Annotated in this window: 47 protein-coding genes (2 of these 47 only partly in view); 28 read left to right on the forward strand and 19 right to left on the reverse strand. The window is 67.3% G+C overall.

Annotation, left to right across the window (positions count from 1 at the left end; genetic code table 11):
* Window positions 1-255: the 5' portion of a hypothetical protein gene (locus tag AvAM_RS02085; protein ID WP_137745508.1), read on the reverse strand. It extends 126 nt beyond the left edge of the window; only the first 255 of its 381 coding nucleotides appear in the window; its start codon is at window positions 253-255; the stop codon falls past the left edge of the window.
* A 175-nt stretch (window positions 256-430) separates the two neighbouring features.
* Here AvAM_RS02085 and AvAM_RS02090 point away from each other — a divergent pair, with 175 nt between their 5' ends.
* The 3 genes from AvAM_RS02090 (at window position 431) to AvAM_RS02100 (ending at window position 2,020) form a co-directional block, all read left to right on the forward strand.
* The gene (locus tag AvAM_RS02090) at window positions 431-1,120 is read left to right on the forward strand and encodes an adenylate/guanylate cyclase domain-containing protein (RefSeq protein ID WP_137745509.1); all 690 of its coding nucleotides are present in this window, start codon (window positions 431-433) and stop codon (window positions 1,118-1,120) included.
* A 102-nt stretch (window positions 1,121-1,222) separates the two neighbouring features.
* Complete coding sequence (locus tag AvAM_RS02095; protein WP_137745510.1) at window positions 1,223-1,477, forward strand: GlsB/YeaQ/YmgE family stress response membrane protein; 255 nt, start codon at window positions 1,223-1,225, stop codon at window positions 1,475-1,477.
* Between the two features lie 21 nt (window positions 1,478-1,498).
* A complete protein-coding gene (locus tag AvAM_RS02100; RefSeq protein ID WP_137745511.1) occupies window positions 1,499-2,020 on the forward strand; it encodes a hypothetical protein in 522 nt (173 codons plus the stop codon).
* A gap of 12 nt (window positions 2,021-2,032) precedes the next feature.
* Here the strand turns inward: AvAM_RS02100 and AvAM_RS02105 are convergent, their stop codons facing one another.
* The 3 genes from AvAM_RS02105 to AvAM_RS02115 form a co-directional block, all read right to left on the reverse strand.
* Window positions 2,033-3,727 carry a tannase/feruloyl esterase family alpha/beta hydrolase gene (locus AvAM_RS02105; RefSeq protein ID WP_137745512.1) on the reverse strand — a complete coding sequence of 565 codons (1,695 nt, stop codon included), beginning with the start codon at window positions 3,725-3,727 and terminating at the stop codon, window positions 2,033-2,035.
* A gap of 160 nt (window positions 3,728-3,887) precedes the next feature.
* On the reverse strand, window positions 3,888-4,889 hold the full coding sequence (locus AvAM_RS02110) for a tripartite tricarboxylate transporter substrate binding protein (RefSeq protein ID WP_137745513.1): 1,002 nt from the start codon (window positions 4,887-4,889) through the stop codon (window positions 3,888-3,890).
* Between the two features lie 78 nt (window positions 4,890-4,967).
* Window positions 4,968-5,444 (reverse strand): DUF3237 domain-containing protein, encoded by a 477-nt coding sequence (locus tag AvAM_RS02115; RefSeq protein ID WP_137745514.1) that lies wholly within the window; start codon window positions 5,442-5,444, stop codon window positions 4,968-4,970.
* Window positions 5,445-5,591: 147 nt separating this feature from the next.
* Between AvAM_RS02115 and AvAM_RS02120 the strand changes: the two genes are divergently transcribed.
* From AvAM_RS02120 to alkB, 6 genes are all read left to right on the forward strand, one after another.
* Entirely contained in the window at window positions 5,592-6,494 is a 903-nt protein-coding gene (locus AvAM_RS02120) for a helix-turn-helix transcriptional regulator (RefSeq protein WP_171012110.1), read from the forward strand.
* Window positions 6,495-6,712: 218 nt separating this feature from the next.
* Entirely contained in the window at window positions 6,713-7,435 is a 723-nt protein-coding gene (locus AvAM_RS02125) for a hypothetical protein (RefSeq protein ID WP_249367880.1), read from the forward strand.
* A 42-nt stretch (window positions 7,436-7,477) separates the two neighbouring features.
* Window positions 7,478-10,297: a DEAD/DEAH box helicase gene (locus AvAM_RS02130; RefSeq protein ID WP_137745515.1), complete on the forward strand. Its 2,820-nt coding sequence runs from the start codon at window positions 7,478-7,480 to the stop codon at window positions 10,295-10,297.
* 263 nt (window positions 10,298-10,560) lie between these two features.
* On the forward strand, window positions 10,561-11,706 hold the full coding sequence (ada, locus tag AvAM_RS02135) for a bifunctional DNA-binding transcriptional regulator/O6-methylguanine-DNA methyltransferase Ada (protein WP_137745643.1): 1,146 nt from the start codon (window positions 10,561-10,563) through the stop codon (window positions 11,704-11,706).
* Complete coding sequence (locus AvAM_RS02140) at window positions 11,703-12,452, forward strand: 2OG-Fe(II) oxygenase (RefSeq protein ID WP_137745516.1); 750 nt, start codon at window positions 11,703-11,705, stop codon at window positions 12,450-12,452. Before ada ends, AvAM_RS02140 begins: the two co-directional genes overlap by 4 nt.
* Before the next feature lie 6 nt (window positions 12,453-12,458).
* Window positions 12,459-13,115 carry a DNA oxidative demethylase AlkB gene (gene alkB / locus AvAM_RS02145; protein WP_137745644.1) on the forward strand — a complete coding sequence of 219 codons (657 nt, stop codon included), beginning with the start codon at window positions 12,459-12,461 and terminating at the stop codon, window positions 13,113-13,115.
* A gap of 19 nt (window positions 13,116-13,134) precedes the next feature.
* Here alkB and AvAM_RS02150 read toward each other — a convergent pair whose 3' ends face one another.
* Together AvAM_RS02150 and AvAM_RS02155 are read right to left on the reverse strand one after the other, a co-directional pair.
* Window positions 13,135-14,193, reverse strand: a complete 1,059-nt coding sequence (locus AvAM_RS02150; protein ID WP_137745517.1) for a DUF3592 domain-containing protein — start codon at window positions 14,191-14,193, stop codon at window positions 13,135-13,137.
* Window positions 14,194-14,284: 91 nt separating this feature from the next.
* Window positions 14,285-14,668 carry a hypothetical protein gene (locus tag AvAM_RS02155; RefSeq protein ID WP_137745518.1) on the reverse strand — a complete coding sequence of 128 codons (384 nt, stop codon included), beginning with the start codon at window positions 14,666-14,668 and terminating at the stop codon, window positions 14,285-14,287.
* 205 nt (window positions 14,669-14,873) lie between these two features.
* Here AvAM_RS02155 and AvAM_RS02160 point away from each other — a divergent pair, with 205 nt between their 5' ends.
* The 3 genes from AvAM_RS02160 to AvAM_RS02170 all read left to right on the forward strand — a co-directional run bounded on the left by AvAM_RS02160 (window position 14,874) and on the right by AvAM_RS02170 (window position 17,656).
* Complete coding sequence (locus tag AvAM_RS02160) at window positions 14,874-15,563, forward strand: response regulator transcription factor (RefSeq protein WP_137745519.1); 690 nt, start codon at window positions 14,874-14,876, stop codon at window positions 15,561-15,563.
* Window positions 15,560-17,038, forward strand: a complete 1,479-nt coding sequence (locus AvAM_RS02165; RefSeq protein WP_137745520.1) for a HAMP domain-containing sensor histidine kinase — start codon at window positions 15,560-15,562, stop codon at window positions 17,036-17,038. The genes AvAM_RS02160 and AvAM_RS02165 overlap by 4 nt, the downstream gene beginning before the upstream one ends.
* 117 nt (window positions 17,039-17,155) lie before the next feature.
* Window positions 17,156-17,656 (forward strand): EVE domain-containing protein, encoded by a 501-nt coding sequence (locus AvAM_RS02170; protein ID WP_137745521.1) that lies wholly within the window; start codon window positions 17,156-17,158, stop codon window positions 17,654-17,656.
* Between the two features lie 28 nt (window positions 17,657-17,684).
* Here the strand turns inward: AvAM_RS02170 and AvAM_RS02175 are convergent, their stop codons facing one another.
* Window positions 17,685-20,489 carry a PAS domain S-box protein gene (locus AvAM_RS02175; protein WP_137745522.1) on the reverse strand — a complete coding sequence of 935 codons (2,805 nt, stop codon included), beginning with the start codon at window positions 20,487-20,489 and terminating at the stop codon, window positions 17,685-17,687.
* Window positions 20,490-20,657: 168 nt separating this feature from the next.
* Here AvAM_RS02175 and AvAM_RS02180 point away from each other — a divergent pair, with 168 nt between their 5' ends.
* Entirely contained in the window at window positions 20,658-21,167 is a 510-nt protein-coding gene (locus AvAM_RS02180) for a flavodoxin family protein (RefSeq protein ID WP_137745523.1), read from the forward strand.
* Here AvAM_RS02180 and AvAM_RS02185 read toward each other — a convergent pair.
* Together AvAM_RS02185 and AvAM_RS02190 are read right to left on the reverse strand one after the other, a co-directional pair.
* A complete protein-coding gene (locus AvAM_RS02185) occupies window positions 21,164-22,129 on the reverse strand; it encodes a class I SAM-dependent methyltransferase (protein WP_137745524.1) in 966 nt (321 codons plus the stop codon). The two genes, AvAM_RS02180 and AvAM_RS02185, sit on opposite strands and share 4 nt — an antisense overlap.
* A 94-nt stretch (window positions 22,130-22,223) precedes the next feature.
* The gene (locus AvAM_RS02190) at window positions 22,224-23,330 is read right to left on the reverse strand and encodes a GlxA family transcriptional regulator (protein WP_137745525.1); all 1,107 of its coding nucleotides are present in this window, start codon (window positions 23,328-23,330) and stop codon (window positions 22,224-22,226) included.
* Window positions 23,331-23,471: 141 nt separating this feature from the next.
* Here AvAM_RS02190 and AvAM_RS02195 point away from each other — a divergent pair, with 141 nt between their 5' ends.
* Window positions 23,472-25,877 carry a penicillin acylase family protein gene (locus tag AvAM_RS02195; RefSeq protein ID WP_249367882.1) on the forward strand — a complete coding sequence of 802 codons (2,406 nt, stop codon included), beginning with the start codon at window positions 23,472-23,474 and terminating at the stop codon, window positions 25,875-25,877.
* Window positions 25,878-26,000: 123 nt separating this feature from the next.
* Here AvAM_RS02195 and AvAM_RS02200 read toward each other — a convergent pair whose 3' ends face one another.
* Window positions 26,001-27,467, reverse strand: a complete 1,467-nt coding sequence (locus AvAM_RS02200) for a sigma-54 dependent transcriptional regulator (RefSeq protein ID WP_137745526.1) — start codon at window positions 27,465-27,467, stop codon at window positions 26,001-26,003.
* The gene (locus AvAM_RS02205) at window positions 27,464-29,305 is read right to left on the reverse strand and encodes a sensor histidine kinase (RefSeq protein WP_137745527.1); all 1,842 of its coding nucleotides are present in this window, start codon (window positions 29,303-29,305) and stop codon (window positions 27,464-27,466) included. The genes AvAM_RS02200 and AvAM_RS02205 overlap by 4 nt, the downstream gene beginning before the upstream one ends.
* Before the next feature lie 197 nt (window positions 29,306-29,502).
* Between AvAM_RS02205 and AvAM_RS02210 the strand changes: the two genes are divergently transcribed.
* Window positions 29,503-30,195 carry a DUF4166 domain-containing protein gene (locus AvAM_RS02210; RefSeq protein WP_137745528.1) on the forward strand — a complete coding sequence of 231 codons (693 nt, stop codon included), beginning with the start codon at window positions 29,503-29,505 and terminating at the stop codon, window positions 30,193-30,195.
* 29 nt (window positions 30,196-30,224) lie between these two features.
* A complete protein-coding gene (locus AvAM_RS02215; protein ID WP_137745529.1) occupies window positions 30,225-31,718 on the forward strand; it encodes a TIGR01777 family oxidoreductase in 1,494 nt (497 codons plus the stop codon).
* Window positions 31,719-31,731: 13 nt separating this feature from the next.
* Here the strand turns inward: AvAM_RS02215 and AvAM_RS02220 are convergent, their stop codons facing one another.
* Window positions 31,732-32,361 carry an NUDIX domain-containing protein gene (locus tag AvAM_RS02220; protein WP_137745530.1) on the reverse strand — a complete coding sequence of 210 codons (630 nt, stop codon included), beginning with the start codon at window positions 32,359-32,361 and terminating at the stop codon, window positions 31,732-31,734.
* A 158-nt stretch (window positions 32,362-32,519) separates the two neighbouring features.
* On the opposite strand from AvAM_RS02220, the gene AvAM_RS02225 reads away from it, so the two are divergent.
* A complete protein-coding gene (locus tag AvAM_RS02225) occupies window positions 32,520-33,299 on the forward strand; it encodes a DeoR/GlpR family DNA-binding transcription regulator (RefSeq protein WP_137745531.1) in 780 nt (259 codons plus the stop codon).
* On the opposite strand, the gene AvAM_RS02230 is transcribed toward AvAM_RS02225, so the two are convergent.
* Entirely contained in the window at window positions 33,289-34,194 is a 906-nt protein-coding gene (locus AvAM_RS02230; RefSeq protein WP_137745532.1) for a LysR substrate-binding domain-containing protein, read from the reverse strand. The genes AvAM_RS02225 and AvAM_RS02230 overlap by 11 nt on opposite strands.
* A gap of 191 nt (window positions 34,195-34,385) precedes the next feature.
* Here AvAM_RS02230 and AvAM_RS02235 point away from each other — a divergent pair, with 191 nt between their 5' ends.
* Window positions 34,386-35,336, forward strand: a complete 951-nt coding sequence (locus tag AvAM_RS02235; protein ID WP_137745533.1) for a DMT family transporter — start codon at window positions 34,386-34,388, stop codon at window positions 35,334-35,336.
* Window positions 35,337-35,357: 21 nt separating this feature from the next.
* Here AvAM_RS02235 and AvAM_RS02240 read toward each other — a convergent pair whose 3' ends face one another.
* Window positions 35,358-36,404: a LacI family DNA-binding transcriptional regulator gene (locus AvAM_RS02240; protein ID WP_137745534.1), complete on the reverse strand. Its 1,047-nt coding sequence runs from the start codon at window positions 36,402-36,404 to the stop codon at window positions 35,358-35,360.
* Window positions 36,405-36,633: 229 nt separating this feature from the next.
* Between AvAM_RS02240 and AvAM_RS02245 the strand changes: the two genes are divergently transcribed.
* From AvAM_RS02245 to AvAM_RS02275, 7 genes are all read left to right on the forward strand, one after another.
* Window positions 36,634-37,317 (forward strand): amino acid ABC transporter permease, encoded by a 684-nt coding sequence (locus AvAM_RS02245; RefSeq protein WP_137745535.1) that lies wholly within the window; start codon window positions 36,634-36,636, stop codon window positions 37,315-37,317.
* Entirely contained in the window at window positions 37,314-38,000 is a 687-nt protein-coding gene (locus tag AvAM_RS02250) for an amino acid ABC transporter permease (RefSeq protein WP_137745536.1), read from the forward strand. Before AvAM_RS02245 ends, AvAM_RS02250 begins: the two co-directional genes overlap by 4 nt.
* 14 nt (window positions 38,001-38,014) lie before the next feature.
* Window positions 38,015-38,797, forward strand: a complete 783-nt coding sequence (locus tag AvAM_RS02255) for an amino acid ABC transporter ATP-binding protein (RefSeq protein WP_137745537.1) — start codon at window positions 38,015-38,017, stop codon at window positions 38,795-38,797.
* A 50-nt stretch (window positions 38,798-38,847) separates the two neighbouring features.
* Complete coding sequence (locus tag AvAM_RS02260) at window positions 38,848-39,648, forward strand: transporter substrate-binding domain-containing protein (protein ID WP_137745538.1); 801 nt, start codon at window positions 38,848-38,850, stop codon at window positions 39,646-39,648.
* Window positions 39,649-39,744: 96 nt separating this feature from the next.
* Window positions 39,745-40,287 (forward strand): VOC family protein, encoded by a 543-nt coding sequence (locus AvAM_RS02265; RefSeq protein WP_137745539.1) that lies wholly within the window; start codon window positions 39,745-39,747, stop codon window positions 40,285-40,287.
* A gap of 74 nt (window positions 40,288-40,361) precedes the next feature.
* Window positions 40,362-41,642, forward strand: coding sequence for a ribulose-bisphosphate carboxylase large subunit family protein (locus tag AvAM_RS02270; protein ID WP_137745540.1), 1,281 nt, complete (start codon window positions 40,362-40,364; stop codon window positions 41,640-41,642).
* A 3-nt stretch (window positions 41,643-41,645) separates the two neighbouring features.
* On the forward strand, window positions 41,646-42,992 hold the full coding sequence (locus AvAM_RS02275) for a four-carbon acid sugar kinase family protein (RefSeq protein WP_137745541.1): 1,347 nt from the start codon (window positions 41,646-41,648) through the stop codon (window positions 42,990-42,992).
* A 106-nt stretch (window positions 42,993-43,098) separates the two neighbouring features.
* Here the strand turns inward: AvAM_RS02275 and AvAM_RS02280 are convergent, their stop codons facing one another.
* The 5 genes from AvAM_RS02280 to aceE form a co-directional block, all read right to left on the reverse strand.
* A complete protein-coding gene (locus AvAM_RS02280) occupies window positions 43,099-44,520 on the reverse strand; it encodes an aspartate kinase (protein WP_137745542.1) in 1,422 nt (473 codons plus the stop codon).
* 168 nt (window positions 44,521-44,688) lie between these two features.
* Window positions 44,689-45,882 (reverse strand): Fic family protein, encoded by a 1,194-nt coding sequence (locus AvAM_RS02285; RefSeq protein WP_137745543.1) that lies wholly within the window; start codon window positions 45,880-45,882, stop codon window positions 44,689-44,691.
* Between the two features lie 216 nt (window positions 45,883-46,098).
* Window positions 46,099-47,949, reverse strand: a complete 1,851-nt coding sequence (gene lpdA, locus AvAM_RS02290; RefSeq protein WP_137745544.1) for a dihydrolipoyl dehydrogenase — start codon at window positions 47,947-47,949, stop codon at window positions 46,099-46,101.
* A gap of 19 nt (window positions 47,950-47,968) precedes the next feature.
* Complete coding sequence (gene aceF / locus AvAM_RS02295; RefSeq protein ID WP_137745545.1) at window positions 47,969-49,633, reverse strand: dihydrolipoyllysine-residue acetyltransferase; 1,665 nt, start codon at window positions 49,631-49,633, stop codon at window positions 47,969-47,971.
* A 19-nt stretch (window positions 49,634-49,652) separates the two neighbouring features.
* Window positions 49,653-52,361, reverse strand: coding sequence for a pyruvate dehydrogenase (acetyl-transferring), homodimeric type (gene aceE / locus AvAM_RS02300; protein ID WP_137745546.1), 2,709 nt, complete (start codon window positions 52,359-52,361; stop codon window positions 49,653-49,655).
* 168 nt (window positions 52,362-52,529) lie between these two features.
* Here aceE and AvAM_RS02305 point away from each other — a divergent pair, with 168 nt between their 5' ends.
* From AvAM_RS02305 to folD, 3 genes are all read left to right on the forward strand, one after another.
* Window positions 52,530-55,091: a PAS domain S-box protein gene (locus AvAM_RS02305; RefSeq protein ID WP_137745547.1), complete on the forward strand. Its 2,562-nt coding sequence runs from the start codon at window positions 52,530-52,532 to the stop codon at window positions 55,089-55,091.
* The gene (locus AvAM_RS02310; RefSeq protein WP_015013997.1) at window positions 55,088-55,714 is read left to right on the forward strand and encodes a response regulator transcription factor; all 627 of its coding nucleotides are present in this window, start codon (window positions 55,088-55,090) and stop codon (window positions 55,712-55,714) included. Before AvAM_RS02305 ends, AvAM_RS02310 begins: the two co-directional genes overlap by 4 nt.
* Window positions 55,715-55,789: 75 nt before the next feature.
* Window positions 55,790-56,465 carry the 5' portion of a bifunctional methylenetetrahydrofolate dehydrogenase/methenyltetrahydrofolate cyclohydrolase FolD gene (folD, locus tag AvAM_RS02315; RefSeq protein WP_137745548.1) on the forward strand. Its footprint extends 179 nt past the window's final position, so 676 of the gene's 855 nt are visible here — the first part of the coding sequence; the start codon lies at window positions 55,790-55,792; its stop codon lies off the right edge, out of view.

The following is a 56,465-nucleotide window of genomic DNA, read 5'->3' on the forward strand; positions in this document are numbered from 1 at the left end:
GGCCTGGGATTCACAGCCCTTGCGCTCTGCAGCCGCCATGGCCCGGCATTCCTCCAGGCTGATCTTGAGCCCGCCGCCTGCTTCGCGGATGGCCGACTGGTAGCGCTGCTGTGGTGTGGTGTCGGGCAAGCCCCCCCGGGCCAGCGAGGCTTCGTCCCCTTGTGCCAGGGCCCCTGTGGGCAGGGCCAACAGGCCACCCAGGGCGCAGGCCGCCGCGAGGGCAGCACCGGAACGGGTCCAACGTGGATAGGTCATGGAAGTTTCCTTTCTTGCTGTGCTTGGATCACCGCAGGGCTGCAAAAGACGCATGGCGCCGTTGGTGCAGACAATCCCTGTGGCACGGAAAGCCTCACTGTAGTTTTGCGGCCGGGCCCTGCCCCGCCAGCAGGTGCCGCGCTACCATGTCAGACACCACCCACAGGCCGCCGCCATGCACCACCCTTCTGCGCCGCCCCCCGGGGCCCATGCCCCGCACGACAAGGACTACCTGCGGCGCCTGCTGGCCGAACGCAACCAGGCGCCCGCCAATGCGGCGGGCATCGATGCCGCCATCGAGGAGGCATTTGTGCGCAACGTGGCCATCCTGGTGCTGGACATGTGCGGCTTCTCGCGCATCACACAAAGCCACGGCATCATCCATTTCCTGGCCATGATCCACCAGATGGAGCAGGCGGCCCGCCCCGCCATCCGGGGCAATGGCGGTGAAATCATCAAGCAGGAGGCCGACAACCTGTTTGCCGTGTTCAACAGCCCCGGGCAGGCCCTGGAGGCCGCGCTGGACACGCTGCGCGCCCTGCAGGCCATGAACACCGTGCTCCCCCCCGAGCGTGTGCTGAACGTGAGCGCAGGCATTGGCTTCGGCCCCACGCTGGTGATTGCCCAGCAGGATCTTTTTGGCCCCGAGATGAACTGCGCCTGCAAGCTCGGGGAGGATATTGCCGGAGCCAACGAAATCCTGCTGACCGAGGCCGCGCACGCGGGCCTGCCACCGGGCCGCTATATCTGCGACAGCAGCAGCTACCAAATTTCTGGCATGGACCTGCTTGCCCACCGCTTCGGGCATTGCCTGTTCGAGCGGCCCTTGAACTCCCCGCCCCCGGGCGCCACTTCAGCCGGGTGACGCGCACAGGGGGCGTTGTCCGACAGGGGGCGGCCGGGCCCTTCGGTACAGTCCCCCAGTCGCTTTCATCTCATTCGCATTCAAGGTCACAAAGGGGAAAACATGCTGTCAATATTGGGAACGTTGCTGGTCGGTCTGGTCGTGGGTTTGATTGCCCGTGCCGTGAAGCCCGGGGACGACAAACTGGGCTGGATCATGACCGCACTGCTGGGCGTGGCGGGCTCCTTCCTGGCCAGCTATGTGGGCATGGCCATGGGCTGGTATGCACAGGGCGACTCGGCCGGCTGGATTGCCTCGGTGCTGGGTGCCGTGGTGCTGCTGGTGGTGTACGGCCTGGTCAAGGGCAAGTCGTCTTAAGCCGCCGCACAGGACCGCTCCATGCCCAGCTCCTTGCAGATGGCCGCCGGTGACCCGGACCTGGCCGCCGCCGTGCGCCGTGCGCGCAAGCTGCTGCACCGGCGGGCGCTGGTGGCCGCCGCCGCCAGCATGGTGCCCGTGCCGGGCCTCGACTGGGCCGTGGATGCAGCCCTGCTGTCCCGGCTCATTCCCCAGATCAGCGCCGAGTTTGGCCTGTCGGCCGGGCAGATCGATCAACTGGACCCCAGCAAGCGCGAACAGGTGCAGAAGGCCGTAAGCCTGGTCGGCTCGGTGCTGATCGGCAAACTGATCACGCGCGAGCTGGTGCTGCGCGCCACCCAGACGGTGGGTCTGCGCCTGACTACCAAGCAGGTCGCCAAATACGTGCCCCTGGCGGGCCAGGCGGTGGCAGCCACCCTGGGCTACGCCACGCTGCGCTACCTGGGCGAACAGCACCTGCGCGACTGCGTGCGGGTGGTGCAGGAGGCCGGGTTGCTGTTGCCCGCCCCTGCCTCAGCACCCGTCCCCACCGCCCGCAAGTAGGCCCTGGCTGGCTTACTCTGCCGCGCAGACGAAGCTGCTGGCATCTTCCACACTGCCCGAACCCTTGTACTTGGCGAACTTTGGATAGGCGCACAGCGGCCGGGTGCGGTTGGGCATGGCCGTGTTGGCGGGCAGCGCCTTGGCCGCGATGGTGTCAGGCGCCACACCCTTTTCCACCCAGTCCACCATGGCCTGGATCGAGTCGAAGTTGTCTGTGGCCGGGCCGCCCGAGCAGTGGTTCATGCCCGGCACCAGGAAGGTGCGCGCAAAGCCCTGCGTGGCCGCCATGCCGCCGTTGTTGGCTGCCAGGCGCTCGTAGTAGTCCACGGTGTCCAGGGCCGAGAAGATCGGATCGGACATGCCATGGATGAACAACATCTTGCCGCCGCGCTGCTTGAAGGCCGCCAGTTTGTCGTCGCGGTAGGTGTCATAGATGGCCGAGTAGGCTTCCATGCGTGCCGGGTCGGTGTCGAAGTTGAAGGTCAGCGGGTTGAACGTGAGGTCTGGTGGCGTGAAGAACTCGTTCACCAGGGCGTCCACCATCAGCGTGATGTAGCGCGCGTCTGGCGTGGCGGTGGTGGAGCTGCCCAGCGTCCAGGTGCGCCAGCCGGGGGCGGCCAGGCCCGGGTCCCAGGGCTGGCCTGCATACAGGGCCTTGCCAGCGGAATTGCGCGGGCCCGCAAACACGCTCTTGAGGGCGCCCACCTGGGCGCTGCTCAGGCAGTCGGCCCCCTTGGCGCCACTGCACTGCAGCACGGCCGGGTCAAACTTGCAGGCCTTGACGTTGTTCACCAGGCCATCGGCCACACCGTCGGCCGCGTCGCACGACGACTTGACCGCATCGGCGACCAGGTTCAGGTCGGCATTGCTGAATGCCTGCGACAGGATGCGCTTGCCCGACGCGTCTTGCGGCGCAATGGCGTCGAACTGGATGGTGTTCCACATCGCCGCCACCGTGGCGCCGCTGGACACACGCATGGCGGGCGCACCGGCCGTGATGGCGTCGAAGTAGTCCGGGAAGCGCTGCGAGAACATCATCCCTTGGCGCCCGCCGCCTGAGCAGCCCGAAAAGTACGAATGGTCCGGCTTGCGGCCATAGCGCGTGGCAATCAGCGACTTGGCGGCCACGGCCGTCTTGTCATACGAGTTGTAGGCATGGTCGATGCGCGCCTGCGGGTCGGCGCCAAAGCTGGCCGTGGTGCCGCTGTGCCCCGCATCGGTGGACACCACCGCAAACCCCTGCCCCAGCGGCGACGGCGTGCCGCCCGAGATGCTGGAGCTGAGCGAGGTGTCGCGCAGGATGCCGTCGTTGCCGCCGCCACCGATGAACAGAAAACGCCCGTTCCAGTTGTCCGGCAGGCTCAGCTGAAAGCCGATGGCGTAGTTTTTGCCATCCACGCCCACGCGGGGGTTGATGGCGCCCGTGATCACGCAGTGGCCCGGCAGGAAGGCGCCGGTGGCGGCCCCGCCTGGGCGCTTGGTGTCTGCCGCCACATAGCTGGTGGTGAGCGTGGTCGCTGCCAGACCGGCCTTGGACGACAGGTCGGCGCAGGCAGCGGCCGGTGTGAGCTGCTGGGCGGTGGCGTCTCCGTTGCCGCCGCCGCAGGCTACCATCAGCAGGGGCATGGCGAGTGCGGTGGGAACCAACTTGCGGCGCAATCCCGCCGCTGGCGGGCAGGCGGGATGCAGTGCGTGACTGAATGGCATGGTGCGGGTCTCCGGTGGTGTTGTGGTGGGAAAACAGGTGTGAAGCGCAGGCCCGGCGGCAGGCAAGGCTGCGCCCCGGCCCGTGCCGCCTGCGGTTGCAGGTGCGCGGGCTCAGAGGCTCAGAAGGTGTGTGGAAAACGGGAGTGCTTGCTGCGGGCGCTCAGTCGGCCTTGAAGCCGGTGGCGGCCACGGCCCTGCCCCAGGTCACCGTGTCGGCGGCGATGGTGCGGGCAAAGTCCTGCTGGCTGGTGCCCGTCACGCGGAAACCGGCCTCTTCCATCTTGGCCTTGCCTTCGGGCGACTGCACGGCCTTGATGATGTCGGCGCTCAGCTTGGCGACGATCTCGGGGGGCGTCTTGGCCGGGGCCACGATGCCGAACCACGAAGAGAACTCCAGGTTGGCATAGCCCTGCTCCTTGATGGTGGGCACATCCGGCAGCGCGTTGGTGCGCGTGGCGCCGGTGGAGCCCAGCGCCACCAGCTTGCCTGCCTTCACATTGGGGGCGGCCAGGCCCACGCTGGCGAACACGCCCTGCACATCTCCGCTGAACAGGCCGCCCAGCGCGTCCGAGGTGTTTTTGTAGTGCACGGGCTCGGGCTTGAGCTTGACGGCGTCACCAAACATGAATGCGCCAAAGTGCCCCGGCGTGCCCGCACCAAAGGTAGCCAGGAACAGGCCCTTTTGCTGCTTGGTCCAGTCCACAAACTCCTTCACGTTGCGCGATGGCACCTTTTGGGGGTTGACCAGCAGCACAAAGTCGGAGGTGACCACCTGGCTCACGGGCACAAAGTCCTTGGCCGGGTCATAGGGCAGCTTGTTGTAGCTGCTGGGGGCAATGCTGAGCTGGCCGGTTTCGCCCAGCATCAGCGTGTAGCCGTCGGGCGCGGCGCGAGCTGCCTCGCTGGCGGCAATCAGGCCGCCCGCGCCGGGCTTGTTGTCCACGATCACGCCCGCATTGCCCCAGCCTTCCGAGAGCTTTTGCGCCAGCAGGCGCGCCACGATGTCGGGCCCTGTGCCCGCCGGGAAGCCCACGATGATGCGCACGGGCTTGCTGGGGTAGGCCGCAGCACTTTGTGCCTGGGCCCCCGCCCAGGGCACAAGCCCGGCCAGGATGGATGCGGCCACCAGGGCGCGGCGCAAGGGGTGAACGGTGTTTTTCATGGTGTCTCCAGGGCTTGTACGTTGGGAAAGGTCAAAAATCAAATCAGGGAAGGCAAAGCAGCGAAGGTGTGCGGGGCGCTACCGCAGCTCAAAGAACCGCATGGCCACGGCGTCCGGGTAGCGTGCGCCGGTGCCCACAAACATGCGCTCGGCAATCCAGGACAGCGCGGGCGAGGCGGTTTCGAAGCTCGGGCTGCAGCGGAAATAGACCTGCGCCGGGTCCACCAGCTCGCCGCGCACCAGGCGGGCAATCAGCTCGGCCGGGCCCGAGCGCACGGCACGGTTTTGCACATAGATCAGGTCGCCACCATCGGTCTCCAGCACGTAGCGCGCGTCCAGCTCCGACAGCCGGTCGTTCACGATGAGCTGAAAATCCGCGCCGCCGGGCAGCACCCGCGCGCTCCAGCCATCGCCGGTGGCGGTGCCACCCACAATGGGAATCAGTCTGCGCAGGCCGTGCACGGTGTGGCCCACCTCCTGGGGACTGCCAACCTCTACGCGGAGGTCGGCAAAAAATTTGAATTGCGGATCGGGCAAGGACATGGGTTCAGACATGGGCCTAGCGTAAGTCCCGTTGCTGGTGCGGCCTGTCATCCCAGAAGATGACGGGATAACCCCAGTGCCCTGCACCGGCTTTGACGGCTTTTTCAGCGCACACTCCAAGCTTTAGCCCACCGTCACCCCCAATTTCCGACTTGTTCCATGCGGCAGTGGCTTCCCCTCTCCTTGCAGACGGCACCTGGCCGCCAGGTGCTGCACAGTCCTGCCAGCCAGACGCTGGCCAGCATGGTCCATCGCCTGGGTGGCCATGGTTTTGCGCCCGGCCTGCTGCAGGACCTGGAACCCGTGCTGCCCGCCGCGTCTTGGTCGGTGTACCGCACCGGCCACCGCTGCAAGCCCACGCTGTTCATGTCCGCCAGCCGGGGCGTGCCCGACACCACGCAGGACTGCTGGTGGGCCTACCTGTCGGGCCCCTACCGCAGCGACCGTACCTGGGGCCGCTCTTTTGACGAAGTGCCGCTGGCCGCGCCTGAAACCCGGCTGTGCCATGTAACTGCGACCGAGGTGGAGGGCGAACACCGCGCCCGGGTGTACGAAGCCCACGGCGTGGCCGAGCGCGTGTCGGTGGTCGAATATGAAAGCGACGGCTCGGTGTTCGCCGTCAACTTCTATCGCCACCAGCACCAGCGCGCCTTCAGCGACCGGCAGATCAGCGCCTTCGAATCCGTGGCCCCCGTGCTGCTGGCGCTCACGCGCAAACACATTGACCTGTCGCACACCCAGGTGGCCCCGCCAACGCTGTGGCACGAGGTCACCGGCCCGGGCCCTGCGCATGCCTTGGCGCTGCCCGCCGACGCCGCCCTGGCCCCACTGGGCGCCGATGGCCTGCCCGTGCTGCGCATGCGCCTGGTGCGCCTGCAGGCCGAGCTGACCGACCGCGAGCTGGACGTGTGTGCCCGCCTGCTGCAGGGCATGACCCACGAGGGCATCGCCACCGACCTGGGCCTGAGCGTGCCCACCGTCAAGACCTACCGCAACCGCGCTTTTGCGCGCCTGGGCATCCACTTTCGCAACGAGCTGTTTGCACGGGTGCTGGGCGGCTGACGCTGCCAAGCCCCTCATTCCCCCCCATCAGACGCCGGGCAGCACGCGGCTCATCGTCCAGGCCAGGCAACCGGCTGGATGACTGTGCAACGCGTTTCTGGCGCGCTTGGACTCCGCGTGCGACGATTCTTGCGAGATGACGGCCGGGCAGAGGGCGCGTGGCTGCAGACCATCCAGCCGCTCCCAGCAACTGCGTCCAAAAACACGAAGAGACCCCGATGAAAAGCCTCTCGAAACCCCACACCCCATCCCGGATCGCGCCCTGGTGCCTGGCGCTGCCTTGTGTGGTGGGCGCCCTGCATGCCCATGCCGAAGCGCCCATGCGCACCGACGACGCTGGCACGCTGGCCCAGGGCGCGCTGAAACTCGAAGGCACCCAGGGCCGCGATGCCAAGACCCGCAGCACCGAGCTGCTGTTTGGCATGGGGCTGCTGCCCACCCTGGAGATGGAGGTGTCGCTGGCCCACGGCCGCGACAAGGGCCAAAACCCGGCCAGCACCTTGCAGGGCCGGGGCTGGGGGGTGAAGTGGGTGCCTGTGCAGAGCGACCTGGGCTGGTCGCTGGGTGCCCGGCTGGACCTGGGCCACACCCGGGTGCGCGACGAGGCCACCCCGGCGCACTTTTCCGAACGGGCCTACACCGTCACCGGCCTGGCCACCTACCGGTTTGCCAACGACCAGGCGCTGCACGCCAATGCGGGCCAGCACACCGTCCGTGTGCAGGGCGTGCGCCACCGCGCCGCCACCTGGGCGGTGGGTCACGAGCTGCCGCTCAGCGGCGCGCTGCGCCTGACCTCCGAGGTGTATGGCGAACAAAGGGCGCGCCCCGACAAGGCCCTGGGCCTGCGCTATGAGATCGCCGAAGGGCTCAAGGCGTCGGTGGCGGTGGGCCGTGGCAATGGACGCAGCTTCAGCCAGGCAGGCCTGGCCTGGGAGTTTTGACCCACGCGTGGCGCGCCGCCGCCACGGCACAATCGGCGGCCTATGCCCGCCGCTGGCCACAACCCCGCCCACCCCACGCCCGCTGAACCGCCCCGGTCGGACCGCCAGGCCCTGATGGCCGCCTGGGCCCACGCGCTGCGCCAACGCGCCGATGCGGCCACGCTGCAGACGCTGGCCCCGCTGACCGACGCCGAGGCGGCGCGTGTGATGGCGCTGTTGCGCGACGGGGCAGCGCAGGCCACGCCCGCCGGGCCCACCCCATCGGACTCCGGCCCTGTAGTCGGCCACTTCCGCCCCCGCATCACGCTCATGACCCTGGGCCGGGGCGAGGGCCTTTTGGGCATGGCGCCGCAAGGCAAGCTGGGCCCGCGCGGCGACAGCGTGACCCTGGCGCAGATCGACTGGACCTACCGCACTGACAGCGGCGCGCAGTGGGAAACCGCTGCGCCCACCTCGGTGCTGAACGCGCGCCCCGCACCCGTGCAAGACCTGTACGACACCGGCGGCCCCTTGCTGCGCATGGTGCGCGACCTGGCGGCCGAAGCCGATGCCATGGACCGCGTCTGGGACCTGGGCCTGACCCCCGTGGACCCCAAAAGCCTGCAGTGGCGCCACCGGGCCGCCGCAGCCACGCTAAGGCCTGTGTGGACGCTGGCGCAGGAGGCGCACTTCGGCGACTTCTGGGCCGACGTGGTGCCGCAGCTGCGCGCCGAGGGCTGGAGCGTGGTGGTCCACCCCGGCTTTGCGCATGAAAGCGTGCCCGTGCAGCGCTGGAAGCTCGTCATCGCCCCCGACACTGGCGAGCTGCTGGCCAAGGAGGTGGACGGCCCGCTGGGCGCACGCCAGCGCCCCGTGCAAAAGCTGCACCTGCCCGAGCGCGAAGGCGCCTGGCTGCTGAGCCTGGGCATCGAGATCGACGGCGTGGTGCTGGACCTGGCCCCCATGCTGGCCGACCTGCTGCGCCGCGGCGTGCGCTGGCTCAACGCGCGGCAGATGGCGGCCATCGACGACATCGCGGTCATTTCGCTGCGCGCACCGGGTGGGCGGCGCATCGACGCACCGGCCGGGCCGCTCAAGGCCATTGTGGGTGCTATGGTGGATCTGCTCACCGACCCCACCCGCAAACAACTCAAGGACGGCGACCCGCTGCGCCTGGGCGCCTGGGAGGCCCGCCGCATTGAGGCCCTGCGCGCCGGGCTGGTGCAAGCCCACCGCGTGGGCACCGTCAGCGGCTGGAGCAACGACTGGCAGCTGCAGGGCGATGCCGGCCTGGCCCAGCTGGCGCAGCGGCTGCGCCGCATCGGCGAGCCGCAGCCCGTGGCGGCGCCGCAGGGCCTGCAGGTGCAGCTGCGCCCCTACCAGCTCGAAGGCCTGGCCTGGCTTCAGTACCTGCGCGCCCAGGGCCTGGGCGGCATCCTGGCCGACGACATGGGCCTGGGCAAAACCGCGCAGGCGCTGGCCCATGTGCTGGTAGAAAAAGAAGCAGGCCGCCTCACCCGCCCGGCCCTGGTGGTGCTGCCCACCTCGCTGCTCTTCAACTGGCAGGCCGAGGCCGCGCGCATGGCACCGGGTCTGCGGGTGCTGGCCCTGCATGGCGCCAGCCGGGGCCAGCGCTACCTGCAGATCGCTGACCATAACCTGGTGCTGACCACCTACCCCCTGCTCTGGCGCGATGTGGATGCGCTGGCGGCAGAGCCTTTTCACCTGTTGATCCTCGACGAAGCTCAGATGGTGAAAAACGCGGGCAGCCGCAGCGCCCGCGCCCTGCGCAAGCTGCAGGCGCCGCACCTGCTGTGCCTGACGGGCACGCCGCTGGAGAACCACCTGGGCGAGCTGTGGGCGCAGTTCGACTTCTTGATGCCCGGCTTTCTGGGCGACGTGCGCAGCTTCAACGCCCGCTGGCGCAAGCCCATCGAAGAAAACGGCGAAACCCTGCGCGCCCAGCTGCTGGCGCAGCGCGTGCGCCCCTTCATCCTGCGCAGGCGCAAGCAGGACGTGGCGACCGAGCTGCCAGCGCGCACCGAGGTCATCCAGCGCGTTCAGCTGCAGGGCAAGCAGCGCGAGCTGTACGAGGCCGTGCGCACCACCGCCGACAAGCAGGTGCGCCGCGTGCTGGAGCGGCAGAGTTTTGACGGCGCGCAGATCACCATCCTGGACGCGCTGCTCAAGCTCCGCCAGGTGTGCTGCGACCCCCACCTCGTCAAGGGCGCCAAGGTGCACCCCGGCACCGAACGCGCCAAGCTCGACCTGCTGGCCGACATGCTGCCCGCGCTGGTCGATGAAGGCCGCCGCGTGCTGGTGTTCTCGCAGTTCACCGAAATGCTGATGCTCGCGGCCGAGCGGCTGGATGCTCTCGCCCTGCCCTACCTCACCCTCACCGGCCAGACGCCGCCTCGCCAGCGCGGCGCCGTCGTCCAGAGCTTTCAGGCGCAGGACGCGACCAGTGCGCCCGTCCTGCTCGTCAGTCTCAAGGCGGGCGGCACGGGGTTGAACCTCACGGCCGCCGACACCGTGATCCACCTCGACCCCTGGTGGAACCCCGCCGTCGAAGAGCAGGCCACGGCCCGCGCCCACCGCATCGGGCAGGACCAACCGGTGTTTGTCTACAAGCTGGTGGTGGAAGGCAGCATCGAGGAGCGCATGCTGGAACTGCAGGCGCGCAAGGCCGCCCTGGCCAGCGGCGTGCTGGGCCACGACGCAGCGGGCGCGGTCAAGTTCAGCGAGGCCGACCTCACGGCCCTGCTCGCGCCCCTGGCCGAGCCCGCCGACAATCCGCTGGCCATTCCGGGTGAGGATGCGAAACGTTGGGGTGGCACCGGCTTGCGCCGCCCACGCCCGATGCAGCCACCAGAATATGAATAAAAATGGCATCTACCGCCTGATAGGCGTGCATTTATAGCTATCAAAACAATAGTATTTGATGGATAAGCAAGGGCAACAGCTTGTGCACCTGCGGCCGGTGCAGAATTCAAAAGCAAGCTTCGGAGTGCGCCCGGTGCGCGCCGTTTCTACAGTGAAGGCATCGCAACGCAATCTGCCCACCTGCCTGTGAACGGCAGGTTCTTTTCGGAGCCTTCACCATGCACGCCATCACCTCCACACCTTTGTCACCACCAGCTGTTTCCATGCCCACCCGCCCGGCAACCCGTTCCGCGCAGACCGCGCAGCAAGCCGCCCTCACCCAGGCCGACCCACGCTGGGCGGCGGTGCTGGCGCGCAGTGCGGCAGCAGACGGCAGCTTCTGGTATTCGGTGGTGTCCACAGGCGTGTACTGCCGCCCCAGCTGCGCTGCGCGCACGCCCCGGCCCGAAAACGTGCGGTTCCATGCCAGCTGTGCCGACGCCGAAACCGCAGGTTTTCGTCCCTGCCAGCGCTGCAAGCCACAGCAACCCTCGGCACTGGCGCACCACGCAGCGCTGGTCACGCAGGCCTGCCGCATCCTGGAGGCCGAAGGCGCCACCCCGCTGGGCGCACTGGCCGCCCGCGTGGGGCTGAGCAGCTCGCACCTGCACCGCATCTTCAAGCAGGCCACGGGCCTCACGCCCAAGGCCTACGCCGCCGCGCAGCGGGAGCAGCGCGTGCGCAGCGCGCTGGGGCAAGCCACCGATTCGGTGACCGATGCCATCTACGAAGCGGGCTACCAGTCCAGCAGCCGCTTCTATGAAAAGTCCGCCCAGGTGCTGGGCATGACGCCCACACGCTACCGCGCTGGCGGGGCGGCGCAGCGCATCCGCTTTGCGGTGGGCCAATGTTCCCTGGGCGCGATCCTGGTGGCGCACAGCGGCCAGGGCCTGTGCGCAATCTTGCTTGGCGACGACCCCGACGCCCTGGTGCGTGACCTGCAGGACCGGTTTGCCCAGGCCCAGCTGGTGGGGGGCGATGCAGACTACGAAGCGCTGGTAGCCCAGGTGGTGGCCTTTGTCGAGGCGCCCGGCCTGGGGCTGGCGCTACCGCTGGACGTGCAGGGCACGGCTTTCCAGCAGCGGGTGTGGCAGGCACTGCGCAGCATCCCGCCCGGGCAGACCGCGAGTTATGCCGAAATTGCAGCGCGCATCGGTGCCCCCGCCGCCACCCGCGCCGTGGCCCAGGCCTGCGGCGCCAACGCGCTGGCCGTGGCCATCCCCTGCCACCGGGTGGTGCGCAGCGACGGTGCGCTGTCGGGCTACCGCTGGGGGGTGGAGCGCAAGCGCGCGCTGCTGCAGCGCGAGGCCGATGCGGCGCATACCGCGCACACGGCACACACGGCACAAAAACAGGAGAAGGTCGCATGAGCGCCCTGCCCCACAGCACGCCACAGGCCAGCAGCCCCTGGCCCGAGCGTGTGGCCGCGATCGACTGGGCCCAGGCCACCGACGACCTGCACACCCAGGGCCATGCGGTGCTGCCCCAATTGCTGGGCGCCGAGGAATGCGCGGCGCTCGCAGCGCTTTACCGCCACCCCGGCCTACCCCTGTTCCGCAGCCGCGTGGTCATGCAGCGCCACGGCTTTGGGCTGGGCGAGTACCAATACTTCAGCTACCCGCTGCCAGACCTGGTGGCAGGGCTGCGCGACGCGCTCTACCAGCACCTGCAGCCCATCGCCAACCACTGGAATGCAGCCATGGGCATCGATGTGCGCTACCCCGCGCGCCATGCCGACTTCATCGCCCGCTGCCATGCGGCCGGGCAACTGCGCCCCACGCCGCTGCTGCTGCAGTACGCGCCAGGCGACTACAACTGCCTGCACCAGGATCTGTATGGCGAGCATGTGTTTCCGCTGCAGGTGGCGATCCTGCTGTCGGAGCCCGGCAGCGACTTCACGGGCGGCGAGTTTGTGCTGACCGAACAGCGCCCCCGCATGCAGTCGCGCGCCGAGGTGGTGCCGCTCTCGCGCGGCGACGCCGTGGCGTTTGCCGTGCACCACCGCCCGGTGCAAGGCACACGCGGCACCTACCGCGTGAACCTGCGCCACGGGGTGAGCCGGGTGCGCTCGGGCCAGCGCCATACGGTGGGCATCATTTTTCATGATGCTGAATAGGTGGCGATGACCCTCGGCCTGTTTGACGACCTGCCTGCCGCGCCTCAGGCCCCTGATTGGCTGGAGCCGGGCGCCGTGGTGCTGCGCGGCCTGGCCCTGCCGCAGGCGGCCGAGCTGCTGCAGGCCGTGGATGCCGTCACGGCCCAGGCGCCCTTCCGGCACCTCATCACCCCCGGTGGGCAGCGCATGTCGGTGGCCATGACCAACAGCGGCGCGCTGGGCTGGATCAGCGACCGCAGCGGCTACCGCTATGGCCCCACCGACCCGACCACCGGCTTGCCCTGGCCGCCCATGCCTGCGGTGTTCCGCCAACTCTCCCGTGACGCGGCCGATGCAGCGGGCTACCCCGGTTTTGCGCCCGACGCCTGCCTCATCAACCGCTACGAGCCCGGCACGCGGCTGTCGCTGCACCAGGACCGCGACGAAGGCAACTACGACCACCCCATCGTGTCGGTGTCCCTCGGCATCCCGGCCATCTTTCTGTGGGGCGGCGCGCTGCGCGCCGACAAGGCCCGGCGTGTGGGCCTGTGGCATGGCGACGTGGTGGTGTGGGGCGGCCCGGCGCGGCTGCGGTTTCACGGCGTGCTGCCTCTGGCCGACGCAAGCCATGCGATGACGGGCGGGTTGCGCATCAACCTCACATTTCGCAAGGCATCGGGCTGAGCGCCCTTCCCGGCCGGGACTAGCGAATGGGGTATCCCGTGGCGCTGCCGATGGCCGCGAGCATCCGGTCGGCGTCCTTGCGCCCCTGCAGGTCCTGCGCCACGGTGATCTTCTTGCCGCTGCGCAGCTCGGCCTCGATGCGGTAGTAGACGTCGCGGCGGCTGTTGCTTTCGACCGTGTAGCTCTCCACCACCCGCAGGCGGGCGATTTCGGGGCCGGGCACCTGGTGCCACTGCAGCATCAGGCCCAGCAGGCGCCGTTCGGTGCGCAGGCCGTCGTGGTCAATCTGCACCCGCAGGCTGTTGGCCAGCGCATAAAACGCTGCCACCAGCACCGCTCCTCCCACGCCGCCAAACCCCAGGCGAAACAGCCAGGGCGCGATGTCGGACTGAGCTTCCTGCTCCCAAGGCACCAGCGCGCCCACGGCCAGAAACAGCACCCCCACCATGCCCAACCCCAGCTTGAGGCCCCACCACCGCCCGGCCGGGAAATGCATCTGCACCCCGCCGGGGATTTTTTCGAGCTTGCCGGGCGCGCCCGCTGCGGCGGTGTTGCGCGCCCGCTGCCCCATCGGCTTGCCCCGGCGCAGCACAAACACCAGCAGGCCCACGCCCACGCCGCCAAACAACACCACAAACACCATCTTGAAGGCCAGCAGACCAGGCCGCAGGCTGCGGTCGATCACGGCATCGGCCGGTTGCGAGGGGTTGACCCAGACCTGCACCGGCTGCCCGGCGCGCAGCGCCTGCTCCAGCCGCTCGCCCAGCGCCTCCTGAAAGTCGCCCACGTTGTCGCCGCCGCCGCTGATGGCCACGCGGTCGCCCTCGTACTCCTGGCCCGCCACGGTGTATCGGTAGCGCGCTGTCACGTGGTACGAGGTGGATTTGCTGCTGCGGCTGCTGTTCAGGCTCGCGGCCAGCAGCGTGGCGTTGACCGGCTGCCAGAACTGCATGCGCGACCAGTCGTACAGGGTAGGCAGCACGCTCAGCAACAGCATGCCCACGCCCACGGCGGCAAAAGGCAGGGCAAACAAGCCCATCACCCATGCGCCCGGCTGCTTCTTGGCTGGCTTTTCCATTGGTATCTCCCGCACCGCACTGCGGCGGCTGGGGTGATTTTGCGGGCAAAGCCGGTTCTTTTGAGCAGATTCTTGGGCGCTGCGCCAGCCCTCATCGCTCGATCACGTCGTTGTTGCTGCCATTGCGCGAGACGCGCGACTTGAAGCCGACGGGCACATACACGGTGTTGCCACTGCCATCCAGCTCGATGCGCTCCACGGTGGCGGTCTTGAGCACAAAAATGCGGTTGTTCATGCCCGCCACGATCAGGCGCGCCACGGTGTTGCCCGCAGCCACCGTCACATCGTTGCGCGCGCCCGTCACCTCCAGGTCGTAGATGCCGATTTTGTCGATGGTCTTGTCCATGCTGACGCCGTCCACGGTGACCACATGCCCATCGTCCGACGTGCCGCCGCAGGCTGATAGCACAGACATGAACAGGGCGCACACCAGGTTGCGCGGCGAAAACAGGGAGATGGCGTTTTGCAGATTCATACGGAAGCCCCACAGCCGGGGTGAAAGAAACAGAGAAGCCTGCAGTCTGCAAAGACCTGCATGAAGCCCCCATGAAGCCGCCGCTGCGCCGGGCGCCGCAGATGAAGCTTTGATGAACACGCGCTGCGCGCACACCCCTGGGCGGCGCATCCCGCTCCTAGAATCGCCGCCACCGTCCCATTCCCCACTCCTCGCACCCTGTCGCATGGCCAGCATCCTTCTTGTGGAAGACGACCTCCCCCTGGGCAACTCGCTGCAGCGCGTGCTCACCGTGGCGGGCCACCATGTGGTGTGGCTGCGCACCAGCGCCGACGCACGCCGGTTTCTGCAAGAGCAGCCCTTTGCCCTGGTGCTGCTGGACATCGGCCTGCCGGACGAAACCGGGCTTGATTTGCTCGCCTGGCTGCGCGCCCAGGGGCAGGCCACGCCGGTGATGCTGCTCACCGCCCGCGACAGCGTGGGCGAACGTGTGCTGGGGCTGGACGCCGGGGCCGACGACTACCTGGGCAAGCCGTTTGCCATTGAAGAACTTCTGTCACGCGTGCGGGCCCTGCTGCGGCGCCACAGCGGGCAGACCAGCAGCGTGTGGCAGATCGGCCCGCTTTGCATCCACACCGCGCGGCGCAGGGTGCAGGTGCATGGGCAGGACGTGCACCTCTCGGCCCGCGAATACGACATCCTGCGCGCCCTGGCCGAAGACCCGGGCCGCGTGCTCACCCGCGCGCAGATCGAGGCCAGCTCCAGCCCTGCCGACACGCTGGACAGCAACGCCACCGACGTGCATGTCTACAAGCTGCGGCGCAAGCTGGGCAACCACCTCATCAGCACCGTGCGCGGCGTGGGCTATGTGCTGGAGGCCCCGGCTACAACTGCGGCCATGGACCCGGCGCCATGAGTGCTGCCGCCATGCACACCGCGCACGCGGCCACGGCCCCCGGCGCGCCCCGCCCACCCTCGCTGATTCGCCGCCTGATCGCCTGGCAGGCGCTCGCGCTGGTTGTGGCCTGGCTGGCCCTGGCCTCGGTGATGACCTGGGTGGCGCTGGAGCGCAGCCCCGAAGACATTGACACGCGTCTGCGCGAAACCGCCCGCATCATGGCCGAAGCCGCCAGCGGCCCCGAGGCCACCCTGCCCGCCCGCATGCAGGCTGCGCAAGGCGCTCTGCTGCGCATCACCGGCCGCGACCTGCTCGGCATCGCGGGCCTGACCCACACCCGCGTGCTGAACACACAAGGCCAGGTGCTGTACCGCAGCAGCGATGACGTGCCCTGGCCGGACACCGCCACGGACACACCCAGCAACCCGCCCTGGCACTTTCACACCCAGGCCGCCAGCGACGGCAGCGTGGTGGTGCAGGTGGCCGAGCCCGGCACACTGCACCTGGGCGCGCTGCTGCCGGTGCTGTGGCTGGTGCTCAAAAGCCAGCTGGGCGTGTTCCTGTGGCATGGGCTGGTGGTGTGGGTCACGGTGCGCAGCGGGCTCGCACCGCTGCGGCAGCTGGCCCAGCGCATCTCGCGCCGCCGCGCGGGCGACTTGGCGCCCGTGCAGGTGGACAGGCTCTATGCCGAAACCGCCCCCGTGATCCACGAACTCAACGCCCTGCTCGCCCACGAGGCCCAGCGGCTGGAGGCCGAACGGCGCTTTCTGGCCGACGCCGCCCACGAACTGCGCACACCCCTGGCCGCCATCAACGCCCAGGCCCACCAGCTGCTCACCGAGCCCGACCCCGCCGCGCGGGCCGACGCCGCCCATGGGCTGCAGCAGGGCATCACCCGCGCATCGCACCTGCTCACCCAGCTGCTGACCCTGGCCCGCGCCGACGCCGCTGCCCAGCCCGCAGCCCCGGCCGCCGCGCACGACACACTGGATGTGGCCGACCTGCTGCGCAACCGCGTGGCCCTGCTCGTGCCCCTGGCGCGGGCGCGGCGCATCGAACTGGCCCTGAACGCCCCAGAACACCTCAGCGCCCGGCTGGACCGCGAAGGCCTGTGCTCCGTCATCGACAACCTGGTGGACAACGCCATCCGCTACGGCGTGGCCGGTGGCAGCGTGGAAGTCACCCTGGGCGCGGATGGCGCAACTCCCGCAGGCTTCATCGTGCTGCAGGTGCAGGACAACGGCCGGGGCATCGCCCCCGAACACCGCGCCCGGGTGTGGGAGCGCTTCTACCGCATCCCCGGCACCAGCGAGGCGGGCACCGGCCTGGGCCTGGCCATCGCGCAGCGCGTGGTGCAGCGCATGGGCGGCACCCTGGGCTTTGCCGACGGGCTGGACGGGCGCGGCGTGGGCCTGCGCTGCGTGTTGCCGCGCGAGCCGCTGGCCGGGCCCGGGGTGCTGCCTGGGACTGCATCAACGGAAAAATTTGAATAAAAACAGGCTCTACCGCGCGATAGACAAGCCAAAGAAGCTATCAAAAGAGAAGCAAATCCACACCCGCATCGCTAGCGCAACCGCAGAGGCACGCCCACCCTTTGCCAGAATGGCGCCATGACCGCCACCACCGCCTCCCCACAACGCCCGCCGCGCTACTGGCTCATGAAGTCCGAGCCCGAGGAATGCTCCATCGACGACGCCCTGGCCGCCCCGGGCGCCACAGTGCCCTGGACAGGGGTGCGCAACTACCAGGCGCGCAACTTCATGCGCGACGAGATGCAGGTGGGCGACGGCGTGCTGTTCTACCACTCCAGCTGCCCCGAACCCGGCATTGCCGGCATCGCCCGCGTGGCCAGCAGCACCCGGCCCGACCCCACACAGTTCGACCCCGACTCGCCCTACCACGACCCCAAATCCCCACCCGACAAGCCCCGCTGGCTGCTGCTGGACGTGCAGGCCCTACGCAAAACCCGCCTGATCTCCTTGGCGGAGCTGCGTGAGCACCCCGACCTGGCCCCCATGCGCGTGCTGCAGCGGGGCAACCGGCTGTCGATCACGCCGGTAGAGGCAGCGGAGTGGGAGGCGATCACGGGGCGGCTGCTGGCACGCGGCTGACGCTCTTCTGGCGGCCTTGGGGCCATGCTCACCGGCTGCGCTCGGCCGACACATGCCCCTTGTTCACATACATGGCCTGGTCGGCCCGGCGCAGCAGGTCGGCGGCGTTGGTGCCGTCCTGGGGGTAGAGGGCGGTGCCCACGGCGGCGGACACCCGGACCACGCGCCCTTCGCCCAGGTCGATAGGTTGTTCGATGGCGCTCAGCACGCGCCCCATGGCCACGGTGATTTCGGCGGGGTCGATGACGGCGGTGAGCAGCAGCACGAATTCGTCGCCACCAATGCGCGCCGCCGTGTCGTTGGCGCGCACCTGTTCCAGCAGGCGCTGGCCGGTCACGCGCAGCACTTCGTCGCCCATGTCGTGGCCGTACTGGTCGTTGATGGGCTTGAAGCCGTTGAGGTCCATGTAGCACAGCGCGGCCATGCGGCCGGTGCGGTCGCACAGGGCCAGCGCCTGGGCCACACGGTCGGCCAGCAGCAGGCGGTTGGGCAGGCGGGTCAGGCTGTCGTGGAAGGCGATGTGCTCCACCTGCTGCTGGTACTGCTTCATGGCCGTCACGTCCTGCATCAGCCACAGGGATTCGCCATAGGCATTCAGCGCCACGCCATTCACGTCGATCCAGACTTCTTCGCCATTGAGCTTGCGCATGCGGCGCTGCTGGCGGTAGTGCTGGCCCGAGGCCAGGACGGTATAGGCGTCGCGGCCAAAGGCCAGGAAGTCTTCGCGGTCTACATACATTTCTTCGGTGGTGTGGCCCTGCAGCTGGCCGGGGGCGTAGCCAAAGATCCGCTCCAGCGCGGGATTGCGCCACAGGATGACGCGGTCCTTGATCTTGGCGATGCCGATCAGGTCGTTGTGCAGCATGGCCTGCTGCTCCTGGTTGAGGGTGTGCAGCGCCTGCCGCGCCGCATGCAGCTCTGACACGTCGTACATGATGGAGCGGCTCATCACAAACTCGCCCGCCGCACCGCGGATCGCGGTGGCGGACACACTCACCCTGCGCGGTGCGGCTCCTTTGCCCAGCAGGGTCAGCTCCAGGGGGCCGATTTTTCCGGTCTCCTGCAAGATGGGGAAAAATTTCGCAAAGAGCGCCTGGCCTTCGGCATCAAAAAAATCGGCCACCCCCAGCTTGCCCACTACCTCCTCGCGGCCCACGCCCAGCCAGGACAGCGTCTGCTGGTTGATATGCACGTACTTGCCGTGGCGGTCGAGCGCGTAGTAGCCGCAGGGGGCTTTGTCGTACAGGTCCTGGAATCGCTCCGAAGCCCGGGCCAGCTCGGCTTCCAGCTGGCGGCGCTCGGTGATGTCGCGGCCCACCGACTGCCATTCCACCAGCTGGCCGTCGTCGTCAAACAGCGCGCGGTTGCTGAACTGGCACCAGCGCTCGCGGCCATCGCCTGCAAACACGCGGTTTTCGACCACCACCACCGGGTTGGCGGGTGTCACGGTGGCGAGTCTCTGCGCCACCTGCGGATAGTCGTCGGGGTGCACCACGGGGGCCCACACCCGGCCCAGCAGGTTCTCTCGCTTGAAATTGAACAGCCTGCAGAAAGCGTCGTTCACAAAAGTCAGGCGGTTGCCACCGTCGAAGCGGCAGATGATTTCGGTCTGGTCTTCCAGGATCGAGAGGTAGCGCTGCTCGCTCCGGTGCAGGGCCTCGGTGCGCTCCTGCACACGGTGTTCCAGGTCGGCATTGGCGCGCTCCAGTGCAACGCGCCCGTCAATCAGGCCCTGGGTCATGCTTTGCAGTGCCGAGCGCAGGTGCTGAAACTCCACGGTCTCGGTCTTGAAGTCCACCGCAGCAAACCGCCCGGTGGCCTCGACCTGGCGGGCGGCGTCGGCCAGTTTTTCCACCGGCTGGCTGAAGCGCCGTGCCGCCCAGTAGGCCGCCCCCACCAGCATCACGGTCATCAGCGCCAGCAGCACGGCCACAATGCTGTGCAGCTGGTTGATGGGCTGCAGCGCCAGGTCCAGCGGCTGGCGCGCCACCAGCAGCCAACCCAGGTCGGTGATGGTCTGCGAAGGCACCGGCACCAGGCCGGTGAGGTAGCGCTGGCCCGGCGATTCGCCCCAGGACATCACCTGAAACTGGCCCTGGCTGGGCAGGATGGGCAGCGCAGAGCGCGGCAGCTCGACGGCCCCGGCGGCGTTGAGCACGCCGTCCTTGTTGATCAGCAGCACCTCCATGCCGCTGCGGGCCACCGATGCGGGGCTGGAGCGGCGGATGATGTCCTGCACCCAGGCCCAGTTCACATGGGCCGAGATCACGCCCTTGAAGACCGAGTCCTGCCCGCGCACGGGCGATGCGTAGTCCATGAAGCGCAGCGGCACGGTGCTGCCGGGCTCGCGCAGGTGTTTGTCCAGCAGCACGGCGTCGTGGGCGTCGCCGACATAGGGGCCGTTTTTGCCTGCGCCAAACCAGGGCCGTTGCGACACGTTCTGGCCCAGCAGCAGGTTGCCGGTGGCCACCTGCACCACGCCTGCGTCGTCGGTCAGGCCGATCCACGAATAAAAGGGGTAGGACTGCCGGATCTGCTCCAGGTGCGCCTGCAACTGCGGGCCATACCCGTCCGGCCGGGTGACCATGGGCAGGTGGCTGAGCAAAGAGATCTCGCGCTCGCGCTCCAGCATGCCCTGGGACAGCGCCAGCGCAATCGGCTGGCTGGCGTTCATCAGCGACTGGCCGCTGAGTTCGGTGAGGTGGCGGCTGAGCACCTCGTCGGCCACAAAGCCGATGGCCAGCCCGGTGAGCACGGCCGTGCCCCCAAACAGCAGGGTGAGCCTGGCGCGGGTGGTCTGCAGCCAGTGGGAAACGGGGGACACCAGGGTCATGAAAACGGCTGCGGCTGCAAGTTCAGTTGTGGCCCATTGTGGCACCGGGCCAGGGGGCAGAACCTCGTGAACCCCTCGTGCAAACCCGTGGCCTTGGAGGAAACAAGGGCATAAACCGACGCTGGGGCCGCAGCCTGCCCTCCCATCCACAGGGGCTATGCTGCGCCCATGTCCCAACCCGCCGTCAAGACCCTGCTCGTCGTCTACCACTCTGCCACCGGCGGCACCCGCCAGATGACCGAGGCCGCCTGTGCCGCCGCCCAGGCCGCCGAGCCCACCGTGGCCGTGCGCCTGCTGCACGCTGCAGAGGCCGGGGTGGCCGATGTGCTGGCGGCCGATGGCTATGTGTTTGCCACGCCCGAGAACCTGGCGGCGATCAGCGGGCAGCTCAAGGACTTTTTTGACCGCTGCTACTACGGCGCGCTCGACCAGATCAATGGCCGCCCCTATGCCCTGCTGGTCTGCGCGGGCAGCGACGGGCAGAACGCGGCGCGGCAGATGGCGCGCATCGCCACGGGTTGGCGCCTGAACGCGGTGGCCGAGCCGCTGATCGTGTGCACCCATGCGCAGACGCCCGAGGCCATCCAGGCGCCCAAACACATCGGCGCGGACGACCTGGCGCGCTGCCGGGCGCTGGGCGAGGCCCTGGCGGTGGGGCTGGCGATGGGTATCTTCTAGACCGGCTGGGCCAGCTCCGGCGCCTGGTAAACAAGCACCTTGAGCGCGCGCTCGGGCTCCACGTCGGCAAACACGGGCGGGTTGGCCACGCGTTCGACCCACTGCAGTTCAGGCGCCAGCTCGCGCATCTGGTCCTGCAGAAAGTTCACGCCCAGTTCGGGCGCATTCAGGCACAGCAGTGCGTGGCCGCCAGGGGCCAGCAGGTCGGGCAGGCGGCGCATCAACCGCGCGTAGTCTTTGGTGGCGACAAAGCTGCCCTTCTGGTAGCTGGGCGGGTCCACGATGACCAGGCCATAGGGCCCGCTGCGCGTGATCTTGCCCCAGCTGCTGAAGATATCGTGCGGCAAAAACGCCGCGCCGGTGGTGATGCCGTTGAGCTGGTGGTTCTGCTGCCCGATGCCGATGGCGCCGTGGCTCATGTCCACGTTGACCACCTGCCTGGCGCCCGCCTGCAGCGCCACCACCGAAAACGCGCAGGTATAGGCAAACAGGTTGAGCACCTTGAGGCCGTAGCGGTCCTGGCTGCGCGCAGCGGCGTAGTCGCGCACCCAGCGGCGGCCGGCGGCCATGTCGAGGAACAGGCCGTGGTTTTGCCCGCGCAGCACATGCACCCGGTAGCGTGCCCCGGCCTCAGTCACGATGTGCGGGTCTGGCACGGCCCCGGCCATCAGCCGTGTCTCGCTGCGGCCCTCGATGCGCAAGGCCTCGCCCCGGTGCTGGAACACCCAGTTCAGCGGCTCGCCCGCCGGGGCAATCTGCGCCCAGCGGGCCTGCAACGCGGCGCCGATGGTGGCCAGTTCGTCCTCGGTAGCGGGCGCAAAACTGGTCAGCACCCACACGGGCGGGTAGGCATCCAGCACCCACTGCTCCGCCCCCGGGTGCAGCCCGCCCCGGCCATGGAAGACGCGCTGCGCCTCGGTGGGCAGGGGCATGGTGGCGATGGCGTCGAGCAGGGCTTGCATGGAGGGCGGGCGTTGGGTGGTCAGAAAATTCAAGCAAAAAAGGCCGTTACCGCCTTCTGCATATGCCTTGATAGCTACGCATTTTATAGCAGCATCAATGATGGCCGTTGGTACCAAGCCACTGCTTGCGCGTGGTGCGCAGCCGAAAGCGCTGGCGGTAGGCCCCCGGGGTGGTGCCGCTCACGCGGTGGAAGATCTTGCGAAAACTGCCCGTGTCGCTGTAACCGCACTGCTGCGCCACGGCGTCCACGGTGAGGTAGGTGGTCTGCAGCAGCGCCTGGGCCTGGGCGATGCGCAGCCGGTGCAGGTAGTCCTGCGGGCTCTCGCCGTACACCTGAGCAAACCAGCGCAGCAGTGTGCGCGGGCTGGTGGCGGCGGCGCGGGCCGTGGCCTGCAGGCTGTAGGGCTCGTTGCGGTGGTCCTGCAGCCAGCGGCGGGCCTGCTCCAGGCTGCCCGCGCCCATGGGGGCGCCGGTGGGGGTCTCCATGGTGGCGGTGGCAGTGAGCTGGCGCGGCGCATCGAACAGCAGCACATGCGATGCAGCCTGCGCCAGTTCGGCGGCGGGCGTCTGGGCCAGCAGGTCCAGCACCACTGGCAGGGTGTCCTGCGGGGCGGCCGACGTCCAGAGGGGGCCGTCGCACAGCCAGGGTTTGTCGCGCTGCCAGGCCACCTCGGCCACGGGTGCGCTGCCCTGCGCAGGGCCTGGGGCGCTGGCGCTGGACTGCAGCACGATGGACGGCGCAAACGTCCAGGGCAGCGCCACCTGGCGCCCGGCCAGCAAGCCGCAGTCGGCCAGCAGGCTGGAGCCGTTGAACAGCGCCGCCACCACACCGCCGCTGACCACATGGGCGCGCAACAGGTCGCCAAAGTGCTGGTGGTGGCGGTGGCTCACCTCGCGCAACTGGGGCCCGGTGGGCACCAGCCAGCCGGGGATGACGATGGCGTGCAGGCGGCCTTGCAGCGCCCCGCTGTCGGGCACGGGCGGCGGGGTGGCGCCGCCCTCGCCCGGCGCCAGCAGCCAGTGCCAGCGCATGGGGGCCTGGGCGCCACCGACCCGCATGGCGGCCAGCATGTTCATGGCACACAGGGCATCGACCACCGCAGCGGCCGTGCTGGCAATGCTGCCCGGCCCCCAGACGATGCCCACGTTCACCCCCCAGGGCGACGGGGTGGCGGGGGCTTCGGGTTGGTCTCTAGGCATGGTGGCGATATTGCCATGGTTCGTGGCCAAATTGCCATCGTGTACAGATGTTACCCGGCAGTAGCATGGCGTCGCCAAACACAGCACCCTGCCCGGCCAAGCCCCCGGCAGGTACCGCACAACACCTGGAGACACCACACCATGCGACAGCCAAACGGCCTGCCCACGGGCATGACCACCGCCCTTTCCACCCGGCCCGCCCTTTCCATCCTGGCCGCCGCCAGCGCCGCCCTCTTCCTGGCGGGCTGCGCGGGCACAGCGCCGGGCACCCACAGCGCCAGCAGCACCAATCGCAGCGTGACCATCGAGCGCACCACCTTCGGCATCCCGCACATCACCGCGCAGGACCCGGAAACCCTGGCCTACGGCGTGGCCTATGCCTATGCGCAGGACAACGTCTGCATGACGGCCGACCAGCTCGTGACCGCGCGGGGCCAGCGCAGTGCCCACTTTGGCGCCAAGACCATCGGCCTGCTGGGCCGCCGCTACATCCCCAACGAACAGATCGACCTGTTCATGGCCGCCCACATGGACGACGCCCTGCTCGCGCGCAGTTGGGCCCGCACCAGCGCCCAGGTGCAGAGCATGGCGCGCGGCTACGTGGCGGGCTACAACCGCTACCTGGCCGACAACGCCGCCACCCTGCCCGAGGCCTGCCGGGGCAAGCCCTGGCTGCAGCCCATGACACTGGCTGAATACCACCGCATGGCCGAGGTGGTGGCCGTGCAGGCGGGCATTGCCGCGCTGGCCGACGGCATGCTGGGCGCCCAGCCGCCCACCGCGAAGGCCGCCCAGGCCCCCGCCTCCGAGGTGAACCTGGCCGATGCCGCCCAGGCCATGCGCGACCTGGGCCTGCTCGACTCGCCCCTGGGCTCCAACGCCTGGGCCTTTGGCAAGGACGTGACGGCCAACCGCAGCGGCATGCTGCTGGGCAACCCACATTTCCCCTGGAGCGGCCCCAACCGCTTCTACGAGATGCACCTCACCATCCCCGGCCAGATGGACGTGATGGGCGTGGGCATCGGCACCTACCCCATGGTCTCCATCGGCTTCAACAAGGACGTGGCCTGGTCGCACACCGTGTCTACCGGCAAGCGCTTCACGCTGTACGAACTGGCCCTGGTGCCGGGCGACGCCACCAGCTACCTGGTGGACGGCAAGCCCGAGAAGATGACGGCCCGCAAGGTCAGCGCCCAGATCCCCGGCGCCGATGGCAAGCTGCAGACGCGCGAGCACACCGTGTGGTCCACCCGCTGGGGCCCGCTGGTGGTGGTGCCCCGCGCGGGCCTGGGCTGGACCGACAAAACCGCCTACGCCCTGCGCGATGCCAACACCGGCAACACCCGCATGATGGACGCGGCCCTGGCCTTTGCGCGCGCCACCTCGGTGGGCGAGATGCACAAGGCCCATGCCGCACTGGGCCTGCCCTGGGTCAACACCCTGGCGGCCGACCGCCACGGCCGCGTGCTGTACACCGACACCAGCGTGGTGCCCGATGTGGATGCCGCCCAGCTGGAACGCTGCGCCCCCAGCAAACCCGCTGCCGCGCTGCGCGGCGCAGCGGGCCTGGTGGTGCTGAACGGCGCACGCGCCGACTGCGCCTGGCGCGAGGACAGCACCTCGCCCGTGCCCGGCCTCATCCCCATCGGCCGCATGCCCGTGGCACTGCGCAGCGACTGGGTGCACAACAGCAACGACAGCTTCGTCTACACCCACCCGGCGCAGAAGTTTGAAGGCATCTCGCCCCTGGTGGGCGACGCCAGCCTGACCCGCCCCCGCACCCGCGCCGGTCTGGCTGAAATCCCCGAGATGCTGGGCCGGGGCAAGGTCACCTTGCAGGCCATGCAGGACCAGCTGTTCCAGAACCGCAACTTCATGGCCCAGGTGGTGGTGCCCGACCTGCTGGCCGCCTGCGACAAAGCCCCCACGGCCGAATCCCGCGACGGCTGCGCGGCCCTGAAAGGCTGGGACCGCCGCAACAACGTCGATGCCCGCGGTGCCCATGTGTTCCGCGAGTTCTGGCGCACCGCGCGCAACATCCCCGGCGTGCACCGCGTGCCCTTCGACCCTGCGCAACCCGTGGCCACCCCGGCGGGCCTGAAGATGGACGACGCCACCACCGCCGCCAAGGTGTGGGAGGCCCTGGACGGCGCCGTCAAGGCCATCCGCACCAGCGGCTACACGCTCGACGCCACCCTGGGCAGCGTGCAACGCCCCGCCATCACCGAAGAAGCGATTGCGCTGCACGGCGGCGAGGAGTTTGAAGGCGTGCTCAACAACCTGGGTCGCCAGGAGCCCGCGCCCATCAACAAGGCGGGCCTGCGCATCGACTACGGCACGAGCTACGTGCAGACCGTGACCTTCGACGCCAAGGGCCCAGTGGCCCAGGCCATCCTGACCTACGGCCAGTCCACCAACCCCACATCGCCCCACGCCAACGACCAGATGCGCGAGTTCTCGGCCAAGCGCTGGCACACCCTGCCCTTCCACCGCGACGACGTGGTGAAGGCCCGCGTGGGCGAGCCGCTGCGGCTGGTGCGGCCCTGAGCGGCTCCATGGCCTGGAAATCTGAAGGTTTCTAGGCCGTTACCGCGCGTCCATCATGCCTTGATAGCTATCAAATAATGAGCAGATAATCCACCCGCGGCCCCGCTGCGGGTGGGACCAGGGTCAACGCAGCCCCAGCCGCGTGAGCTTTTTGACCAGGCCCACGCGCGAGATGCCCAAGCGGCGGGCGGCTTCGGACTGGTTGCCGCCTGCGGCGGCCAGGGTGTCGCGGACCATGCGGGTTTCCAGCTCGGTCAGTGCGGCATCGAGCGGGCCGGTGCCTGCGGGGGCTGGGGCGGTGTCTGCACCGGGCGCCGGAGCCTCGGCCGCCATGTCGCCGCTGGCCAGTTGCAGCAGGGGCGCGTCCACCTCGTGCTGCGGGGGCATCAGCAGTGCACCGGCGGATTCGACCACCGCTTTCAGCTCGCGCACATTGCCGGGCCAGTCGCGCGCCATCAGCCAGGCCAGGGCGTCGGCCGACAGCCGGGCGCTGTGCGCCACGCGGTGCAGAAAGCGCGTGGACAGCAGTGGGATGTCGGCGGGGCGTTCTGCCAGCGACGGGGTGCGCAGCACCACGCCCTTGAGGCGATAGAACAAGTCTTCGCGGAAAGTGCCCTCGCGCACCATGGCCTCCAGGTCGCGGTGCGTGGCGGCCACCACGCGCACTTCGGCGCGCTTTTGCGCGCGGCCACCCACGGGCACAAAGGTGCCCTCCTGCAAGAACCGCAGCAGCTTGACCTGCATGGGCGGCGGCATTTCGCCCACCTCGTCCAGAAACAGCGTGCCACCGTGTGCGGCCTCGACCAGGCCCGCCTGGTCGCGGTAGGCGCCGGTGAAGCTGCCCTTCATGTGGCCGAACAGCTCGCTCTCCAGCAGCTCGGCCGACAGCGCGCCGCAGTGGATGGCCACAAAGGGCGCGGTGCGGCGGGCGCTGTGGGCATGCAGGGCACGCGCCACCAGCTCTTTGCCCGTGCCCGTGGGGCCCAGCACCAGCACGCTGACCTGGGTGGGCGCCACGCGGCGCACCAGCGCCCGCAGTTGCACCGTGGCCGCCGCCTGGCCCACCAGGCCCATGTCGTCCAGGCCCTGGGCATCCAGCGCCTGCCCGGCCCGCAGTGCGGCCAGCTCGCCATCCAGGCGGGCCTTGTGCAGCCCGCGCGCCACCACAAAACGCAGCATGTCGGGGTCGATGGGTTTGGTGAGGAAGTCCCAGGCGCCCAGCTCGGTGGCGCGCAGGGCCAGCGCATGGTCGCCATGGCCGGTCAGCACCACCACGGGCACGGGGGCAAAGCGCGGAATCAGCTCCAGGCCGATCTCGGGGTCCATGTGCGGGGGCATGGCCAGGTCCAGCAAGACCAGCTCGGGGCGGCGCTGGGAAAAAGCTGCCAGGGCTTGCGTGCCATCGCCCGCCAGCGTGACCTCGTGGCCCAGGCTGCGCAAGAAGGCACCACCCAGGCGCTGGAAAGCGGCTTCGTCGTCCACCAGCAGCACATGGCCGTGGCCTGGCGCGCTGGTGAGGCCTGGGTCGCCGCCTGCCTCGGCATTCTGCGCAGCAAGGGGGGCGGATGAGTCGTTGAAAGAGGGGTTCATGGGGCGGGCGAGCGGGGAAAGCTCAGCGTGAAACAGGTGCTCCAGGGCGCACGCTCGGTCAGCGCCACCGTGCCGCCGTGTGCCGCCATGGTGCGGGCCACGATGGCCAGGCCCAGCCCGGTGCCGCCGGGGCTGCGCGAGGCAAAGGGCTCAAACAGCCGGTCGCGGATTTCGGCGGGCACGCCGGGGCCTGCGTCGCACACATGCAGCAGCACGGTGGTGCCGGTGGTTTCGGCGTCGATGTGCACATGGCTGTGGGTGTGGGCCGCTGCCGAGGCGTTGGCATCGCTGCCGGGTGCAGTGGCCATGCGGGCGTTTTCAAACAGGTTGGTCAGCGCCTGGTCCACACGGCGCGGGTCGGCCTGCAGCCACAGCGGTTGCTCCAGCCCCGGCCCGAAGCTCACATCGGGCAGGCGCATGGCGGCGTTGCGCACCTGGGCCGCCAGATCGATGGTGCTCGGTGCCAGCTTCCAGGGCTTGGCAAAGTCCAGCAGGTCGTGCGTGAGGTGCGCGATGCGGGCCACCTGTTCGGCCACTTCGCGCCGGGTGTCGCCCGGCGCGGCGGCCACCGCCATGGAGATGATGTTCAGCGGGTTGCGAATGTCGTGCGCCACCGTGGCCGCCAGGGCCCCCAACTCGGCCAGGCGGGCCTGCAACTGGCGCTCGCGCTCGCGGGCGGCAAACTGCTGGGCCTGCTCCACGCGCTCTGCTGCCTCGGCCACCACGGTGCCAAACAGCTCGGCCACATGGCGCGGTCCGGGGGGCGCGGCGTCCCAGCCCTGCAACGACACGGCCCAGCCCTCGCCCGCGCGGCCACACACCAGCTGCGGCGTGCTGCTGGCGGCGGCGGGGGCCTCGCCAATGTGCACTTCCACCTGCGTGCCGATGCGTGCGCTGAGCAAGGCAGCTGCGTGTTCGGCCAGGGACTGGGGCGTTTCGGCCGACCCCAGCGTGCGGCGCCAGGCGGCCAGGTCGGCGGCAGACACGTCGGCACCCGGGTACACCAGCCGCTCGGCCACCCGCCGCACGGGGCCGTTGAGAGCCAGCACACTGGCTGCCACGGCCAGGCCGCCCAGCCAGCGCGACTCCAGCGGCAGCAAGGGCGTGAGCGCCACCACCACCAACCCCAGCGCCAGCAGCAGCGCCCACACCAGCGCGCGGCGCGCCCAGGCATTGGCCACAAACACACCGTAGCGCAGGATGCCGTACACCAGGATCAGCGAATAGAACGGCAGGCCCAGCAGCGGAAACGGGTAGATCGGCAGATCGAGCACCGCAATGCCATAACCCGCCAGGCACAGCAGGCCCCACAGGCACGACGCGGTGACGGCCGCAATCTGCCGGAGCTTCTGCCCATCGCCCAGGCGGCGTGCGCGCAGCAAGGCGTGCAGCAGCACCCACACCCCGCCAATGCCCAGGATGACCCAGGCCATGCTGGCCACCATGCCCACCGGGTCGGCCACTGCAAGCCAGCCAATGTCGCGGTGGTGAATCAAATGCCCGGGCACCAGGATGATGGAAACCACGGTGGCACCGCCCCCCAGCGCGTAGGCCGCCGCCACCCCCCAGCGCCCCAGGTCCACACGGCAGAAAACGGTGCAGAAGTGAAAGAACAGCGCCGAAGTGAAAGGCGCCGTGGCCAGCAGGCGCATGGCCACGGGCTCAGCCTCGGGGCCGATCCAGTTGGGCAGCTCGTTGCCCACCATCCACAGCGAAATGCCGGTCAAAAACGTGGCCAGCAGGCGCGCGCCCGCCACGCGGTCGGCCCAGGCCAGCAACAGGGCGGCCAACACCAGGGTTTCGAGCACCGAAAACCCGAGGACGGCGTGGATCAGCATGCAAGAACCGATGGGGTGGGAGCGCTGCGCATGGCGGGGACCTGTTCCTGGAGTTAACGATTGCGGCTGCGCGCACTGTAAACCAAGTATGCAGGTCGGCCCGCGAATTTCAATGAAATCAAGCACTTGCAGTGCGTTCAGTGCCTGGCCCGGGTTTCGCAATAGGGAGTGCAACCACCACTCTTGCCCAGCCCGCCATGTCTGCCCTTTTCAGTCCCGCACCCCGCACTTGTGATGCCGCCCCTGCCCACCCTGCCCAGGCGCTGGACCTGCGCGCCATGGTGGGCGCCGCAGCCTGGGCGCGCTTGCCCGCCGCCGTGCAACGCCGCTTTGGCACCGCACACGCCGATGTGGCCTATGAAGGCCAGATGGAACTGCGCTGCTCGCGGGTCGGCCATGTCTATGCCGCGCTGACCCGGGTCTGGGGTGGCCCGCTCACCCACATCAACACCACCGCCCTGCCCGCCACGGTGCGCGTGAGCGACAACGGGTGCGGTGGCGTGGTGTGGGAGCGCTGCTTTCACACCGGCGCCGACAGCGGCGCGGGCCGCACCGTGCGATCCACCAAGGAGCTGGGGCCCGATGGGCGCCTGCTGGAGCGCACCGATGGAGGCCTGGCCATGTCGCTGGACGTGCTGGAAGAAGACGGCGCGCTGGTGTTTCGCAGCCGCCGCTTCTGGTGGGTGCGGGGGAACCTGCGCATCCCCGTGCCGGCCCTGCTGACACCGGGGACCTGCCGCGTGGCACACACCGACCTGGGCGGCGGGCAGTTCCGCTTCACGCTGAGCATGGTGCACCCCTGGTGGGGGGAGACCTTCCACCAGTCCGGGGTGTTCACCGACCCCTGCACTGAAGACTCCAGCCCTGACTATTCTCTCAACGCGCTTTGAAGCGCACACAACAACAAGGACACCCGACCATGAGTGCCATGACCCCTCTTTTTATGCTGCTCTCCGTGCAGGCCGCCATGGGCGCGTTTGACAACTGGTGGCACCACGAGCTGCAGGCCCGCCTGCCCCATCGCCCATCGGCCCGGTATGAGCTGGCGTTGCATGCGGCACGCGAGGCGATCTATGGCGTCGTCTTTTTCGGGCTGGCCTGGTTTGCGTGGCATGGCGCCTGGGCGGCCCTGCTTGCCGCCCTGCTGCTGACCGAGCTGGGCATCACCCTGGCGGACTTTCTGGAAGAGGACCGCACCCGGCGCCTGCCCCCGCTGGAGCGGGTGCTGCACACGCTGCTGACCATCAGCTACGGTCTGTTCTTGGGGCTGATGGCGCCCGTGCTGTGGGGCTGGCTGCAGCAGCCCACCGCCCTGGTGGTCGCGCCCCATGGCTGGGTGTCGTGGTTGTTTACCGCGTTTGCGCTGGGGGTGTGGGCCTGGAGCGTGCGCAACCTGCGGGCTGTATTGCGCCTGCGCCGCGCAGCGGCACCTGCAGCCCAGCCCCAAGCTGTGCCGGGCAACAGCCAGCACCACACCGCCCCTGCCACGCTGGTCACCGGAGCCACGGGGTTTGTGGGCAGCGCCCTGGTGGCGCAGCTGGTGCAGGACGGCCAGCGTGTGATCGTGCTGACGCGCGATGTGCTGCAGGCCCGCGCGAGCCTGGGCCCGGGCGTGTGGGCCGTGGACACGCTGGACGCAATCCCGCCAGAAACCCGCATCGACGCCGTGGTCCAGCTCGCCGGGGCGCGGGTGCTGGGCATGCCCTGGACGGCCGCGCGCAGGCGTGTGCTACTGGCCAGCCGGGTGGACACCACCATGGCCGTGGTCGCGCTGATGCGGCGCCTGCACCACCGCCCTCGTGTGCTGGTCAGCGCATCGGCCGTGGGCTTTTATGGCGCGTCGCCCAACGCCTCGATGGAGCCGCTAGATGAAGCCGCGCCACCACGCCCGGGCGAGTTCCAGTCCGACCTGTGCGCAGCCTTCGAGCACGAGGCCCGGCGCGCCGAAGCACTGGGCGTGCGTGTGGTGCGCCTGCGCCTGGGGGTGGTGCTGGGCAACGGCGGCGGCGCCTATCCGATGCAGGCCCTGAGCGCCCGCCTGGGCCTGGGCGCCGTGCTGGGCCACGGCCGCCAGGCCGCGCCGTGGATCCACCTGGCGGATGCTGTGGGGCTGATCCGGTTTGTGCTGGACCGCAACGATGTGCAGGGGCCCATCAACGCGGTGGCGCCCGATGGCGTGTCGCAGCGCAGCTTTGTGCAGGCCCTGGCCGCGTCGTTTGGGCAGCGCGTGTGGCTGGCCATGCCAGCCGCCCCACTGCGCTGGGCGCTGGGCGAGATGGCCACCCTGCTGCTGGACGGGCAGAACGTAGTGCCCCAGGCGGCAGTGGCCCTGGGTTACCAGTTTGTGCACCCTGATCTGCCGGGTGCCTTGCGGGATCTCGCGGCTGGTGGCGAAGGCGGCAGGGCACCGTGATGCGGCGGCCGGGCTACTGGGCCCGGCCCCACCCCAGCGCCACATGCTGCAGCAGCATGATGGTCTTGCCGTCCTGGATTGTGCCGTTGGCAATGCCCGCCAGGGCGTCGGCCAGCGGCATCTCGATCACCTCGATGTCTTCACCCTCCCCCTCCAGGCCGCCGCCAGTACGGATGCGGTCGCCGGGCTCGTACTCGGCCACAAAGAAGTGCAGCTTCTCGGTCACCGAGCCCGGGCTCATGTAGGCCTCGAACACCTTGCGCGGCTGGCGCACGCGGTAGCCGGTTTCTTCCTCGGCCTCGCGGCGGATACAGGTTTCGGGGTCGTCGCCGTCGAGCAGGCCCGCGCAGGTCTCGATCAGCAGGCCGTCGGTACAACCGTTGAGAAAGGCGGGCAGCCGGAACTGGCGCGTAAGCACCACCGTGCTGCGGCGTGGGTCGAACAACAGCAACGCAGCGCCGTTGCCCCGGTCATAGGCCTCGCGGCTCATCGTCTGCCATTCGCCATCGCGCCTGCGCAGTGAGCAGGTGACCTTGCGCAGCACATACCAGTTGTCGGACAGCACCTGCACCTCCAGCAGTTTTACATGCTCGGTGCGGGCGTTCAGCTCGGCGACGGGGATTTCGGGCACGGGGCGGCTCATGCATGGCTCCCTTCGGGCTGGCTTGGGTGGCAACGTACGCCTGGCGCCAACGCTGACGCGGTGCGGTTTGGTGGTTTGTGCATGGTTTTGACAAGGTTGATTTACACAATATCATGCACAAACATGCAATTTCGTGCAATCACCTTGTCCAACCACTCATGCTGACCACCCAACGCAAACAGCTCCTGCTCGCTCGACTTCAGCAGGACGGCCAGATCGTGGCCAAGGCCTTCAGCGAGGAGCTGGGCATCTCGGAAGACACCGTGCGGCGCGACCTGCGCGAGCTGGCCGCCGAGGGCCGCTTGCAGCGTGTGCATGGCGGCGCCCTGCCCGCCTCGGCCGCTGTGAGCAGTCTGCAAGTGCGTGAGCAGCTGGCCCCCGAAGACAAGCGCGCCCTGGGCCGCGCCGGGGCCGCGCTCGTGTTGCCCGGCCAGGTGGTGATCCTGGACGGAGGCACCACTTCGCTGCAGGTGGTGCAGCACCTGCCGCTGGACTTGCGCGCCACCGTGGTCACGCACAGCCCCACCGTGGCCGTGGCGCTGGCTGGGCATACGCAGGTGGAGGTGCTGGTGCTGGGCGGCCGGTTGTTCCGCCATTCCATGGTGAATGTGGGTGCCAGCGTGGTCGAGGCCGCCGCCCAGTTGCGGGCCGACCTGTACCTGATGGGTGTGACCGGCGTGCATGCCGAGGCCGGCCTGACCACGGGAGACTTTGAGGAAGCCGCCGTCAAGCGCGCCCTGCACCAGCGGGCGGCAGAGACGGTGGTGCTGGCCTCGCTCGACAAACTGGGCACGGCATCGCCGTTCAGCGTTGCCCCCTTGCGCGAACTAGCCGCACTGGTGGTGCCCGCCGCCACGCCACAGGCGCTGCGCAAAAAGCTGCAGGCCGGTGGCGCCAAGGTGGAGATCGCTGCAGGCAATCAGGCAATCAGGCAGTAGCGGCGCCAGTGCCCTGGCGCAGGTGCGCGACCAAGGCTGCGGCAAAGCCCGTCAGCACTGCGCCCTTGCGCACGCAGATCTGCAGATCGCGCTGCGCCCACGGTTCGTCCAGCTCCACCAGCACCGGCGGCTCGCTCAGGCCCGCCACCTGCAAGGCCGCGCCCCGGGGCACCAGGCCAATGCCAACGCCCGCGCCCACCATGCGGCACACGGCTTCAAAACTCCGCACCTGAATGCGCACGTCCAGATGCCGCCCCAGCGCGGCGGCGGCATTGGTCGTGAAGGTATGGATGGCCGAACCCGCGTGCAGCATCACAAAGGCCTGGTCCAACACCTCGGCAAACCCCACACGGCCGCGCCCTGCCAGCGCATGGCCTGCGGGCACGATGAGCACCAAGCGGTCTTGCCGATAGGGCGCCAGCTCTACCCCGGCGCCCGTGCCGCTGTCCGCCAGCACCCCCACCTCGATCTCGCCGTTGGCCACGGCCACCACAATTTCGGCGCTGGTGCGCTCTTCCAGGCTCACGCTCACCTGGGGGTGTCGTTTGAGAAAGCCCGCCAGGTCATCGGGCAAAAAGGTGTGGGTGGCATGCGTGTTGGCCCACAGGCTCACATGGCCGCGAATGCCGGTGGCAAAGGGCGAGAGGTTGGCATGCATCTGCTCGATGCTCGCCAGCACCTGGCGGGCGTTGCGCAGCAGGGCCTCGCCCGCACGGGTCAGCGCCACGCCCCGCGTCTGGCGCTCGAACAGCGAGGTGTTCAGCGCCTCCTCCAGCCGCCGCAGCCGGTGGCTGGCCGACGACGGCGCCAGGTAGGCGCGCGCGGCACCGCGCGTGAGGTTGCGCTCTTCGGCAATGGCAACAAACAGGCGCAGGTCGGTGAGGTCGTAGTGCAAGGCGGGCTTTCAGAACGTGTTCACGATCTCGCAGGGGATCGTGAACACGTTCTTAACGTTCGTCGAATACGAACGCATGGTTGCGAGATCAGCAATTGTGCCCTGCAGCATATGAGAGCAGGATGCCAGCCGTCTCATAAAAAGCACGCAAATCGTTCGGCCAAACCGCACAAAACGCGCAAACCCATTCCATGCCCTGGAAAAACTGGTCCTCCGAACGCCTTGGTCTTGCCCTTGCCATCCTGGCAGCGCTGGGCTTCTCCTTCAAAGCCATCTTTGTGAAGCTGGCCTATGCCGTGCCCCAGGCCGTGCCGGTGGATTCCGTCACCCTGCTGTGCCTGCGCATGGCGTTTTCGGTGCCGGTGTTTGCCTGGGTGGGCTGGCGGGCCAGCCGCAACCTGGCTCCGCTGACGGGCCGCGACTGGCTGGCCATCGTGGCGCTGGGCCTGCTGGGCTACTACGGCGCGAGCATCCTCGACTTCATCGGCCTGCAGTACATCACCGCCAGCCTGGAGCGGTTGATCCTCTTCACCTACCCCACGCTCACCATCGTGATCGGCGTACTGTTCATGGGCAAGCGGGCCTCCCGCCGGGAGCTGGGGGCGCTGTTGTTGTCCTACGCAGGCATTGGCCTGGCCTTTGCGCACGACCTGCATGTGGCGGGCGATTCGCACGCCGTGTTGGTGGGCGCAGGGTTTGTGTTTGGCTCGGCCGTATCGTATGCGTTCTACCAGGCGGGCAGCGAGCCCGCCATCCGGCGCATGGGCGCGGCGCGCTTCACGGCACTGGCGATGCTGGTTTCCACAGGCGCCACTCTGCTGCATTTTGTGGTGTCGCAACCTGTGGGCGCGCTGGTGCAGCCCGCGCCGGTCTACCTGCATGCGCTGGGCATGGCCGTGTTCTCCACCGTGTTGCCCGTGTTCATGACGTCGGCCGCCATCCGCCGCATTGGCGCCTCCAAAACCGCGCTCATCGGCACGCTAGGCCCCATCCTGACGATCTTTTTTGGCGTCTGGCTGCTGGATGAACCGTTGACCTGGTGGCAGATGGGGGGTGCGGCGCTGGTGCTCGCGGGGGTGATGCTGATCGGGCGCCGCAGCGCACCTACTCCCTTGCCGAAGGCTGCCAAGCCTGCAATGTAGGCCCGCCGTCGGCCAGACTGGCTAGGGCAGGTTTTCCCGAAAGATGACCTGGCTGCGGGTGGCCTCCACACCGCTCGTGGCGTCCCGCCCGTCCCGCAGGTTGGCAAAGATACGCACGCAGTTCATCACCGCGCCGAGCGGGTTCTGCGTGATGACCGCATCCATGGTGCCGTCGATCAGCAGAGCGCGGGTGTCGGGCGTGAGGCCGTGGCCGATGAAGACCACCTTGTGCTCCAGCCCGGCTTCCTTGAGGGCGCGGCCGATGCCTTCTGCGCCGCCACCGATGTTGTAGATGCCGGCCAGGTCGGGGTGCTGCTCCAGCAGACTGCGCGCCTGCTGGTAGTTGCGCTCGGCGTCGTCCTGGCCCTCGCGCACACCCACCACTTGCACCAAAGGGAATTGTTCTTCGAACAAGTGCAGAAAGCCTGCCTCGCGCTCCTCGTGCGCGCGGTAGCGCAGCGAGCCCACGATCATCGCCACGCGGGCGTTGCGGCTGAGCGCCAGCGGGCCCATGAAGCGGGCAATGAGGTAGCCCGCGGTGCGGCCCGCCGCACGGTTGTCCAGGCCCACATAGGCCGCCCGGCGCGAGCTCGACAGGTCCGAGATCAGCGTGACGGTGGGCACACCCTGCTCGGCCAGTTGGGCCACGGCCTCACGCACCACGGGGTGCTCCAGCGCCATGAAGGCAATGCCGTCGCATCGCTTGCCGTGGTGCAGCAGCGCTTTGGCCAAAGCATCTGGGTTGAAGCTCTCGATGTAGGCTGCCTGGCAGCGCACGTTGAACGGTGCCCAATGCTCCTGCGCGTAGCCGATCACATCGCCCAGCATCTGCAAAAAGCGGTTGCTGCCCTCGGGGATCAGCACCATCAAACGCAGGGGCTGCGGCTGTGCCTGCAGCGTGGCTTGCGCCTCTGCCTGCGGCAAATACCCCAGGCTGATGGCCGCCTGCATCACGCGCTGCACGGTGGCACTGCGTACGCCCGCGCGCTGGTTGAGCACCCGGTCCACCGTGGCGGTGGAGACACCAGACAACTGGGCGATATCAGGGATGCGGGGGTGTTTGGACATAAAAATCAATCAAAATCCATCATTGCATTTGCTGGTATTTGATGGATTCTGCGGATAGTATCACTGCAGCTTCGGTGCCGAAAGGCATCAAATTCGATCAGTACAAACCCTAGATTGCGGCGGCACAGACCGACTGCACAGGAGACAAGCCCATGCCTGATATCCCTTCTTCGTTCCGCCGACGCGCGCCCTGCACCGCCCGCCTGGGCTAGATCGCTGCTGCGGCTCCATGCAATACGAATTCGACTTTGCCAGCGTGCTGGCCAACTGGCCCCAGTTTCTGGAAGGGGCCTGGATGACCATCCTGCTGTCCTTCCCGGCCACGGTGATTGGTTTTGTGGGCGGCACGCTATTGGCAATTGGCCGGCGCGGCAACACGCCTTGGGTGGCCAAGACCTGCGGTGCCTATGTGGAAGTGCTGCGCAACACGCCGCTGCTGGTGCAGGTGTTTCTGGTGTTCTTCGGCCTGGCCAGCCTGGGCTGGAAGGTGCCTGCATTTGCAGCGGCGTTGCTGACGCTGGTGATCAACGTGGCGGCCTACACCTGCGAAATCATGCGCGCCGGCATGGACTCCATCCACAAGGGCCAGATCGAGGCCGCCGAATGCCTGGGCCTGACGCGGCGGCAGGTGTACTGGCATGTGGTGCTGCGCCCGGCCATGGAGAAGGTCTACCCCGCGCTCACCAGCCAGTTCGTGCTGCTGATGCTGGCCTCGTCCATCACCTCGCAGATCTCGGTGGAGGAGCTGACGGCCATCGCGGCCCGCGTGCAGTCTGAAACCTTCCGCCCCTTCGAGGCCTACATCCTGGTCGCCGTGGCCTACCTGGTGCTGTCGCTGCTGATGCGCGCCGGGCTGTGGCTGTTCGGTCAGATCGTGTTCACGCGCCAACGCAAACTGAGGAGCGCCAAATGATCGACGGTGGACTGAATGCACACCACCTGCAGTACCTGCTGTTCGGCGCGCTGTGGACCATCGGCCTGTCGCTGATCGCCTTTGTGGGCGGCGGCCTGGCCGGGGGCGTGATTGCGCTGTGCCGCGTCAGCCCCATCAAGGCGGTGCGCTGGACCACGATTGCGTGGATCCAGATCATCCAGGGCACGCCGCTGCTGGTGGTGCTGTTCCTGTGCTACTTCGGCCTTTCCATCATGGGGCTGGAGCTGCCCGCCATCGTGGCCGCCAGCATCGCGATGATTGTTTACGTCAGTGCCTACCTGGGCGAAATCTGGCGCGGTTGCATCGAATCGGTGCCGCGCACGCAGTGGGAGGCGGCCGAATGCCTGGCCCTGTCGCGCACCCAGCGCATGCGGCTGGTGGTGCTGCCCCAGGCGGTGCGCATTGCCACCCCGCCCACGGTGGGCTTCATGGTGCAGATCGTCAAGAACACGTCGCTCGCGTCCATCGTGGGGTTCATCGAGCTGGTGCGTGCCGGGCAGCTCATCAACAACTCCATCTTCCAGCCGTTCACCGTGTACCTGCTGATTGCCATCGTGTACTTCGCAATGTGCTATCCGCTGTCGGTCTGGAGCCGCAAGCTGGAGCAGCGCCAGCAGTTTGGAAACCGTGGCACGGCCACCCCTTCTGTGACCACCGCATGAAACGAGAAGACACCATGAACCTCGCCCGAGACGCTGCCGTGCAACCCTCCCAGCCAGCGGCTTCGCCTGCGCACACCGTCGTTGAGCTGAAGGATGTGCACAAGAGCTTCGGCAGCAACCAGGTGCTCAAGGGCGTGTCGTTCGCCATTCCTAAGGGCCAGGTCGTTGCCATCATCGGCAAGAGCGGGTCGGGCAAAAGCACCGCGCTGCGCTGCATCGACCGGCTGGAGATCATTGACAGCGGCACCATCCACGTGTGCGGCCACGCGGTGCACGACCCGGCCATCGACCTGCGCCAGCTGCGGCAGGACGTGGGCATCGTGTTCCAGAGCTACAACCTGTTCCCGCACCTCACGGTGGAGCAGAACATCACGCTCGCGCCCAAGGCCGTCAAGAACCTGCCCGCCGCCCAGGCGCGTGCCATTGCCGCACGCACACTGCAGCAGGTGGGCCTGGCCGACAAGGCGCAGGCCTACCCCGAGCAGCTATCGGGCGGCCAGCAGCAGCGCGTGGCCATTGCACGGTCGCTGGCCATGGAGCCGCAGGTGATGCTGTTCGACGAAGTGACCTCGGCGCTGGACCCACAGCTCACCGGCGAGGTGCTGCGCGTCATCGAATCGCTGGCCCAGGGCGGCATGACCATGGTGCTGGTCACCCACGAGATGGAATTCGCCGCGCGCGTGGCCGACACAGTGATCTACATGCACGAGGGCAAGGTCTGGGAGACCGGCCCCGGCGACATGCTGAAGAACCCGCAAACGGCCGAGCTGCGCGACTTTCTGTCGCACGGGCTGTGATCCGTTCCTTTTTTGATTCCCTTGCCAAAAACCACCAGGAGACATTTCACATGACCGCTTCCCGCACCCGCATCCTGCGCCGCGCCCTGCTCGCCACCGCCGCAGCCGCCCTGTGCCTGCCCGCCATGGCAGACCTGGCCGAGATCAAGTCCGCCGGCAAACTGCGCGTGGGCATCGACTTTGGCGCGCCGTTCTATGGCTATGTGGACGAGAAGATGAAGCCCGTGGGCTCGGACGTGGAAGCGGCCGAGTTGCTGGCCAAGGACCTGGGCCTGACGCTGGAGATCGTGAACACCACCAACTCCGCGCGCATCCCCAACCTGTTGTCGAACAAGGTGGACCTGATCATCTCGTCGCTGTCGATCACGCCCGAGCGCCAGAAGGCCGTGGACTTCTCCATGCCCTACGGCGCCATCCAGGCGGCCGTGGGCGCGCCCAAGAGCCTCAAGCTCACCAGCATCGACGATCTGGCGGGCAAGACGGTGGCCGTGACGCGCGGTGGCCCGCAGGACAAGATCGTGACCGAGCGCGCGCCGCAGGCCAAGGTGGTGCGCTTTGACGATGAATCCGCCTCCATCACCGCTGCCGCCACGGGACAGGCCGACATCGTGGCCATCACGCCGCCCATCATCACGGCCATTGCCAAGAAGAACCCGGCGCGCGAGTTCGAGACCAAGTTCATCCTGCAGTCTTACCAGTTGGGCATGGCCATGCGCAAGGGCCAACCCGAGCTGATGAAGGCCGTCAACGGCTGGATCAAGACCAACCTGACCAACGGCAAGCTCAACGACATCCACCTGAAGTACGCGGGCGTGCCGATCCCCAAGGAAATCATCGACGGCGCCAAGTAAGCGCTGCACCGTAGGCAAAGGCGAGTGACGGCCGGTGGGCAATGCCCCCGTTCAGCGCTGCCCTGCCCTGACGCATCACCATCAAAGGAAATTCTTATGAGCCGTCACTTCGGCGCCATCCGCCAGCTGGGCTATGTGGTCCACGACATCGAAGCCGCCATGGACTACTGGAGCAACACCCTGGGCGTCGGCCCCTGGTTCTACAACCCCAAGGTTCCGATCAAGAACTACGTCTACCGGGGCGAGTCGCACGAACCGCACAACTCGGTGGCGCTCGCCAACTCGGGCTACGTGCAGGTCGAGCTGATCCAGACCCGCAACGACGTGCCATCGATGTACCGCGACTTTTTGCAGGCCGGGCGCACCGGGCTGCAGCACGTGGCCTACTGGACCAGCGACTACGACGCCGACCTGGCACGCCTGACTGCCCAGGGCTTCAAGGCGGTGATGAGCGGCGAGGTGGGCGAGAAAGGCCGCTTTGTGTACTTTGACACCGAGTACCACCCGGGCACGGTGATCGAGCTGTCGGAAGTGGCCGGCCCCAAGGGCCGCATGTTCGACCTGATCCGCGCCGAGTCGGAAACCTGGGACGGCAAGACCGACCCGGTGCGCCCCTTCCCGGACCTCTCCAAGATCTGATTTCAAGCCAAATAGCCCTTTACCGCCTGTCCATAAAGCGCTAGCAGCTATCAAAACCATAGTGCACTCTGCCCATGTCCCCAGACCGCTTTGAAGCCACCTACCTGATCGAAACCCCGCTGGACCCCGCCCACGTGGCCGAGGTGCTGGCGGGCGAGCAATCGTGTGGCACCTTCACCCGGGTGGAGGGCGAGACCGATGCGCTGCGCGAACGCGCCCGCGCCACGGTCGAATCCATCGAGCTGCTGGACGTGGCGCCCGCGCCGTCGCTGCCCAATGGCTGGATGCAGCGGCGCGGCATGTTCGGCACACCACAGACCTGGCAGCGCGCCCGGCTGCGCGTGAGCTTCCCCTGCGGCAACATCGGCCCCAACCTGCCGACGCTGGCGGCCACGGTGTCGGGCAACCTGTTCGACCTGGGCGAGGTCACCGGCTTGCGACTGGAGTCGATGAAGCTGCCGCGCGCCTACCGCGAGCAGTTTGATATGCCCCGCCAAGGTATTGCAGGCACACGCGCGCTGACCGGCGTGCAGGGCCGCCCGCTCATCGGCACCATCATCAAACCCAACGTGGGTTTATCGGCCGAAGAAACCGGTGAACTGGCGGGCCGCCTGTGCGCCGCTGGGGTGGACTTCATCAAGGATGACGAGGTGTGCGCCAACCCGGTGCACGCCCCGCTGGCCGACCGCGTGAAATCCGTGATGCGCCGTGTGCGGGCCCACCAGGACAAGACCGGCAAGCTCGTGATGGTGGCGTTCAACATCACCGACGAAACCGATGCCATGCGCCGCCACGCCGACCTGATTGCCGCCGAGGGTGGCAGCTGTGTGATGGTCAGCCTGAACTGGTGCGGCTACTCCGCCATACAGACGTTGCGCCGCCACACCCCGCTGGCCCTGCACGGCCACCGCAACGGCTACGGCGCCCTGTCGCGCCACCCGTTGCTGGGCTTTTCGTTCAATGCCTGGCAGACGCTGTGGCGCCTGGCGGGTGTGGACCACATGCATGTACACGGCCTGCAGGGCAAGTTCTCGCAGACCGATGAGGAAGTGATCGAATCCGCGCACAACACCCTGGCGCCCCTGTGCGAAGGGCTGGACGACCGCGTGCTGCCCGCGTTCTCCAACGGCCAATGGGCTGGCACGGTGCCCGCCACCTGGGACAGCGTGCGCAGCAACGACCTGCTGTTCATGTCCGGCGGCGGCATTCTGGCCCACCCCGATGGCGCGGCCGCTGGCGTGGCCAGCCTGCAGCAGGCCTGGGACGCGGTGCAGAACGGCGAGACGCTGGCCCAGCGTGCGGAACATGCCGTTGAACTGCGCCACGCCATTGACTTCTTTGGCAAGAAGCACTGAACCATGTCCACCACAGCTCCCCGGTTTGGCTGGTACGGCGACGACTTCACCGGAGCCACCGACACCCTGGCCGTGCTCGCACGGGCAGGCCTGCGGTCCATGCTGTTCATGGGCGTACCCAGCGCAGAAGCTCTGGTCGCCGCCGGGCCGCTGGACGCCGTGGGCATTGCAGGCGCCGCGCGCGCCATGCCGCCCGAAGCCATGCGCGCAGAACTGGCCCCCGTGGGCCGCTTTTTCAGGCAGATCGCACCCACCGTGTTGCACTACAAGGTGTGCTCCACCTTCGACAGCGCTCCGCATGTCGGCAACATCGCCTGCGCCATCGAGACACTGCACCCCAGCGTGGACAACCGCTGGGTACCCATCCTCGGCGGCCAGCCCAGCCTGGGCAGATACTGCGCCTTCAGCAACCTGTTTGCTGCGGCCGGCACGGGGGGGGCCGTCTACCGCATTGACCGGCACCCGACGATGCACCGGCACCCGGTGACCCCCATGGCAGAAGCCGACTTGCGGGTGCACCTGGCGCAGCAGGGTTTGCAAGGCATCACGGCACTGCATTACCCGCTGTACGAAGCAGACACCTTGCCCAGCTCTCTGAACACCCTGCTGGGCCATGGCGCGACCGCTGCGCCCGAGGTGTCCGACACGCCATTCGTGCCTACGCTGCTGGACCTGACCAGTGCAGACCATCTGGCCAGCGTGGGGCGCCTGCTGTGGCAGCAAGCCCAGCGCGGCCGCTTGCTCGCCGTGGGGCCCAGCTCCGTGGCCCAGGCGCTGATCGCGTGCTGGGGTGCGCGGGTCAGCCAACCCGCCCCTGCCTTGGCACCATCGCCTGGCCCTGTGCTCGCCTGGGCGGGCAGCCTGTCACCCATCACAGCGGCCCAGGTCCAGGCCGCAACGTCCTATCAGCGCATCCCGGTGGACGCGCACCGGCTGGCCCATGACACCGACTACGCCCAGGCCACCCAACGCGCGATATGCGCCGGGCTGCAGCAGGGGCATCATGTGCTGGCCTACACCGGTACCACGGACGGAGCTCCTGCCCCGTCCGGTGGTGCTTCAGCGGCCGTCGCCGCCGCCAGTGCGGCCCTGGTCGCCCGCGTGGTGCAGGCGCAGGCCGACAACGGCACTCCGCTGCGGCGCATTGGCATTGCGGGGGGCGATACCTCCAGCCACGCGGTGCAGGCGCTGCAGCTGTGGGGGCTGTCGTACCAAACCACGGTCTGCCCCGGGGTCACGCTGAGCCGCGCGCACAGTGCCGACCCGTCCCGCGACGGGCTGGAGCTGATGCTCAAGGGGGGGCAGATGGGCGGAACGGACCTTTTCGAAAGACTGCTGGGCGTGGGCTGATGGCAATGTCCAGGCGTTAAAAAAGCCCGCACATGGCGGGCTACTGGGCAGGCCTTGCACGAAGGCCCAAGGGGAAAGCAACGCGACAGGCCCCCCTGTTATCCCATCACACGCGAGGCACCGGGGTCCCCGAGTTCACGCACAGCGCCATGTTCAGCGCCTTGATCGCGGTCTTGTAGTCCTCGCGTTCGATCACGAACTGCATGTTTACCTGACGCAGGGTCTGAGACACGCAATTCACGTTGACGCGGGCATCGGCCAGCGCCTGCGCGGCCTTGGCCAGCACGCCGGGGATGCCGATGTTGGAGCCAATGGTGCACACGATCGCGCTGGGCTTGATCGTCACGACCTGGTAGTCCTTCTGCAGCTCGGCCACCAGCTCGGGCGTGACCTGGTTGTCCCACACCAGATGGGCGATGGAGTTGGCGTTGGTCGCCTTGAGGATGTAGCTCACATCGTGCTTGCAGAACACGTTCATCAGCCCCGCATCAAAGCCCACAGTGCCCACCATGCTGGGGTCGTGGATCTCGATCAGCGTGACCTTGTCGGTGCCCGTGACGATCTCCACGCGCGCGCGCTCGCCCACAAAGTCTTTCGTAATGAGCGTGCCGGGGTGGTCGGGCTCAAAGGTGTTCTTCAGGCGGATCGGGATGCCGGCCAGTTCCATGGGCTTGGCGGCTTTGGGGTGAATGGCTTCCATGCCCACGTCGGCCAGCTGGTCGGCCACGTCGTAGTTGGTGGCGCCCACCACGATGGCGTTTTCCAGGCCCACGAGGTTGGGGTCGGCAGAAGACAGGTGGAATTCCTTGTGGATCACGGCCTCGGCGGGACGCACTTCCACGGCGATCTTGCTGAAAGTGACCTCGGAGTAGCCGCGGTCAAACTCACGCATGATGCCTTCGGTGCCCTTGGTGTAGCCGGTGGCCACCACGACCTTGTCGCTCAGGTCCAGGCCCTTGAAACTGTTGGCAATGCGCTCGTCAATCGTCCAGGCTTCGTTGTCGTCAAAACCGGCCAAGTCCATCAAGATGGCGTTGACGCCGTTGGCCTTGAGGATCTCGACCGAGTTGAACGCGCTGTGCGATTCGCCAATCGAGGCCAGCACTTCTCGCGCCGCGAGCAACACGTCCTTGCGGCTCAGGTAGCCGCTGGCCAGCACGTGCTGCATGGCGTTCAGGTATTCACGGGCCTGGCCAATGCGCTGGTCGATGAAGGCATCGGCCACGTCCAATGGCAAGCGCAGATCGGCATAGCCGGCGTTGATCTTTTTCAGGCTGGCTGCCAGGTTGGTCAGCGCATCTTGGTAACCCTTGCCTTCGGCAAACAGCGCGTAGATGCCGCGCTCGCCCGTCTTCTTGTGCTCCAGCAGCTGGTTCGTCACGCCCGAGTAGGCGGACACCACGTAGATCCGGCCGTTGATGCGCTTGGGGTCGTGCAGCACGATGTGGCGCAACACATCGCCAAAGGCGGTCATCGAGGTGCCGCCGATCTTCTCGACAGAGATCTTGGAGTTTTGAACGTCTTGCATGGACTGACAGGCTCAGGGGAGCAAAAAGGTTGGAAAGCTGGACGGGTGCTCTGCCAAGGGGCTCAGCGGCAGGAAACCCTCTATTTTCCACGACTTTTACCGGGGTGCTTTGACGTGAACCTGAGGGATGCGACCCTTGGCTTGAACCGGGTCGAAGACCCATGCGTTTTACCGGGCCACCGCATCCGCCTCGGCCTCAGGCCACAGCTTGGGAAACAAAAAGCGCAGCGCATGCTGTGGCAGCCCAAACCGCACCTTGCCCTGCGGCGAGTCGGACTTAAGCAGGCCGCGCCGCACCAGTGCGCCCAGTGCATCGGTGGCGCCCCGGTCGCTCATGCCCAGCATGGACTTGAAGTCGCCGCGCGCCATCTCTTCGCCACTCAGAAACAGGTAGTGCAACCCACGCAGGGACTCTTGCCGAACGCCCGATTTTTCTACCGTGGCTTCGAATACCAGGCAGGCGGCAATGCGGGCCTTCAGGGTCTCGAAGTCCAGCATGCCGGCCATGAAGCCCACCTGGTCCTGGCAGACATCCAGCACATAGTCGCTCCAGGCCACCAGCGCCTGTTCACTCAGGTTGCCGCGCCCGTCCAGGTCGCCCCGGCGCGCGCTGTCTGCGTCGGCCAGCAGCGCGTAGTACCGCTCGGTGCTGCGCGCAAAACCCCGCAGCGGCGACCACAGCCCTCCCGTGTAGCCCAGTGCACTCAGCAAGGTATGCGTTTGCAACCGCATGACACGCCCGTTGCCATCCACAAACGGGTGCACCCAACCCAGGCGCTGGTGCGCGCAGGCCAGGGCCACCAGCGCTGCCTCCCCCCGGCGCACGCTGCCGTAGCAAGATGCCCATCGCGCAAGAAACTGCGGCACGCTGGACCACGCCGGCGCCACATGCTGACCAACCTGCACCTCGCGCTGGCGCAAAGCGCCGGGAACAATGGGCTCGTTTTCTGCAGTCACCAGATCCGAGACCGGCAAGCGGCCAAACAACTCACTGTGCAGCACCTGCACCGCGTCCACGGAATACAAGGCCCGCGCGCCCTCCAGTCCGGCGTAGCGCTGCTCCAGAGCCTGCTCTGCCTCAATATGCGCCACGGCCAGGCGCTGCTTGGCTGCCAGCACGGCATCTTGCGAAAAGTCTTGGCGCAGCGCCTGCTCAATCTCGTGCGGGCGCGTGTGCTGGCCCTCGATGCGGTTGGTGTAGTAGGAGTTCATGCTGCGCAGCAAGGTGCGCAACTCGGGCGGCACCCGGGTGCCTGCCAGCAATGTGGCGGCACGGGACAGATCGTGCGCCTTGGCCAGCAGAGGCTCCATGCGCAAATCGGATGGAAGCAAGGGTTCGAACTGATGGGGCGCAGTGTACATGGCTTTATTTTGCCAACTTTAAAACCATTGTAAATATTTGATTTAATTAAATATTTATCAATCTATGCCAATAATTTTGCCAACTTTTCTGCCAACTTCAATGCGCCACCCGCCTCCATCAGTACAGTGCGGCATGGACAAAGAAAAGCCGCGCAGCCCTTTCGGAATCTGCGCGGCCAGCTACTGAATCAGTAGCAACCTTAAGAGAGGCTCAGCTCATTTCTTCTGCGGCGGCACATCCGTGCAGCTGCCGTGCGCGATCTCCGCCGCCATGCCGATGCTTTCGCCCAGCGTGGGGTGCGGATGGATGGTCTTGCCGATGTCCACGGCGTCCGCGCCCATCTCGATGGCCAGGGCGATCTCGCCGATCATGTCGCCCGCATGCGTGCCCACCATGCCGCCGCCAAGGATCTTGCCGTGGCCGTGGGCCTCGGGCGAGTCGTCGAACAGCAGTTTGGTCACGCCTTCGTCGCGGCCGTTGGCGATGGCGCGGCCAGAGGCCGTCCAGGGGAACAGGCCCTTCTTGACCTTGATGCCTTGCGCCTTGGCCTGGTCTTCAGTCAGGCCCACCCATGCCACTTCGGGGTCGGTGTAGGCCACGGATGGAATCACGCGGGCGTTGAAGGCGGCGGCTGCCAGTTCCTTGTTGCCCTGCAGTTCGCCAGCGATGACTTCAGCTGCCACGTGCGCCTCATGCACCGCCTTGTGCGCCAGCATGGGCTGGCCCACGATGTCGCCGATGGCGAAGATGTGCGGCACGTTGGTGCGCATCTGGATGTCGACGTTGATGAAGCCACGGTCTGTGACGGCAACGCCAGCCTTTTCGGCGGCGATCTTCTTGCCGTTGGGCGTGCGGCCCACGGCCTGCAGGACCAGGTCGTACACCTGCGGTTCGGGGGCAGTGCCGCCCTCTTCCGCTGGCGCGAACGTGACCTTGATGCCTTCGGGGGTGGCCTCGGCGCCCACTGTTTTCGTCTTCAACATGATGTTGTCGAAGCGCTTGGCGTTCATCTTTTGCCAGATCTTGACGAGATCGCGGTCCGCGCCCTGCATCAGTCCGTCCATCATTTCCACCACGTCCAGGCGTGCGCCCAGGGTGCTGTAGACGGTGCCCATTTCCAGGCCGATGATGCCGCCGCCCAGGATCAGCATGCGCTTGGGCACTTCCTTGAGCGCCAGGGCGCCGGTGGAATCGACCACGCGCGGGTCGTTGGGCATGAAGGGCAGGCGCACGGCCTGGCTGCCAGCAGCGATGATGGCGCGCTTGAAGGCGATGACCTTCTTGGTGCCCGTCTTCTCTTGGCCAGTGCCGGTGGTTTCTTCCACTTCAAGGTGGTTGGCGCCGACAAAAGCACCGTAGCCGCGCACGGTGGTCACCTTGCGCATCTTGGCCATGGCGGCCAGGCCGCCGGTGAGCTTGCCGATGACCTTTTCCTTGTGGCCGCGCAGCTTGTCGATGTTGACGGCAGGCGCACCAAAGTCCACGCCCAGGTCGGCCATGTGGCTGACCTCGTCCATGACGGCTGCCACGTGCAGCAGCGCCTTGGAGGGGATGCAGCCCACGTTCAGGCACACGCCACCCAGGGTGGCATAACGCTCGACGATGACGACCTTGAGGCCCAGGTCGGCCGCGCGGAAGGCGGCGCTGTAGCCACCGGGGCCGCCGCCGAGCACGAGCACGTCGCAATCCAGGTCGGCAGAGCCAGCAAAGCTGGATGCTACTGGATTGATAGCTGCTTGGGCTTGCTGAACGGGCGCAGGGGCCTGTTTTTGCTCAGAAACTGCAGGCGCTGGGGCGGCCGCAGGTGCTGGAGCTGCTGCGCCTGCGCCCTGCACTTCCAGCGTCAGCACCACCGATCCTTCGGCGATCTTGTCGCCGAGCTTCACTTTCAGCTCTTTGACCACGCCTGCATGGCTGGAGGGGATCTCCATGGAGGCCTTGTCGGACTCCACGGTGATCAGGCTCTGCTCTGCCTTGATGGTGTCGCCGGGCTTGACCAGCACTTCGATGATGGCCACTTCGGCGAAGTCGCCGATGTCGGGCACCTTGATGTCGATGATTGCCATGGTGTGTCTTGCCCTTCCGTTACATCACGATGCGGCGGAAGTCCGCCAGCAGCGAGGCAAAGTACACGTTGAAGCGTGCGGCGGCGGCACCGTCGATCACGCGGTGGTCCCAGCTCAGGGAGAGCGGCAGGATCAGGCGCGGGGCGAACTGCTTGCCGTCCCACTTGGGCTCCAGGCTGCTCTTGCACACGCCCATGATGGCGACTTCAGGGGCGTTGATGATGGGCGTGAAATAACGACCACCAATGCCACCCAGCGAGCTGATGGAGAAGCAGCCGCCGGTCATGTCGGCCGGGCCGAGCTTGCCGTCGCGCGCCTTCTTGGCCAGGTCGCCCATTTCCTGGCTGATCTGGACGATGCCCTTCTTGTCAGCGTCACGGATAACGGGCACCACGAGGCCGTTGGGCGTGTCGGCCGCAAAACCGATGTGGAAGTAGTTCTTCATCACCAGCTGGTCGCCGTCGAGGGAGCTGTTGAACTCAGGGAACTTCTTGAGCGCGGCCACTGCGGCCTTGATCATGAAGGCGAGCATCGTGACCTTGACGCCACTCTTCTCGTTCTCCTTGTTGAACTGCACGCGGAAAGCTTCGAGGTCGGTGATGTCCGCGTCGTCATGGTTGGTGACGTGCGGGATGACGACCCAGTTGCGGTGCAGGTTGGCGCCGCTGATCTTCTTGATGCGGGAGAGGTCCTTGCGCTCCACCGGGCCGAACTTGGTGAAGTCCACCTTGGGCCAGGGCAGCAGGTCCAGACCCACGCCGGAACCGCCGGACGCCGTTGCGGGCGCCTTGGCGGCCTGGGCCTTGGTTTGCACCGCGCCTGCCATCACCTGCTTGGTGAAGGCGGCCACGTCGTCCTGGGTGATGCGGCCCTTGGGGCCGGTGCCCTTGACTTCGTCGATGGGCACGCCCAATTCGCGGGCGAACTTGCGCACCGAAGGCGACGCATGGGGCAGGCCTGCGGTGGGGGTGCCGGGTTGGTGGGCGGGGACCGAGGCTGTGGCAGCGGCGGGTGCTGCAGCCGCGGCGACAGCAGGGGCAGCCGCAGCCATAGGGGCTGGCGCCGATGCAGCGGCCGCAACGGGGGCGGGGGCTGCGGCGGCCGTGCCTTCGAGCACAGCGACCAGGTCACCAATGTTGACGGTGTCGCCGATCTTGACCTTGAGCTCCTTGAGCACGCCGGCGGCGGGCGATGGGATCTCCATGGAGGCCTTGTCGGATTCGACGGTAAACAGCGATTGCTCGACCTTGATGGTGTCACCCACCTTGACCAGCATCTCGATGACGGCCACGTCCTTGAAGTCGCCGATGTCGGGGACGCGCACTTCGACCGGGCCAGCAGCCGCAGGGGCCGCAGCTGCCGGGGCTGGTGCTGCCGCCACTGGGGCGGGAGCAGCTGCTGCAGGAGCCGCCGGTGCCGCCGCCGGGGCTGCGGCAGCGCCCGCGTCAGCGGACTCCACCACAGCGATCACGGAGCCTTGCTTGACCTTGTCGCCCAGCGCAATCTTGAGTTCCTTGACCACGCCCGCATGGCTGGATGGGATCTCCATCGATGCCTTGTCGGATTCGACGGTGATGAGCGACTGCTCGGCCTTCACGGTGTCGCCCACCTTGACCAGCAACTCGATCACGCCCACTTCGTCGAAGTCCCCAATGTCCGGGACTTGAATGTTGACCAATGCCATTGTTCTGTCTCCGATCGTTTTATGCGTAGAGCGGGTTGATCTTGTCAGCATTGATGCCGTACTTGGCGATCGCCTCGGCCACCTTGGTGGCGGGCAGCACGCCGTCTTCGCTCAGCGCCTTGAGGGCGGCCACGACGATGTAGTGGCGGTTCACCTCGAAGTGCTCGCGCAGCTTGCTGCGGAAGTCGCTGCGGCCAAAGCCGTCGGTGCCCAGCACCTTGTAGTTACGGCCCTTGGGAACAAAGGGGCGGATCTGCTCGGCATAGGCCTTCATGTAGTCGGTGGATGCGACCACGGGGCCGGTGCTGGTGCCCAGTTGCTGCGCCACAAACGGCACGCGTGGTGTCTCCAGCGGGTGCAGCAGGTTCCAGCGGTCGGCGTCCTGGCCTTCGCGGGTGAGTTCGTTGAAGCTCGGGCAGCTCCACACATCGGCCTGCACGCCCCAGTCGGCGGCCAGCAGGGTTTGCGCGGCCAGCGACTCGCGCAGGATGGTGCCCGAACCCAGCAGCTGCACGCGGGTGCCGCCCTCGGCGCCGGGCTTGCACAGGTACATGCCCTTGATGATCTGCTCTTCGGTCCCCGCCGTGAGGCCGGGCATGCTGTAGTTCTCGTTGAGCAGCGTGATGTAGTAGAAAACGTTCTCTTGCTGCTCAACCATGCGCTTCATGCCCTGGTGCATGATCACCGCGACTTCGTGGGCGAAGGTCGGGTCGTAGCTCACGCAGTTGGGAATGGTGTTGGCCAGGATGTGGCTGTGGCCGTCTTCGTGCTGCAGGCCTTCCCCGTTGAGCGTGGTGCGGCCCGAGGTGCCGCCCAGCAGGAAGCCACGCGCCTGCATGTCACCCGCTGCCCAGGCCAGGTCGCCAATGCGCTGGAAGCCGAACATGGAGTAGTACACGTAGAACGGCACCATGATGCGGTTGTTGGTGCTGTAGCTGGTGGCGGCAGCGATCCAGCTGGCCATGCCGCCGGCTTCGTTGATGCCTTCTTGCAGGATCTGGCCAGCCTTGTCTTCCTTGTAGTACATCACCTGATCACGATCGACCGGGGTGTAGAGCTGGCCCTTGGGGTTGTAGATGCCGATCTGGCGGAACAGGCCTTCCATGCCGAAGGTGCGGGCCTCGTCCACCAGGATGGGCACCACGCGGGGGCCCAGGGCTTGGTCACGCAGCAGTTGCGTGATGAAGCGCACATAGGCTTGCGTGGTGGAGATTTCGCGGCCTTCGGCCGTGGGCTCCAGAATGGCCTTGAAGGTATCCAGCGCGGGCACGGTGAAGCTCTCGTCGGCCTTTGCACGGCGGTGTGGCAGGTAGCCACCCAGGGCCTGGCGGCGCTCGTGCAGGTACTTCATCTCCGGCGTGTCGTCGGCCGGCTTGTAGTAGGGGATGTCGGCCAGCTGGCTGTCGGGGATCGGGATGTTGAAGCGGTCGCGGATGTACTTGATGTCTTCGTCCGACAGCTTCTTGGTCTGGTGCACGGTGTTCTTGCCTTCACCGGCCTTGCCCATGCCGTAGCCCTTGACGGTCTTGACCAGCAACACGGTGGGCTGGTTCTTGTGCTCGTTGGCGGCATGGAAGGCGGCGTACACCTTGGCGGGCTCGTGGCCACCACGGCGCAGCTCGAACACCTCTTCGTCGGTCATGTGCTCGACGAGCTTGAGGGTTTCGGGGTACTTGCCGAAGAAGTTCTTGCGCACGAAGGCGCCGTCATTGGCCTTCATGGCCTGGTAGTCGCCGTCCAGCGTTTCCATCATCAGCTGCTTGAGCTTGCCGCTCTTGTCGCGGCGCAGCAGCTCGTCCCAGCCATTGCCCCACAGCAGCTTGATCACATTCCAGCCCGCGCCACGGAACTCGCCTTCGAGCTCTTGCACGATCTTGCCGTTGCCCCGAACCGGGCCATCCAGGCGCTGCAGGTTGCAGTTGATGACGAACACGAGGTTGTCGAGGTTTTCACGCGCGGCCAGGCCGATGGCACCCAGGGATTCGGGCTCGTCCATCTCGCCGTCGCCGCAGAACACCCAGACCTTGCGGTTGGCGGTGTCGGCAATGCCACGGGCATGCAGGTATTTGAGGAAGCGGGCTTGGTAGATGGCCATCAGCGGGCCCAGGCCCATGGACACCGTGGGGAACTGCCAGAACTCGGGCATCAGCTTGGGATGCGGGTAGCTGGACAGGCCCTTGCCGTCCACTTCCTGGCGGAAGCTGTCGAGCTGCGTTTCGGTCAGGCGGCCTTCAAGGTAAGCGCGGGCGTAGATGCCGGGGGCGCTGTGGCCTTGGATGTACAGCAGGTCACCGCCGTGGCCTTCGCTCTCGGCATGCCAGAAATGGTTGAAACCGGCACCAAACATGCTGGCCACCGAGGCGAAAGAGCCAATGTGGCCGCCCAGGTCGCCGCCGTCGGCGGGGTTCAGGCGGTTGGCGCGCACCACCATGGCCATGGCGTTCCAGCGCATGTAGGCGCGCAGGCGCTTTTCGATGGCGATGTTGCCGGGGCAATGGGCCTCTTTTTCAGGCTCGATGGTGTTGACGTAGCCCGTGTTGGCCGAGAACGGCAGGTCAATGCTGCTCTGGCGGGCGTGTTCAAGAAGCTGCTCCAGGAGGAAATGGGCGCGCTCAGGGCCCTCCTTGTCGATCACGGCGGACAGAGCGTCCATCCATTCACGGGTTTCCTGTTGATCGGCGTCCGTGCCGATGCCGAAACCGGCCTGAGGGTCGGGCTGAGCTGACATGCGTTGTCTCCTGTAGATGTGGCAGCAAATTTAGTACGTTGGCTCTAGTTTCGCACATTTTTTCAAAATTTCAAATGGTGCTTTTTCATTCCATATAGTGATATTTTGCTGCAGATGCACATCTACTGACTGGGAGAATGCAGGGCACGGCTCCCCTACACTTGGAGGATGGATTCGATGCCCCCTGCCCCCTCCCCCACGGCTGCGACCGTGGCTGCGCCCATACGCTGGTGGCGCAAGTGGTGGCGCGGCTTGTCGCCCACCCGCCAGGACCGGTTTGCCGCCCTGGCCCCCCTGGCTGCCGTGCTGATGTTTCTGGCGGCCATCGTGGCGGCTTTCTGGTACCTGCGGGCCGAAGAGGCCGAGCGCGAGCAAGAAGCCCTGCGGCGCGATGTGGAATACGCTCAGCAGCGCGTGCGCCTGCGCCTGCTGGAGCGCCAGGAACAGCTCATGCGCATTGCGCGCGACCTGTCCAACCAGGACCTGGGCCGCGCTGAGTTTGTGGGCCGCGCCGAAGCGCTGATCAGCCAATACCCCGAGCTGCAGGCTATCACCTGGATCGACGACCGCCGCCGCATTCGCGCCAGCCATGCCGCACCCACGCTGGCCAGCAACGAACTGCGCATTGCTGGCGAAGTGCTCAAACCCGGCGACACCGCCGACACCTTCGGCCTGGCACGCGACCTGCAGCAGCCCGTGTATGCCCAGCCCGCCGCCACCTCGGGTGATGCCACGCCGCTGCTGCAACTGCAGGTGCCGCTCAACAACCAGGGCAAGTTCAGCGGCGTGGTGCTGGGCGAATATTCCATCGACAGCCTGCTGCGCTATGGCACCCCCACCGAGGTGCTGGCGCGCTATGCGGTAACGCTGCTGGACAGCAAGAGCCAGGTGTTGGCCGGCACACCGCTCGGGCCGCGCAACAAGGCCACCCAGCTCCTGCCCTGGACGCCCAAGGCCAACGAATACGAGATCCCTGTTTCCCCCGTGGGCAATGGCCTGGTGCTGCGCGCGCAGGCCTACCGCACGTCCCTCGGCGTGGTCGGCAGCGGCCTGTTCTGGCTGGTGGGAACGCTGAGTGCAATGACGGCCTGGATGCTGATCGCCACCTGGCGCCACACCCGGCGCCGCATGCAGGCACAAGAGGCGCTGGTGGCCGAGACCAACTTCCGCCGCGCGATGGAAAACTCCATCCTCACCGGCATGCGTGCCCTGGACATGGAAGGCCGCATCAGCTATGTGAACGCCGCTTTTTGCCAGATGACAGGCTGGAACGCGGAAGAGCTGGTGGGACTGAAGGCGCCCTTCCCCTACTGGCCCGAGGCCGACCACGAAACCCTGCAAGCCAAGCTGCGTGACGAGCTGCGCGGCAACACCATGGCAGGCGGCTTTCAGGTGCGGGTCAAGCGCAAGAGCGGCACGCTGTTCGATGCCCGCCTGTATGTGTCGCCCCTGATCGATGCCCACGGCCAGCAGACCGGCTGGATGACCTCGATGACCGATATCACCGAGCCCAACCGCATCCGCGAACAGCTGTCGGCGTCGCACGAGCGCTTCACCATCGTGCTGGAGTCGCTGGACGCCTCGGTGTCGGTGGCGCCGCTGGGCAGCGAGGAGCTGCTGTTTGCCAACAAGCTTTACCGCCAGTGGTTTGGCTCGCAGACCGGCGGGCACCTGCAACTGGTGGCGCAAGCGGGCGTGGTACCTGTAGCGGGTAAAGAGCACGGCGGCATGGACGACGAAGACGGCCTGATGGGCCTGCCCACCGATCCGCTCACCAGTGCCCGCACCGAGAACGCCGAAATCTACCTGCCCGACCTGGGCAAATGGCTAGAAGTGCGCTCGCGTTACCTGAACTGGGTGGACGGCCGCCTCGCGCAGATGGTGATCGCGACCGACATCACCCCCCGTCGCCTGGCCGAAGAGCAGGCCGAACGCCAGGCCGAGCGCGCGCAGTCCGTGAGCCGCCTCATCACCATGGGCGAGATGGCTTCGAGCGTGGCGCACGAGCTGAACCAGCCGCTCACGGCCATCAACAACTACTGCAGCGGCATGGTCTCGCGCATCCAGAGCGGCCAGCTGACCGAAGAGGCGCTGCTCACGGCCCTGCAAAAAACGGCCCACCAGGCCCAGCGCGCGGGCCAGATCATCCAGCGCATCCGCTCCTTCGTGAAGAAAAGCGAACCCAACCGGGCGCTGGCCGATGTGCACTCGATGGTGAACGAAGCCGTTGAGCTGGCCGACATCGAGCTGCGCCGCCACAACGTGCGCCTGACCCACTACGTGGCCGCCCGCCTGCCACCCGTGATGGCCGACACCATCCTGATCGAGCAGGTGCTGGTCAACCTGATGAAGAACGGCGCTGAAGCCATCCAGCATGCCAACCGCCCCGCTGCAGGCCGCAGCGTGGAGCTGCGCGTGGTGCCCAAGCAGATCGAAGACCGGCAGGTGGTGGAGTTTTCAGTGCAGGACACCGGCAAGGGGCTGGCGCCCGAGGTGCTCGAACGCCTGTTCGAAGCCTTCTTCTCCACCAAGGCCGAAGGCATGGGCATGGGCCTCAATCTGTGCCGCAGCATCGTCGAGTCGCACCAGGGCCGGATGCAGGCGGAGAACCTCTACAATGGCCCGGAGGTTATCGGCTGCAGGTTCTCCTTCTGGCTGCCGCTTGCCAAGCCTGCCGATGGCACTACAAATTCTGTAGCAAACGTACAAAACCCAAGGACTGTTGCATGAGCTTGATCCCGAAAAAAGGCACTGTTTACGTCGTAGACGACGACGAAGCCGTCCGCGATTCCCTGCAGTGGCTGCTGGAAGGCAAGGACTACCGCGTACGTTGCTTTGATTCGGCCGAGACCTTTCTCTCCCGCTACGACCCGCGCGAAGTCGCTTGCCTGATCGTGGACATTCGCATGGGCGGCATGACCGGCCTGGAGCTGCAAGACCGCCTGATCGAGCGCAAGTCCCCCCTGCCCATCGTGTTCATCACCGGCCACGGCGACGTGCCCATGGCCGTGAACACCATGAAGAAAGGCGCGCTCGACTTCATCCAGAAGCCGTTTGACGAGGAAGAACTGGTCGGCCTGGTCGAGCGCATGCTGGACCATGCCCGCGAGAGCTTCGCTGGCTACCAGCAGGCCGCCAGCCGCGACGCCCTGCTCTCCAAGCTCACCAGCCGCGAAGCCCAGGTGCTCGAACGCATCGTCGCCGGCCGCCTGAACAAGCAGATCGCCGACGACCTCGGGATCAGCATCAAGACGGTGGAGGCGCACCGCGCCAACATCATGGAAAAGCTCAACGCCAATACCGTGGCTGACCTGCTCAAGATCGCTCTGGGCCAGAACGCGCCCAAGGGCTGAGGACCACTCACTTTTTAATAGCTGCTTGCGCTTATCCAGTGCGCGTAAACGGCATTTTTGACTTGTATTTTTGATATGACAGCACAGCTCATCGACGGCAACGCCCTCTCCCGCCAACTGCGCACCGATGTGGCGCAACGCGCTGCGGCTTTGAAAACCCGTGGCGTCACGCCCGGGCTCGCCGTGGTGCTGGTGGGCGACAACCCGGCCAGCCAGGTCTATGTGCGCAACAAGGTCAAGGCCTGTGAAGACAGCGGCCTGCACTCGGTGCTCGAAAAGTACGACGCCGACATGACCGAGGCCGCGCTGCTGGCCCGCGTGGAAGCGCTCAACAACGACCCGGCCATCCATGGCATCCTGGTGCAATTGCCCTTGCCCAAGCACATCGATGCGCAAAAGGTGATCGAGGCCATCTCGCCGGCCAAGGATGTGGACGGCTTCCACATCGCCAGCGCGGGCGCGCTGATGACTGGCATGCCCGGCTTCTGGCCCTGCACGCCGTACGGTTGCATGAAGATGCTGGAGAGCATCGGCTACAGCCTCAAGGGCAAGCACGCCGTGGTCATCGGCCGCAGCAACATCGTGGGCAAGCCCATGGCGCTCATGCTGCTGGGCCAGAACGCCACCGTCACCGTATGCCACAGCGCCACCCAGAACCTGAAGGCCCAGACCCTACAGGCCGACGTGATTGTGGCTGCCGTGGGCAAGCGCAATGTGCTGACCGCCGACATGGTCAAGCCCGGCGCCGTTG

The sequence above is a fragment of the Acidovorax sp. NB1 genome, assembly GCF_005405905.1.
GTDB lineage: Bacteria > Pseudomonadota > Gammaproteobacteria > Burkholderiales > Burkholderiaceae_C > Acidovorax.

What these genes read in the sequence shown, in the direction of transcription:
- AvAM_RS02090 (WP_137745509.1), top strand. Translation starts at nt 431, where the DNA reads ATGCACCACCCTTCTGCGCCGCCCCCCGGGGCCCATGCCCCGCACGAC.
- AvAM_RS02095 (WP_137745510.1), top strand. Translation starts at nt 1,223, where the DNA reads ATGCTGTCAATATTGGGAACGTTGCTGGTCGGTCTGGTCGTGGGTTTG.
- AvAM_RS02100 (WP_137745511.1), top strand. Translation starts at nt 1,499, where the DNA reads ATGCCCAGCTCCTTGCAGATGGCCGCCGGTGACCCGGACCTGGCCGCC.
- AvAM_RS02105 (WP_137745512.1), bottom strand. Translation starts at nt 3,727, where the DNA reads ATGCCATTCAGTCACGCACTGCATCCCGCCTGCCCGCCAGCGGCGGGA.
- AvAM_RS02110 (WP_137745513.1), bottom strand. Translation starts at nt 4,889, where the DNA reads ATGAAAAACACCGTTCACCCCTTGCGCCGCGCCCTGGTGGCCGCATCC.
- AvAM_RS02115 (WP_137745514.1), bottom strand. Translation starts at nt 5,444, where the DNA reads ATGTCTGAACCCATGTCCTTGCCCGATCCGCAATTCAAATTTTTTGCC.
- AvAM_RS02120 (WP_171012110.1), top strand. Translation starts at nt 5,592, where the DNA reads ATGCGGCAGTGGCTTCCCCTCTCCTTGCAGACGGCACCTGGCCGCCAG.
- AvAM_RS02125 (WP_249367880.1), top strand. Translation starts at nt 6,713, where the DNA reads ATGAAAAGCCTCTCGAAACCCCACACCCCATCCCGGATCGCGCCCTGG.
- AvAM_RS02130 (WP_137745515.1), top strand. Translation starts at nt 7,478, where the DNA reads ATGCCCGCCGCTGGCCACAACCCCGCCCACCCCACGCCCGCTGAACCG.
- ada (WP_137745643.1), top strand. Translation starts at nt 10,561, where the DNA reads ATGCCCACCCGCCCGGCAACCCGTTCCGCGCAGACCGCGCAGCAAGCC.
- AvAM_RS02140 (WP_137745516.1), top strand. Translation starts at nt 11,703, where the DNA reads ATGAGCGCCCTGCCCCACAGCACGCCACAGGCCAGCAGCCCCTGGCCC.
- alkB (WP_137745644.1), top strand. Translation starts at nt 12,459, where the DNA reads ATGACCCTCGGCCTGTTTGACGACCTGCCTGCCGCGCCTCAGGCCCCT.
- AvAM_RS02150 (WP_137745517.1), bottom strand. Translation starts at nt 14,193, where the DNA reads ATGGAAAAGCCAGCCAAGAAGCAGCCGGGCGCATGGGTGATGGGCTTG.
- AvAM_RS02155 (WP_137745518.1), bottom strand. Translation starts at nt 14,668, where the DNA reads ATGAATCTGCAAAACGCCATCTCCCTGTTTTCGCCGCGCAACCTGGTG.
- AvAM_RS02160 (WP_137745519.1), top strand. Translation starts at nt 14,874, where the DNA reads ATGGCCAGCATCCTTCTTGTGGAAGACGACCTCCCCCTGGGCAACTCG.
- AvAM_RS02165 (WP_137745520.1), top strand. Translation starts at nt 15,560, where the DNA reads ATGAGTGCTGCCGCCATGCACACCGCGCACGCGGCCACGGCCCCCGGC.
- AvAM_RS02170 (WP_137745521.1), top strand. Translation starts at nt 17,156, where the DNA reads ATGACCGCCACCACCGCCTCCCCACAACGCCCGCCGCGCTACTGGCTC.
- AvAM_RS02175 (WP_137745522.1), bottom strand. Translation starts at nt 20,489, where the DNA reads ATGACCCTGGTGTCCCCCGTTTCCCACTGGCTGCAGACCACCCGCGCC.
- AvAM_RS02180 (WP_137745523.1), top strand. Translation starts at nt 20,658, where the DNA reads ATGTCCCAACCCGCCGTCAAGACCCTGCTCGTCGTCTACCACTCTGCC.
- AvAM_RS02185 (WP_137745524.1), bottom strand. Translation starts at nt 22,129, where the DNA reads ATGCAAGCCCTGCTCGACGCCATCGCCACCATGCCCCTGCCCACCGAG.
- AvAM_RS02190 (WP_137745525.1), bottom strand. Translation starts at nt 23,330, where the DNA reads ATGCCTAGAGACCAACCCGAAGCCCCCGCCACCCCGTCGCCCTGGGGG.
- AvAM_RS02195 (WP_249367882.1), top strand. Translation starts at nt 23,472, where the DNA reads ATGCGACAGCCAAACGGCCTGCCCACGGGCATGACCACCGCCCTTTCC.
- AvAM_RS02200 (WP_137745526.1), bottom strand. Translation starts at nt 27,467, where the DNA reads ATGAACCCCTCTTTCAACGACTCATCCGCCCCCCTTGCTGCGCAGAAT.
- AvAM_RS02205 (WP_137745527.1), bottom strand. Translation starts at nt 29,305, where the DNA reads ATGCTGATCCACGCCGTCCTCGGGTTTTCGGTGCTCGAAACCCTGGTG.
- AvAM_RS02210 (WP_137745528.1), top strand. Translation starts at nt 29,503, where the DNA reads ATGTCTGCCCTTTTCAGTCCCGCACCCCGCACTTGTGATGCCGCCCCT.
- AvAM_RS02215 (WP_137745529.1), top strand. Translation starts at nt 30,225, where the DNA reads ATGAGTGCCATGACCCCTCTTTTTATGCTGCTCTCCGTGCAGGCCGCC.
- AvAM_RS02220 (WP_137745530.1), bottom strand. Translation starts at nt 32,361, where the DNA reads ATGAGCCGCCCCGTGCCCGAAATCCCCGTCGCCGAGCTGAACGCCCGC.
- AvAM_RS02225 (WP_137745531.1), top strand. Translation starts at nt 32,520, where the DNA reads ATGCTGACCACCCAACGCAAACAGCTCCTGCTCGCTCGACTTCAGCAG.
- AvAM_RS02235 (WP_137745533.1), top strand. Translation starts at nt 34,386, where the DNA reads ATGCCCTGGAAAAACTGGTCCTCCGAACGCCTTGGTCTTGCCCTTGCC.
- AvAM_RS02240 (WP_137745534.1), bottom strand. Translation starts at nt 36,404, where the DNA reads ATGTCCAAACACCCCCGCATCCCTGATATCGCCCAGTTGTCTGGTGTC.
- AvAM_RS02245 (WP_137745535.1), top strand. Translation starts at nt 36,634, where the DNA reads ATGCAATACGAATTCGACTTTGCCAGCGTGCTGGCCAACTGGCCCCAG.
- AvAM_RS02250 (WP_137745536.1), top strand. Translation starts at nt 37,314, where the DNA reads ATGATCGACGGTGGACTGAATGCACACCACCTGCAGTACCTGCTGTTC.
- AvAM_RS02255 (WP_137745537.1), top strand. Translation starts at nt 38,015, where the DNA reads ATGAACCTCGCCCGAGACGCTGCCGTGCAACCCTCCCAGCCAGCGGCT.
- AvAM_RS02260 (WP_137745538.1), top strand. Translation starts at nt 38,848, where the DNA reads ATGACCGCTTCCCGCACCCGCATCCTGCGCCGCGCCCTGCTCGCCACC.
- AvAM_RS02265 (WP_137745539.1), top strand. Translation starts at nt 39,745, where the DNA reads ATGAGCCGTCACTTCGGCGCCATCCGCCAGCTGGGCTATGTGGTCCAC.
- AvAM_RS02270 (WP_137745540.1), top strand. Translation starts at nt 40,362, where the DNA reads ATGTCCCCAGACCGCTTTGAAGCCACCTACCTGATCGAAACCCCGCTG.
- AvAM_RS02275 (WP_137745541.1), top strand. Translation starts at nt 41,646, where the DNA reads ATGTCCACCACAGCTCCCCGGTTTGGCTGGTACGGCGACGACTTCACC.
- AvAM_RS02280 (WP_137745542.1), bottom strand. Translation starts at nt 44,520, where the DNA reads ATGCAAGACGTTCAAAACTCCAAGATCTCTGTCGAGAAGATCGGCGGC.
- AvAM_RS02285 (WP_137745543.1), bottom strand. Translation starts at nt 45,882, where the DNA reads ATGTACACTGCGCCCCATCAGTTCGAACCCTTGCTTCCATCCGATTTG.
- lpdA (WP_137745544.1), bottom strand. Translation starts at nt 47,949, where the DNA reads ATGGCAATCATCGACATCAAGGTGCCCGACATCGGCGACTTCGCCGAA.
- aceF (WP_137745545.1), bottom strand. Translation starts at nt 49,633, where the DNA reads ATGGCATTGGTCAACATTCAAGTCCCGGACATTGGGGACTTCGACGAA.
- aceE (WP_137745546.1), bottom strand. Translation starts at nt 52,361, where the DNA reads ATGTCAGCTCAGCCCGACCCTCAGGCCGGTTTCGGCATCGGCACGGAC.
- AvAM_RS02305 (WP_137745547.1), top strand. Translation starts at nt 52,530, where the DNA reads ATGGATTCGATGCCCCCTGCCCCCTCCCCCACGGCTGCGACCGTGGCT.
- AvAM_RS02310 (WP_015013997.1), top strand. Translation starts at nt 55,088, where the DNA reads ATGAGCTTGATCCCGAAAAAAGGCACTGTTTACGTCGTAGACGACGAC.